The organism is Streptomyces sp. NPDC059957 (genome assembly GCF_042730015.1).
In the GTDB taxonomy this organism is placed as follows: domain Bacteria; phylum Actinomycetota; class Actinomycetes; order Streptomycetales; family Streptomycetaceae; genus Streptomyces.
In genome coordinates this window covers 1-40,595 of sequence record NZ_JBHWMB010000014.1, presented here as the reverse complement: position 1 = coordinate 40,595, position 40,595 = coordinate 1, and the positions used below count along the sequence as shown (strand labels likewise).

The window sequence follows — 40,595 nt, the reverse complement described above, 5'->3', positions numbered from 1 at the left end:
CCCCGGCCGGGACCCCTCATACGGTCCGTACAACGAAGTACGGCACTCGACACAGCGCCCGCCACGTCCCCGACCAGGGGTGGCGGGCGTTGTGGCGTTTCGGGGTGGGTTTCATCCGCTGCCGGGGCGGGGTGCCGACCTGCGGGGTGGGCCGTGGCGGGTTATCAAGGGGGGTGAAGGCGAGCCCGGTGGGTGTGGGGGTCGCCGCCCCCACGCTGAGGAGTGCTTCCCGTGGAGTTCGAGGTCAATGGCGTCCCGTGTGTGGTGGACGTGGACGGTGATCCGGCCGCCGTCGAGGTGGTGCGGGAGCAGTTGGGGCTGACCGGCACCAAGCTGGTCTGTGCCGGCGGGGTGTGCGGGGCCTGCACGGTGCAGGTCGACGGTGAGCCTCGGGTGGCGTGTCTGACGCCGGCGGTGCGGCTGGCCGGGCGGCGGGTCACGACGGTGGAGGGGCTGGCCGGTCACCCGGTCGGGCGTGCCTTCGCCGGTGAGGACGCCCTCCAGTGCGGCTACTGCACGCCCGGGTTCGTGGTCGAGGCGGCCGCGTTCTTCGAGCGGTGGCGGGCCGCGCACGGGCGGAGCAGGCCGGGGCGGGAGGAGATCGCGGAGGCGCTGGCGGGGCACCTGTGCCGGTGCGGGGCCTATGAGGGGATCTTCAGTGCCGTGGCGGCGGCCTGTGCGGGGGACTACGACGGGGAGGCGGCGGCCGTTCCGCGAGCCGAGGCTCCCGAGAAGGTCGACGGGTCGGCCCGGTACACCACCGATCACCGGCCCGAGGGGCTGCTGGAGGGCGTGATCATCCGCTCGCCGCACGCGCATGCGCACGTACGGTCCCTGGAGGCCGGGGATGTGGTGGTGGTGCCGATGCTGCCCCCCGACGGGGTGGTGCGGTACGTCGGACAGCCCGTGGCGGCGGTCGCCGCGGCGGACCGGGCCTCGGCACGGGCGGCCGCCGAGCGGGTCACGGTGGAGTACGAGGTGCTGCCGGCCGCCCTCGACGTGAGCCGGTCCCGGGCCGGCGAGGGGCCGCTGGTCTACGAGGACAAGGCGTCGCGGAAGCTGGCGCCCGGGTCGGGTGAGGCCCCGCAGCTGACGCCCGCCCGCTGGCGCGGCAACCGGCGCGGGCCGTCGGCGATGAGCAAGCGCCCGGCCACGGCCGTGCGCCGGATCACGGAGGCCCGTAAGAACAGCCCCGAGCGGGTGGTCGAGGGCCTGTTCACGACCGCCGCGCAGAGCCATACGCCGCTCGAACCGCACGCCTGCCTGGCGGAGTGGGTCGACGGCACCCTCCACCTGGAGGTGTCCACGCAGTCGGTCAAGCAGGTGGCCGTACTCGCAGCCGAGCGCTTCGGCGTGCCCGTGGAACGGGTGGTGGCCCGGGCCGTCCACGTGGGCGGCGGTTTCGGCTGCAAGATGGGGCTGACCTCCGACGTGGTCGCCGCGGTGGAGCTGGCCCGGCTGCACGGCGCCCCGGTGCGGGTGGTGCTGGACCGGGACGAGGAGCTCACCGACGGCGGGTACCGGCCCGGCACCCGGATCCGGCTGGCGATGGCCGCGGACGCGGCAGGCGGGCTGAGCGCGCTGGCCATGGACGTGGACACCGACGGCGGGGTCTCGGTCGGCGGCACCGTGGCGGCGCTCGCCCGGTTCATGTACGGCAAGGCACCGCGCCGGCTACGGGACTTCGACGCCGTCACCCACCGGCCGCCGGGCGCCCCGTTCCGCGGTCCCGGCGGCCCCACGATGTGCTGGGCCCTCGAGCAGGCCGTCGACGAGATGGCCCACCGGCTCGGCCAGGACCCGATCGCGCTCCGCCGCCGCTGGGACGGGAACCCGAAGCGCCACGCGCTCTACGACCTGGCCTCGGCGCTCCCGGCCTGGTCGGGCACCCGCGGCGGCACCGGGCGCTTCCGCCGGGGCGTCGGTGTCGCGGCGGCCAACTGGCTGTACTTCCTCGACCCCGTCACCGAGGTCGAGCTCACCGTCGAGGACGGGATCGTCGTCGCCCGCTGCGCCGTACAGGACATGGGCACGGGCTCGCGCACCGTACTGCACCGGGCAGTCGCCGAGGGGCTGGGCGTGCCGGAGGAGAGGGTGCGTGCCGAGGTCGGGCACAGCGACACCGTCCACGGCCCCACCTCCGGCGGCAGCCGCACCACGCCGTCGATCGTGCCCGCCGCCGCGGACGCCGCCGCACGGCTGCGCGAGGCGCTCGGCGCCGGTGACGGCGACGTGGTCTCCCGGTTGGGCCTCGCGAACGGGGTACGGGTCACCGGCCGGCGCACCCGGGACCACCGGGGCTTCGTGACCCCCCTCAATCTGACCATGGGGGGCGTGGCGATCGGCCGCGGATTCACCGGATCGGTGCAGGTCGCCGAGGTGGAAGTGGACACCCGGCTCGGCCGGATCCGCCCCCTGCGCGTGTGGAGCGGCATCGCCGCGGGCCGCATCCACGAGGAGCGCCTGGCCCGGAGCCAGTGCGAGGGCGCCGTCATCCAGGGCGTCGGCTACGCCCTGTTCGAGGAGCGGCGCACCGACCCGGCCACCGGCCGGGTGCTCACCGACAACCTCGAGGACTACCGCATCCCCGGCATCGCGGACACCCCCGAGATCACCGTCCACTTCCATCAGGAGGGCTTCGAACACGTCCCCGGCGGCGGAGTCGGCCTCGGCGAGATCTCCACCCTGCCCACCGCGGCAGCCCTGGCCAACGCGGTCCACGACGCCACCGGCCGGCGCCCGTACGACATGCCCATCCGCCCCGACCGCCTCCTGGAAGGACTGGGTACGTGAGCACCGAGCCCACCCTCACCGACCTCTCGGCCGCCGTCCTGGCCCGCGGCGGGGAGCTGCGCGCCGGTGGCACCGACACCACCGCGCGGCATCACTCCGGCATCACTCCGGGCCCGTTCACCGACCTCGACGGCGCCGACGGCCTGCGCGGCTGTACGCCGCTGCCTGACGGCGGGGTGCGGATCGGCGCCCTCACCACGCTCGCCGAGCTGACCACCGATCCGCGGGTGCGCTCCGGCTGGCCCGCCCTGGCGCTGTCGGCCGGGACCGCGGCGACCCCGCAGATCCGCGCCGCCGGCACCCTGGGCGGCAACCTGCTCCAGCGCAACCGCTGCTGGTACTACCGCAATCCGCACTTCAGCTGCCTCCAGAAGGGCGGCTCAGGCTGCCCCGCGCGCGAGGGCGACCACCACTTCGGCGTGGTCAGCGGCGACGGCCCGTGTGTCGCCCCGCACCCGTCGACCCTCGCGATGGCCCTGCTCACCTATGACGCCGCAGCCGAGATCCACGGCGAATCGCCGCGCAGCGTAGCCGAGTTGTACGGGGACGGCGGCCGGCTCCACCGGGCCGACCACCTGCTGGCACCGGACCGCATCCTCACCGCGGTCCGGCTGCCACCGCCCCTGCCGGGCGAACGCGCCGCCTGCCACCGCGCCACCAGCCGGGCCCACGGCGAATGGCCCCTGGTCGAGGCCACCGCCCGGCTCGCGCTGGACGGCGCCACCGTCACGCACGCCGCCGTCGCGGCGGGCGGCGTGGCACGGGTCCCGCTGCGGCTGCCGGAGGTGGAGACCGTCCTGATCGGCCGGGAGGTCACCCCCGAGCTCCTCGCGGCGGCGGCCGCGACGGTGCTCGACCGCTGCCGGCCGCTACCGCAGACCGGCTACAAGGCCACCCTGTTCCGCGACACCGTGCTGGAGGTGCTGGAGCGGGCCGCCGGAGCGGCCCTCACCGGTTAGCCACCCGCCGACGGAGCCGAGGTCGCCCACCGGAGGCCCTACCCGCGAGTATTGACTATTAGTCAATTCAGGCCCACGCTCGACGCGAGCCGTCGTGTCGTCTCTGGTGTGGGAGGTCGTCCCGTGCGTACGGATGAGGAAATGGGTCGTTTGGGCGGGGAGTTGGGGGGCGCCCGGCCGCCCGCTTCGTTCGCGGAGCTGGACGCCGGGGAGCTCGTACGGCTCGCCGAGGCGCTCAAGGCGGAGCGGGCGCGGCAGGCCGAAGGCCTGAACCAGGCCGCCGAGGAGGCGCTGGGACTGGTCCCGGCCCTCGCGCGCGGGGCCGTGCGCAAGGTGCTGTTCCGGTGAGCCGCGCCGAAGTGGAGAAGATCGCCCGGCTGGTGGGCACGGACGCCGGGGAGCTCGGCTTCCTGCGCGCACTGCCGGACGAGGACGTACGGGCGTTCCGGGAGCAGGTCAGCGGCGTACTGAACGACGGCGCACCCGAGATGCTCGACCGGATCGCCGCCGCGACCAAGCTGGTGCCGGCCGGGGTGGCGGCCGCCATTTCACAGAAGGCGCTCGGGCCCCGGCTCGCCGCCGGCGTGGCCGGCCGCCTGGAAGCGGGCCGGGCCGCCGCCATCATCGAGAAACTGCCCGTCTCCTTCACCGCCGAGGCCTGCGGGCACCTGGACCCGCGGAAGATCTCCGGGATCGTCGACCGGCTCGACGAGGGACTCGTCGTACGCATCGCCACCACCCTCGCCGAGAACCGCGACCACCTCACCATGGGCCGGTTCGTGGGCCACCTGCGGGACCAGGTGCTCCGCCGGATCCTCGACCAGGTCGACGACGCGGCGGTGCTGCGCGCAGGCTTCTACATGGACCTGCCCGAGCGGCTGCCCCGGATCCTGGAGCTCATGGGCGACGAGCGCCTCGGCGCGGTCGTACGGGCCGCCGCCGCCGAGGGGCTCTGGGAGGAAGCCCTCGGTGTCGCCGCGATGGTCGGCGGCGACCAGCGGCTGCGGATCGCCGAACTCACCGCCCGCCTCGGCGCGGCCGAACTCGACTCGCTCGTCCGGGTGACGCACGCCGAGGGCCTGTGGGAGTCGCTGCTCCCGCTCGTGGCGCTGCTCGGCGAGGAGGACCGCCTCGCGGTGGCCCGGCTGGACTCCCTGCGGGACCCGCTCGTACTGACCGGGGTGGTACGGGCCGTCGTGGCGACCGCGCTGTGGGGCGCCTTCCTGCCGCTGGTCGGCGTACTGCCCGAGGAGGCGCGCAAGGTGGTGGCCGACACCGCCGCCGGACTGGGCGACGCGGAGCTCGAAGGACTCGTCCGCGAGGTCGACAAGCAGGACCTGTGGGAGCTGGTGCTGCCGCTCGTCGAGCTGATGGAGGAGGCGGGGAAGGAGCGGATCTTCGCCCTGCCCGCCTTCCAGGAACAGGGGGAGCCGCAGGAGTAGGCCGGAACGCGGTCGGCGCCCGGCGGCGGAGTGGGCGCCAGGGGGGGGGCAGGGGGAGCCAGGGGGGGCAGGGGGAGCCAAGGGGAGCCGGGGAGGGGCGCGCGCGGTGCGGTGCGGCCGTCCCGTCAACAGGTGACCGCGGGCTCTCGTGCCTCTGCGTCAACACCGGGGCCTTCTGGTAACAGTGGGTCACATGCTCCCCTCCCACATGATGTTGAGCTGCCTGCTGGGCGCCGCGCTGCTCGCTCCCGTCTCCCTCGGGGCCGCCGACGGGCACCCCGCCGAGGGCCGCGGCGCGGACGCCCACAGCGCGGACGGCCGCACCGTCGACTACCGCGGGCTGCGCCTCACCGTCCCCGCCGACTGGCGGGTCGTCGACCTCGACCGGAACCCCGACGCCTGCCTGCGCCTCGACGTGCCCACCCTCTACCTCGGGCACGCCGGCGGCCAGGGCGAATGCGGAGCCGCCCGCGCCGCCGCCCCCCGCTCCGACACCCTGCACCTGGAGCCGCTCGACGGAGCCCCGCCGCGCGCCGACATCCCCACCGTCGGGGGCGAGGAGGGCGACCCCCTGCCCAAGGTCCGGGGCGACAGCAACGAGATCCGCTACGCCCTGCGCCGCGCCGGGGTGATGGCCACCGTCTCCTACGCGTCCACCCCCGAGGCCGTCCGTGGCGTCCTCACCAGGGCGGCCCGCGCCCTCACACCCCCGGCCGCCCCCGGCCCGGTCCCCGTCGATCCGGTCGGCGTCGCCGGCGGGGGTCCCCGTACGACCGTCCAGGGGCCCTTCACCGGCGAGGGCTTCGACGCCTGCACGGCCCCCACCCAGCGCACCATGAACGCGTGGCGGGCCGACTCGCCCTTCGGCGCCGTCGGCGTGTACATCGGCGGCCGTGCCCGCGCCTGCGCCCAGCCGCAGCTCACCGCCGGATGGGTGAGCCGGCAGGCCGAGGCGGGCTGGCACCTCATGCCGATCTGGGTCGGCCCCCAGCCCTGGAACAGCTCCTCCACGGGCCTGTCCACCGACCCCTCCGAGGCCAACGAGCAGGGCCGGGCCGAGGCCGAGGGCGCGGCCCACGCCGCGGCGGCCCTGGGCATGGCCGAGGGCACGGTCCTCTACAACGACCTGGAGAACTACACGGACCGGGCGACCTGGGACGCCCCGGTCGTCGCCTACCTCACGGCCTGGACGGTCCGCCTGCACGAACTGGGCTACGGCGCCGCCGCCTACGTCGCCGCGAGCTCCGGGGCCAAGGCGCTGAGCGCCCACTACGCCCAGGCCCCGGACGCCATGCCGGACGTGCTGTGGGTCGCCCGCTGGAACGGCGTGGCCTCCGTCGCCGACACCGACATGGGGCTGCCCGCCGGTATGAACCAGTGGACGGGGGGCCGCCGCGCCCACCAGTTCCGAGGGGACCACGACGCCACGTACGGGGACGTGAAGCTCAACATCGACCGGAGCTGGCTGGAAGTCGGCGCCCCGGCCATGAAGACACCGGCCCCGGCGAAGGCTCCGAAGACCCCGAAGGCCCCGGGCAAGGCGCCCAAGACCTCCAAGGCCCCCGCCAAGAACCCGAAGGCCCCCGCCAAGACCCCGAAGGCCCCCGCCAAGACCCCGCCCGGGATCCTGGCGGACGTCCTGACCGGGACCCCTGCCAGGACCTAGTGCTGTGAGAGACGGGCCGGCTCAGCCCGCCGCGGGCTCCTCGCGGGCCGGCTCGTCGTCATTGCCCCGGCGCAGGGTGCGCAGCCCGTGCTCCGGGGTCCACGAGCGGACCACCAGGTCGTCGCCCTCGACGCCGACGTGCACCACTTCCGTCAGCTCGGCGCGGAAGAGGTCGAAGGGGTGCGGGGTGTCGTTCTCCTCGGCCTCTTCCGCGTACCGGTGGAGCTCGGGCTGCTCCACGATCTCCACCGCGCGCCCGGAGATCCGTACGTCCCCGTCGGGCATCGTCTCGCCCGCGCCCGGGTTGGTGTGCAGGGCGAAGCGTCCGTCGCGCCGCAGGTCCTTGCCCTTCATCGACCCCGGCATCATGCCGAGCCACAGCTCGCCGCCGCGGATCTCGACGTTCAGCCCGGTCGCGCGCGGGGAGCCGTCCTTGCGCAGGGTCGCCAGGACGTGGTGCGGGAACTGCGCGAAGCGGGCCTGCACGGCGGCCGCGAATTCCGGTTCCGCCTTTTCGAATACGGCCCAGTTGTTCGTCGTCATACCTCCATCAAAGCGCGAGGCGGTGACAACCGCCCCTCAGGCGCGCACGATTCCCGCCGCCCGGGCGGCGGCCAGCCACCCCGGGAACTCCCCGACGAGCCGGTCGTAGAGCTCCGAGTCCGCGACGGTCCGCGGGTCGGGGCCGGCGTGGAAGTAGCCCGCGTTGTCCACGACCCGCGCGCCCGGGACGGGCAGTTCGTCCAGCCGCCGCAGGAAGTCGAACTGGGAGCTGCGCGTGTTGCCGAAGCCGACGAACTGCCAGAAGAGCGGCAGCCGGGCCGCCTTGCACAGGTACTTCTCGGCTGCGAGCTTGTTGATGGGGCCGCCGTCGGTCTGGAAGACGACGAGCGCGGGAAGGGCCGACCCCGAGTCCAGGTAGTGGTCGATCACCGCGTCCATCGCCGCGTGGTAGGCCGTCTTGCCCATGTGGCCGAGACCGGCGGCGATCGCGGTGACCCGCCCCTCGTGGCCGGCCAGGGAGATCTCCTCGACCGCGTCGACCTCCGTGGAGAAGAACACGACCGGTACGCGGGCGTCGTCGTCCAGGTGCGCCGAAAGTCCCAGCACCCGGTCGGCGAGGGCCTGCACGCTGCCGTCGTCGTAGTACGGGCGCATGGAACCGGAGTAGTCGAGGACGAGGTAGACCGCGGCCCGGCCGCCCTCCAGGCCGTGCGTGCGGAGGGAGGTCCCGGCGCTCTTGTACAGGCTCACCAGCGCCGGGGCGGTCTCTTCGATCTTCCGGAGGTCTATCGCACTGCCCGTCATGGGCCGAGCGTACGACAGCCACCGTCCCCCGTGCCCCCGGTCACCGGCGCGTCACCCCGTCGGGAGAAACCCCAAACGGGCCGCCAGCCGTTGACGGTGCGCGGCGGGGGAGCCGAAGAGCAGGGACGAGCCGTGCGACCGCTTGAAGTACTCGTGCGCCTCGTGCTCCCAGGTGATGCCGATGCCGCCGTGCAGCTGGATCATCTCGCCCGCCACGTACGCGTAGGCCTCCGAGCAGGCCGACTTGGCGGCGGCCGCCAGGTCCGGGGCCGCGTCGGCGGCGGCTGCCGCGAGGGCGAGGGAGCGGGCGCCCTCCACCGCGGTGTGCAGATCGGCGAGCCGGTGCTTGACCGCCTGGAAGGAGCCGATCGGCCGCCCGAACTGCACCCGCTCCTTCGCGTACCGGACCGTCGCCTCCAGCGCCCGCGCCGCCGCTCCCGCCTGTTCGGCGGCGAGCGCCGTGCAGGCCAGGTCCCGGACCCGGGCGAGGACTCCGGCGCCGTCGGCCGAGAGCAGCCGGGCCGGGGTCCGGTCCAGGGTCAGCTCCGCGAGGGGGCGGGTGCGGTCCATCGTGGACCGTACGGTGAAGGCCGCGGGCGCGGCGACGAGCTCGAACAGGCCGAGCGGGCCATGGCCCTGGCCGGGCTCGGTTCCGGGTCCCGGGGCTGCGTCCGGGACTGCGCCCGGGGCCGGGTGCATCCTGGCGAAGGCCAGCAGCAGGGACGGTTCGGCCGGTCCCGCCAGGACGTACCGCTTGGTGCCCGTGAGCAGCCAGCCGGAGCCTGCCGGCTCGGCCCGGGCCGCGAGCTCGTGGGCCTCCCAGCCCTCGCGCGGGACGTCGGAACGGGGCCCGGACCCGCTGCTCCCCGCCGAGCCAGGTCCGGCACCCGGGGACTCCGCCCAGGCCAGCGCGCCCACGACCGTGCCCTCCGCCAGGTCCGGCAGGTGCTTCGCGCAGGCTTCCCGGTCGCCGGCCGCGAGCAGGGCCCCCACGGTCAGCACCGCCGAACCCAGGTACGGTACGGGGCTCAGCGCGCGCCCCAACTCCGCCATGACCACCCCGACTTCGGCGGGCCCGCAGCCCAGCCCGCCGTACTCCTCGGGGACCGCGAGCCCGGCCGCGCCGATCTGCGCCGTCAGCGGAGCCCAGGCGGTGTGGCCGGGGTGGCGGGCCAGGACGGCCCGTACCGCGCCGCGGAGTTCTTCCTGCTCCCCCGTCGGCTCCAGCGGCCTCACGCCGACTCCCCTCGCGCCGTGCGGCGCAGCTCCGTCTTCAGCAGCTTGCCGCCCGCGTTGCGCGGGAGCTCCTCCAGCCGGGTGAACCGCCGAGGCACCTTGAAGTTGGCCAGGCGTTCCCGGGTCCAGGCGGTCAGCTCCTCGGAGGTGACCGGGCCGGTGGTGACGACGTAGGCCACCCCGACCTCGCCGAGCCGCTCGTCGGGGGCGCCGACGACCGCCGCGTCGGTGATGGCGGGGTGGGTCAGCAGCACGTTCTCCACCTCCGCCGGATAGGCGTTGAAGCCGCCGACCACGTACATGTCCTTCAGCCGGTCGGTGATGGCGAGGTAGCCCCGCCCGTCGAGCACGCCGATGTCCCCGGTGCGCAGCCAGCCGCCGGGCAGCACGGCTTCGGCGGTGCTCGCCGGGTCGTCCAGGTAGCCGGGGGTGACGTGGTAGCCGCGGACCTGCACCTCGCCCGGCTCCCCGGCGGGCAGCACGGCGCCGAGCGGGTCGGTGATCCGTACCTCGGTGTCCGGCAGCGGCAGGCCGACCGTGTGCGCGAGGGTCCGGGCGTCGGCGTCGGTGGGGCAGACGGACACGACTCCGCCGGACTCGGTGAGCCCGTACGCGGTGAACACGTCGGGCGCCCCCAGTTCGCCGCGGATCTCCTCGACGAGGGAAGTGGGCACCGAGGCGGCCCCGGTGCCGGCCAGGCGCAGCGCCGACAGGTCGTGCGCGGCCCGCGCCGGGTGGCGGATCAGGCCGTGGAAGACGGTCGGCGGGCCCATCAGACAGGTGACGCGCTCGGCGGCCATGCGGTGCAGGATGCGGTCGGCGTCGTAGACGGCCTCGGGGAGCATCGTGACCCCGCGCAGGAGGCAGGCGAGCACGCCGGCCTTGTAGCCGAAGGTGTGGAAGAAGGGGTTGACCAGCAGGTAGCGGTCGCCGGGGCGCAGGGTGACAAGGCCGGACCAGGAGGCGTAGAGCCGGACGGTCTGGCCGTGGGTGGTCATGACCCCCTTGGAGCGCCCGGTGGTGCCCGAGGTGTAGAGGATGTCGCTGAGGTCCCCGGGGCGTACGGCGGCGGCCCGCGCGGCCCGCTCCGCGTCGGGGACGGCCTCGCCGGCGTGCAGGTAGGCCTCCCAGGAGACGCCTGCGCCGTCGTCACCCGCGCAGTGCTCCCCGCGCCCGTCGCGCAGGATCACCGTCGAGGCGAGCGCCCCGAGGTCCTCGCCGGAGGCGTGCAGGTCACGGGCGTAGTCGGTACCGAGGAACCCGCGCTCGGTGAACAGCACGCGGGCGCCGCTGCGCCGGATGACGTCGGCGGCCTCGGCGGGCTTGTAGCGGGTGTTGACCGGTACGAGGACGGCTCCGGCGCCGACCGCGCCGAGGGCGGCGGTGATCCACCGGCGGCTGTTGGGGGCCCAGATCGCGACCCGGTCGCCGGGGCGGATGCCGTGGGCGATGGCGGCGCGGGCGGCCGCGGAGATCTCGGCGGCGAGGCGGGCGAAGGTCCAGCGGACCTCTCCGTCGGCGAGCGCCTCGCGCTCCCCGTACGCGTCGGCGGCGTACTCGGGGAGCCGGGCGAGCGTGGCGGGCGGCTGCGGCTGCGGCTGTTGCTGTGGTTGAGGCGGGGGTGGTGGTGGCATCGGACCCTCCCTACTTGACGAGCGAGCGTGGGCGGTATCCAATCACAGGTGTTTCGGTTAGGCATATACCTAGTAGAAATAATCAGGGAGGTTCTCATGAGGGAGGCAGCCATGCCCGACATGAAGTCGGTCCTGTCCAGCTTCTGTACCGGCGTCGCCGTCATCACGGCACGCGGAGCCGACGGCCGCCCCGTGGGGATGGCCGTTCAGTCCTTCTCCTCCGTGTCCCTGGACCCGCCGCTGGTCTGCTTCTGCCCGGCGCGCACGTCCACCACCTGGCCCGGGATCCAGGCGGCGGGGGCCTTCGCCGTCAACATCCTCGCCGCCGACCAGCAAGAGCTGTGCCGCCGCTTCGCCGTCACCGGGGGCGACAAGTTCGCCGGTGTCCCCTGGCGGGCCGGCGGGAACGGCGCGCCCCTGCTGGACGGGGTCCTCGCCACCGCCGAATGCGATCTGGAGGCCGCCCTGGACGGCGGCGACCACGCCATCGCCCTGGGCCGGGTCACCGCCCTCACGGCACACCGCGAAGGCGCGCCGCTGCTCTACTTCCGGCGCACCTACGGGCGCTTGCCGGGCTTGCCGGGCGCCGGATCCGGGGCCGGTGCGGGGCTCGCGCCGCGCCCGCTCTCCAGTGCCGCGATGTCGTCCAGCATGGCCGCCGCGAGGTCGCGCTCGGAGGCGTAGTACCGCTCCGCCCACTTGAGGGTGAGCGTCGGGTACGCCCACGAGGCCTCTTCCTTGGCCCCGTCCGCGTCGGCCACCGCGCGCCGCCGCATCTTCTCCGCGAACTCCTGGTGCTGCACCAGGACTTCGCGCATCTGCTCCGGCTCCAGCAGGTGGCCGAGCCACAGCCGCAGCATCGGCCCGTGCTTGAGCACCGGCGGGTCGACGGGCGCCTCGCGCGCCCAGCGCCGTACGGCCGTCATGCCCTCGTCCGTGATCCGGTACACCCGCTTGTCGCGGGTGCCGGTCTCCTGGGCGACCATCCGCGAAGAGGCGTAGCCGGCCTTCTCCAGCCGCTTGAGCTCGCTGTAGATCTGGCTGAAGGACGGGCTCCAGTAGAAGAAGCGCAGCGACCAGTCCGACCACTTCTTCAGGTCGTAGCCGGAGAGCTCCTCCCCGAAGGAGAGCAGTCCGAGCACCGCCCAGCTGGTCGCGGGGAGCGTGCGGCCGTTCGCCTCTTCTGTCGCCTCGTTCGTCACGCAGCGCAGTCTACGACCGGTCTTCGCGGCGCCCTTCCCCCGGCGGGGTATGACTGCTAGAAGTATTCCTATTCGAAATACATCACCGACGTGCCGTGCCCAGCGCACGGCTGGGAGGTCCCCCGTGAAGTTCTCGATGATCTTCGAGGCGCAGCTCGTCGACCCGACGCCCGAACGCGAGCGCCAGGTCATCCACGACTGCGTCGAACAGGCCGTGTTCGCCGAGGAGATGGGTTTCGACCGGATCTGGGCCGTGGAGCACCACGCCCTCACCCAGTACGCCCACATGAGCGCCTCCGAGATCTTCCTGACCTGGGTCGCCGCCCGGACCGAGAAGATCCGCATCGGCCACGGCGTCGTCACCATGCCCTTCGGCTACCAGCACCCCGTGCGCGTCGCCGAACGCGCCGCCATGCTCGACGTGCTCTCCGGCGGCCGCGTGGACATCGGCGCGGGCCGCGGCGCCACCCGCCAGGAGATGTCCATGTACGGGGTCCGCCCCGAGGACACCTACCCGCAGATGGAAGAGGCGCTGCGGATCTTCTCCTCCGCCTGGCGCGAGGAGAAGTTCGAGTGGCACGGCTCCATCGACATCGGCCCCGGTGCGATCCTGCCCCGCCCGGTCCAAGACCCGCACCCGCCGCTCTTCATGGCCTGCTCCAAGCACGACACCCTCAAGCTCGCCGCCGAACTGGGCATCGGAGCCCTCGTGATGGGCTTCGCCGGCGCCGACGACGTCCGCACCATGCGCAAGGTCTACGACGAGGCCATCGCGACCCGCAGCGGCGAGCGCTTCGTCTCCACCGAGGTCAACGACCACCTCTCCGCGCTCTGCCCCACCATCGTCCTCGACGACGCCGAACGCGCCCTGCGCCTGGGCACCCGCGGCCAGCGCTTCTTCGCCGAGTCCATCGCCCACTGGTACGGCAACGCCCCCGAGCCCACCGGCTACTCCGAGGACGAGACCGCCGAGGAGCACGTGGCCGCGCTGGAGAAGGGACGCGAGGAGCTGGTCGCCAAGCTCCACGAGGCGAACATCCCGGCCCGCCCCATAGACACCGGCACCTACAACGCCGAGCATGCCTACGGCAACGCCCAGACGGCCATCGCCTACGTCGAGCAGCTCCGCGAGATCGGCGTCGACGAGGTCATGTGCCTGATCCAGATGGGCACCGTCCCGCAGGAGGCCTGCATGGAGACCATCCGCCAGTGGGGCGAGAGCGTCATCCCGCACTTCCGCGCCCTGGAGGGCTGACCCGTGACCCCCTCCCTCGACGGCAAGGCCCACAGCGGCAAGGTCCTCGACGGCAAGGTCGTCGTCATCACCGGCGCCGGCCGCGGCCAGGGCGCGGCCGAGGCCCGGCTGTGCGCCGAGGCCGGAGCCCGCGTCGTGGTCACCGACATCCGGGAGGAGGAGGGCCGCGCGGTCGCCGACTCCCTCGGAGACCAGGGGCTCTACGTACGCCACGACGTGGCCGACGCCGCCGACTGGTCGGAGGTGGTCCGCGAGGCCGTACGCGCCTTCGGCACCATCTCCGCCCTGGTCAACAACGCCGCGCTGTGGCGCACGGCCCACGTCGAACGCCAGCGCCTCGAAGACTTCGAAGCCCTGCTGCGCGTCAACCTCCTCGGGCCGTTCCTCGGCATCCAGGCGGTGGCCCCGGTGCTGCGCGCCGGGGGAGGCGGCTCGATCGTCAACGTCTCCTCCACGGCCGGACTGGTCGGCATCCCGGGCCACGCGGCGTACGGGTCGAGCAAGTTCGCCCTGCGCGGGCTGACGAAGTCGGCCGCACTGGACCTGGCGGGGGACCGGATCCGGGTCAACTCCGTGCATCCGGGGGCGATCGACACCCCGATGGTCAGCGAGGCCGTCGCGGGACGGGACTGGTCGCACCTGCCGCTGGGGCGGATCGGGCGGCCCGAGGAGGTCGGGGAACTGGTCCTCTTCCTCTGCTCGGACGGTTCCTCGTACATCACGGGCGCGGAGTTCACGGTCGACGGCGGGATGACGGCGCGATGAGCGGCACCGGCACGGGTACCGGCTCGGGTACCGGCTCCCTGTCCCCTGCGGCCCGCGGGCTGTGCGACGCGATGTCGGCATTCTTTCCCGGACCGGGGGACCCGGCCGCCCTGCGGGCGGCCGCGTCCGGCTCCCGCGGCGGCGGCGTGGAGGTGGCCTCCGTACGGGACGCGGTCGCGGACGGCGTCCCCGTCCGCGTCTACGACCCGGCGCCGGGCGCCGGGGACCGCCCGCTGGCGGTGTTCTTCCACGGCGGGGGCTGGGTGATGTGCGGCCTGGACACCCACGATGCGCTGTGCCGGGCGCTGGCCGCGGCCTCGGGCGCGGTGGTGGTCTCCGCGGACTACCGCCTCGCACCCGAACACCCCTGGCCGGCGGCGCCCGACGACGCGCTGACAGTGCTCCTCTGGGCCCGGGCGCGGGCGGCCGAACTGGGCTGCGACCCCGCACGGCTGGTCGTCGCCGGGGACTCCAGCGGAGGCAACCTCGCAGCCGTGACGGCCCTGCGCGCCCCCGAACTGGTCGCCGGCCAGCTGCTGTTCTACCCGCCGCTGGACGCCTCCATGGAGCACCCCTCCGTAGCCGAGTTCGCCGAGGGGTACTTCCACACGGCCGCGCACATGGCCTGGTACTGGGAGCAGTACGGCGGCGACCCGGCCCACCCGCACGTCTCCCCGCTGCGCGCCCCCGACCTCTCGGGGCTGCCGCGCACCCTGCTGGTCCTGGCCGACTGCGACGTCCTGCGCGACGAGGGCCTGGCCTACGGGCGAAGGCTGGGGGAGGCGGGCGTGGACTGCGCGATCCAGCTGGTCCCCGGGGTCTTCCACGGGTTCCTCGGCCTGCCGCTCCCCGCCGCGGCCGCGGCGATCGCGGCGGCGGGGGCGTGGGTGGCGGCGACGGGCACGCAGTAGAGAGGACACGCCGTAGAGAAGGCGCGTCGTAGAGAAGGCGCGCCGTAAAGAAGAAGAGGAGGGGGCTGGGCGGCCGGATTCGAACCGGCGTCCTCCTCCATGCTGTGTAGGCGCACTACCTCTGTGCTACGACCCAGCCCTTGCCCCGGATCCTAGGGGGCGCCCCGCCGAGCCCGCACGCGAATATCCCCGGCATGATGTGCGCATGTCGATATCGGTCCCGGGGGCCCTGGCGCGCAACTCCCTCGCCCTCGCAGCGGAGTTCGCCGCCGCGCTGCTGATGCGCGACTCCCAGCAGCACTGGCTTCCGATCATGCTGGCCCTGGTCGCCCTCGTGTCCGGACTGCCGCACGGCACCGAGGCCGGCTTCGTCCACCGGATCGTGCTGGCGCTCGGCGCGGTGGCGATCGTACTGTGCGCGGCCCAAGCCCTGGACGCCCCCGACCCGCTCCTCTGGCAGGCCCTGACCGGAGCCCTGATCCTGACCCAGACGGTCTCCCTGACCCGCCTCTCCCGCCGCACCGCGGCCCAGCGCTAGCGCTGGGCCTGGTCGCCGATTCCCGGCTGCCCGAAGGTGTCGGGGACCGGCAGTGTCGCCCAGCGGGTGACCGGCCAGCCGACGACGACGGCCCGGCCGACGACCTCCTCGACCGGCACGAACCCGTGGGTCTTCGGGTCGTTCAGGCGGTAGCGGGAGTCGGAGGACTTCTGCCGGTGGTCCCCCATGACCCAGAGCTTCCCGGCGGGCACGGTGACCGGCCCGAACGGCTTGTCGTCGCAGGGGGTGTTCCCAGGGAAGACGTACGGCTCGTCCAGGGCCTTCCCGTTGACCTCGACCGGTCCGTTCAGGCGGCATTCGACCGTGTCGCCGCCGACCGCGATTACGCGCTTGATCAGGTCCTTCTCATCGGCCGAGGGCATCAGGCCGATGGTGCCGAGGAAGTTCTGGACGACGTTGCGCTCCGGGGTGGGCTCGCCTTCCAGCCAGTTGCTCGGGTCGTGGAAGACGACGACCTCGCCGCGTTCGGGCTCCGAGCCGAACCAGGGGGTGAGCTTGTCGACCAGGACCCGGTCCCCGCGCTGGAGGGTGTTCTGCATCGAGACGGAAGGGATCGAGAACGCCTGGAACGCGAACGTCTTGATCCCGAACGCCAGCACGAGGGCGATGGTGACGAGCAGCGGCACCTCCTTCCAGAAGGGGCGCTTCCCGGAGCCGGGCCCGGCCTCTTCGCCCGCGGTCGGCGTGAGGGCGGCGCCCGGGTCCGGGGAACCGCCCCGCGCGTCGGCTGGGTCGCTCATGTGGGCCTCCGATGGATTCTTGACCAGGCCGTCTCTCCGGAAGAGACGGCCTGGGCCCAAGGATCACCAGGGGGCGGTTTGCCGGCGGTAAAGACGGCTCCCGGGATCCGGCGGGAGCTACAGCCGCTCGATGATCGTGACGTTGGCCTGGCCGCCGCCCTCGCACATGGTCTGGAGGCCGAAGCGGCCGCCCGTGCGCTCCAGTTCGTGCAGCAGGGTCGTCATCAGCTTGACGCCCGTGGCGCCCAGGGGGTGTCCCAGGGCGATCGCGCCGCCGTTGACGTTGACCCGCGCCGGGTCCGCGCCCGTTTCCTTCAGCCAGGCCAGGGCCACCGGGGCGAAGGCCTCGTTGATCTCGACCAGGTCGATGTCGGAGAGGGACATGCCCGTCTTCTTCAGGGCGTACGCCGTCGCCGGGATCGGCGCCGACAGCATGCGGATCGGGTCCTCGCCGCGGACCGACAGGTGGTGGATGCGGGCCCGCGGGCGCAGCCCGTGTTCCCGTACCGCCCGCTCCGAGGCCAGCAGCATCGCCGCCGCGCCGTCCGAGACCTGGGAGGAGACCGCGGCCGTGATCGTGCCGCCCTCCATCACCGGCTTCAGCCCCGCCATCTTCTCCAGGGTGGTGTCGCGGCGCGGACCCTCGTCCACCGACACCGACCCGTACGGCACGATCTCCCGCTCGAAGCGGCCCTCGTCGATCGCGCGCAGCGCCCGCTGGTGGGAGCGCAGGGCGAACTCCTCCATGTCGAGGCGGGAGATGCCCCACTTCTCGGCGATCAGCTGGGCACCGTGGAACTGGTTGACGGGGGAGTCCCCGTACCGCGCCCGCCACCCCGCCGAGCCCAGGTACGGGCCCTCGGTGAAGCCCAGCGGCTCCGCCGCCTGCCGCGAGGCGAAGGCGATCGGGATCATCGACATGTTCTGGGTGCCGCCCGCGACCACCAGGTCCTGGGTGCCGGACATGACGCCCTGCGCCGCGAAGTGCACGGCCTGCTGCGAGGATCCGCACTGGCGGTCGATGGTGACGCCCGGTACCTCCTCGGGGAGCCCCGCCGCCAGCCAGGCGGTCCGGGCGATGTCCCCGGCCTGCGGCCCCACCGTGTCGAGGCAGCCGAAGACCACGTCCTCCACGGCCGACGGGTCGATCCCGGACCGCTCGACGAGCGCCTTGAGGACGTGCGCTCCGAGGTCGGCAGGGTGGACCTCGGACAGGCCCCCCTTGCGCCGCCCCACGGGGGTGCGTACCGCTTCGACTATGTAGGCCTCGGGCATCGGAACTCCTCAGGGATATCCAGGCAGGTGCCGGGGATGGATTACGTGCGTGTGGCGATGCCGTCCAGGACCATCGACAGGTACTGGCGGGCGATCTCCTCGGGGCTGTGATGGCCGCCCGGCCGGTACCAGGACGCCGCCACCCACACCGTGTCGCGCACGAAGCGGTAGGTGAGGCGGATGTCCAGGTCGGCGCGGAAGACCCCGTCCGCGACCCCGCGCTCCAGCGTCCCCAGCCACGCCTTCTCGAACTTGACCTGCGAGTCGGAGAGGTAGTGGAAGCGGGGCTGGACCGACAGGTGCCGGGACTCCTTCTGGTAGATGGCGACCGCGGCGCGGTGCCGGTCGATCTCCCGGAACGATTCGGTGACGAGGGCCTCGATGGTCTGCCTGGGTCCGAGACCGGCGGCGAGCACGGTGTCGTACCCCTCCCACAGCTCGGTCAGGAAGGCGGAGAGGATCTCGTCGAGCATCGATTCCTTGGAATCGAAGTGGTAGTAGAGGCTGCCGGCGAGCATGCCGGCAGCGTCGGCGATCTTGCGGACGGTGGTGGCGTTGTAGCCCTGCGCGGCGAAGACCTCGGCGGCGGTGTCGAGGAGTTCGCGGCGGCGTTCGGGCGACGCCGTCACCTGGGGCTTCTTCTTGGCCGTCGATGCGATCGGCTTGTTCGTTGACACCCGGCCATTCTCGTCATAGGTCGCCCTACGCGTGCTGACTGCTGACCGACACGGTCTCGCCCGTCATGTACGACGAGTAGCCGCTGGCCAGGAAGACGATGACGTTGGCCACCTCCCAGGGCTCGGCGTACCGGCCGAAGGCCTCGCGGGCGGTGAGTTCGGTGAGCAGCTCCTCGCTGGTGACCTTCACCAGGTGAGGGTGCATGGCGAGGCTCGGCGCGACCGCGTTGATCCGTACGCCGAACTCCGCGGCCTCCAGCGCCGCGCAGCGGGTCAGCGCCATCACCCCGGCCTTGGCGGCGGCGTAGTGGGCCTGCCCCCTCTGGGCGCGCCAGCCGATGACGGAGGCGTTGTTGACGATCACCCCGCCCGTCCCGGAGGCCCGCATCGAGCGCATCGCGGCGCGGGTGCAGCGGAAGGTGCCGTTCAGCGTGACGTCGAGGACGCGGGACCACTGGTCGTCGGTCATGGCGACGAGGTCGGCCGTGCCGCCCAGCCCGGCGTTGTTGACGACGAGGTCGAGGCGGCCGTGGAGCCGTTCGGCGAGCGCGAAGAAGGCGCCCACCTGCTCCTCGTCGGTGACGTCGCAGGGCAGGGAGGCGACCTTGTCCGCGCCGAACTCCGCGGCCAGCGCCTCCTCGCTCTCCTTGAGGCGCCGGGCGTGCGCGTCGCCGATGAGGACCCGGGCGCCCTCCTCCAGGAACCGCCGTGCGGTCGCCCCGCCGATACCGGCCCCGGCGGCCGCGGTGATCACGGCGGTCCGGCCGGTCAGCAGCCCGTGTCCCGCCACGTACTCGGGTGCGTTGCGGAGCACGTTGCCGGGCCGGTCTTCCGGTGCGTTCATGCCCGGACCTCCTTGGGAAGGCCGAGGATGCGCTCGGCGACGATGGTGCGCTGGATCTCGTCGGAGCCCGCGTAGATGGTGTCGGAGCGGGAGAAGAGGAAGAGCCGCTGCCAGTCGTCGAGGTCGTACGGGTCCCCGTGCGCCCCCGCCGCCAGCAGCGAGGCGGCTCCGCAGACGTCCATGGCGAGTTCGCCGAGGTCCCGGTGCCAGCGGGCCCAGTACAGCTTGGCCGTGGACGGCGCGACCCCGGGCCGCAGGGCGGAGGCGCGCATGGTCTCCAGGCCGATCCAGGCCCGGACGAGCCGGTCGCGGATCAGCGGATCGGCGATCGCGCCGTTGCGCTTCGCCAGTGCGGCCAGGTCCTCGAGTTCGCGGCGGAAGCCGACCTGCTGGCCGAGGGTGGAGACGCCGCGCTCGAAGCCGAGGGTGGCCATGGCGACGGCCCAGCCCTCGCCGGGCGCGCCGACGACGTGGGCGGCGTCGGTGCGGGCCCCGTCGAAGAAGACCTCGTTGAACTCCGAGGTCCCGGTCAGCTGCACGATGGGCCGGACCTCCACCCCGGGCTGGTCCATCGGGACCAGGAGGTAGGACAGCCCCGCGTGCCGGCGGGAGCCCGGTTCGGTGCGGGCGACGACGAAGCACCACTGGGAGGCGTGGGCCAGGGAGGTCCAGATCTTCTGGCCGTCCACCACCCACGCGCCGTCCACCAGGGCGGCCCGGGTGCGGATGTTGGCCAGGTCCGAGCCGGCGTCGGGCTCGCTGTAGCCCTGGCACCACAGCTCCTCCACGGCCCGGATGGGCGGCAGGAAGCGCCGCCGCTGCTCCTCGGTGCCGTGCGCGATGAGGGTGGGGCCGAGGAGCTGCTCTCCTATGTGGTTCACGCGCGCGGGCGCGTCGGCCAGCGCGTACTCCTCGTGGAAGGCGATCTGCTGTGCGGTGCTCGCGCCGCGGCCGCCGTACTCGACGGGCCAGCCCACGCAGGTCCAGCCGTGCGCCGCCATGTGCCGCTCCCACGCGAGGCGTTCGGCGAAGGCCTCGTGCTCCCGGCCCGGTCCGCCGCGGCCCTTGAGGGCGGCGAACTCACCGGTGAGGTGGGCCCGTAGCCAAGTCCGAACCTCGGTGCGGAACTCCTCGACGCTGCTCATGGCCGTACGTTAACCTACCAAACACTTGTTAGGGAAGGATCCCAGGGATGCCCGACGAAACCCCCGTGCTCTACGAGCGCCGCGGCCCGGTCGCGTACGTGACCATGAACCGCCCCCGGTACCGCAACGCCCAGAACAGCGCGATGACCTACGCACTCGACGACGCCTTCTACCGGGCTGCCGACGATCCCGCGGTCAAGGTCCTCGTCCTGGCCGGAGCCGGTGAGCACTTCTCCGCGGGCCACGACATCGGCACCCCCGAGCGCGACGCGCACCTGCCCTTCGAACGCCGGGCCGGCCTGTGGTGGGACCACTCCCAGCGCTCCGGAGCCGAATCCCGCTTCGCCCGCGAATCCGAGGTCTACCTCGGCATGTGCCGGCGCTGGCGCGAACTGCCCAAGCCCGTCATCGCCTCCGTCCACGGCGCGTGCGTGGCCGGCGGGCTGATGCTCGCCTGGGTCTGCGACCTGATCGTGGCCAGCGAGGACGCCTTCTTCGCCGACCCCGTCGTCCGCATGGGCATCCCGGGCGTCGAGTACTTCGCCCACCCGTGGGCCATGCCCCCGCGCATCGCCAAGGAGTTCCTCTACACCGGCGACCGGATGCCCGCCCGCCGCGCCCACGAGATCGGCATGGTCAACCGCGTCGTCGAACGGGCCGAACTGGCAGAGGCCACCGACCGGCTCGCCCTGCGGATCGCCGAGATGCCCTCCTTCGGCCTCGCCCTCACCAAGCGGGCCGTCAACCAGGCCGAGGACCTCCAGGGCCTGCACACCGGCATGGACTCCGTCTTCGGCCTGCACCACCTCGCGCACGCCCACAACGCCGAAACGGCGGCGGACTCGCTCGGCGGCATGAACCTGTCCGCGATGAAGGATGCCGCGATGAAGGAGGCGAACAGCTGATGGACCTGAACCATGCGACGGACGTGGAGGCCTTCCGGGCCGAGGCGCGCGACTGGCTGGCCGCCCACGTGCCCGCCACCCCCCTCCCCTCCCTGGAGACCCGCGAGGGATTCGCCGCCCACCGGGAATGGGAGGCGCTCCTGCACTCCGCCCGCTGGGCGGTGGTGTCCTGGCCCGAGGAGTGCGGCGGCCGCGGCGTGGACATCGAGCACTGGCTGGTCTTCGAGGAGGAGTACTGGGCCGCCGGCGCGCCCGGCCGGGTCTCCCAGAACGGCATCAACCTCCTCGCCCCCACCCTCTTCGACCACGCCACCGACGAGCAGCGCGCCCGCGTCCTGCCCTCCATGGCGAGCGGCGAGACGATCTGGGCCCAGGCCTGGTCGGAGCCCGAATCCGGCTCCGACCTCGCCTCCCTGAAGTCCCGCGCCGTGCGCACCGAAGGCGGCTGGCTGCTGTCCGGGCAGAAGACCTGGTCCTCCAGGGCCGCCTTCGCCGACCGCGCCTTCGGGATCTTCCGCACCGACCCCGAAGCCCCCAAACCCCACCAGGGCCTCACCTACCTGATGTTCGACCTGCGCGCCCCCGGGGTCACCGTGCGGCCCATCGGCCGCCTCGACGGCAAACCCGCCTTCGCGGAACTCTTCCTCGACGAGGTCTTCGTCCCCGACGCGGACGTCATCGGGGAACCCGGACAGGGCTGGCGCATCGCCATGTCCACCACCGGCAACGAACGCGGACTCACCCTGCGCGCCCCCGGCCGCTTCCTCGCCGCCTCCGACCGCCTCGTCGAGCTGTGGCAGAGCCACGGAGACCCCGCCGACACCGCGCTGCGCGACCGGGTCGCCGACGCCGTCGTCGGAGCCCGCGCCTACCAGCTGTTCACCTGGGCCAACGCCTCCCGCTTCGCCGCCGGCGAGACGATCGGCGCCGAGTCCAGCCTGAACAAGGTGTTCTGGTCCCAGTACGACATCGCCCTGCACGAGAGCGCCCTCGACCTGCTGGGCCCCGACGCGGAACTCGCCGACGGGCCATGGGCCGAACCGTGGATCTTCTCCCTCGCCGGGCCCATCTACGCGGGCACCAACGAGATCCAGCGCGACATCATCGCCGAGCGGCTGCTCGGCCTCCCGAAGGGCCGCCGCTGATGCGCTTCCTGCCGACCGAGGAACAGTCGGACTTCGCCCGCACCCTGCACGGCCTGCTCGCCGCCTCCGACGTCCCGGCGGCGGTACGGGCCTGGGGCGCGGGCGACCACACCCCGGGCAGGGCCCTGTGGGCGCGGATCGCCGCCACCGGACTGTTCGCCCTCGCGGCCGACGAGGCCCACGAGGGCATGGGCCTCATGCCCCTGGAGCTGGCCACCGGCTTCGTGGAGCTGGGCCGCGCCGGGGTCCCCGGCCCGGTCGTGGAGACGGCCGCAGCCGCCGTACTCCTGACCCGGCTCGGCGACGAAGCACTGGCCAAGCGGTTCCTCCCCGGGCTCGCGGCGGGGGAGACCTCGGCCACCCTCACCCTGCCCGGCGGGGGCCCGTACGCCCTGGACGCCGACGCGGCCACCCACCTCTTCACGGTGTCGGCGGCCGGGGAGCTCCGGCTGGCCGCCGGCGCCGGCCCGCTGCGCACCTCCATCGACCCCGCCCGCCGCCTGGCCCTCCCGGACACCGGCGGCGAACTCCTCGCCGCCGGCCCGGCGGTCACCGCGGCGGCCCGGGACGCCGCGGACTGGGCCCGGCTGCTCACCGCCGCCCAGTGCCTCGGCACGGGCGAGGCACTCCTCGCGCGCACGGTGGAGTACGCGAAGCAGCGCACCCAGTTCGGCACGGCGATCGGCGGCTTCCAGGCGGTGAAGCACCGGCTGGCCGACACCCTGATCGGCCTGGAGTTCGCCCGGCCGCTGCTCTGGGCGGCCGCGCTCTCCCTGGCCCCCGGGGAGATCGCCGCGGCGAAGCTGACCGCGGGCGAGGCGGCGTACGCGGCCGCCATGACCGCGCTCCAGCTCCACGGCGCCGTCGGCTACACCGAGGAGCTCGACCTCTCGCTGTGGCTGCGCAAGGCCCGCCCGCTGCGCGACGCCTGGGGGAGCCCCTCGCAGTGCCGGGCGGCGGTGCTTCAGGATCGGGTGCGGTAAGTCCGAAACGTGGAGGAGAGGGCCGTGTTCACGACCACGGCCACCGCGAACCACAGGGCCGGCTGCCGCTGCCCGAGCGCGAGCAGCGCCAGGGCGGCGGCGCCGAACACCACGGCCTTGACCCCGAGCTGAGCGGCCAGGGGAACGGTGAACCGCGCCTTCGGCGCGGCGAACATCCCCCAGAGCACGGCGGCGGCGGCCGGCGCGGCCACCGCCAGGCCGAGGGACCCGGCCCATCCGATGTCCCGGCTGAAGCCCCACCAGGCGAGCACGACGAGGATCAGCAGCTCCAGCAGGAAGGCGAGCCCTTCGTTGACGAGGAAGAACGCGTGGACGGGCGGAGACAGCCGGGAAGACGGCGGAGTGGGCGACATGGCGGTCAGCCTCACGCGGCCGGGGCGCAATCCGCCAGGGCCTGTCGTCAAATTCCCGTCTGCCTCGCGGCGTCTGGCACGCGCTCTCGCCGCACCGGGCGAAAGCCCACGTACGTCCAGTACGCGGGCTTCCGCCCGGCACGCCGAGAGCACGCACCAGACGCCGCGAGGCCGCCCTGCGGGCGACGACGGGAGTTTGACGACAGGCCCTAGGGCTGCGACCGCGCCGTCTCAGATGACGGCCACGCTGAGCGTGACCACGTAGGGCTCTTCCACCACTCCGTCCGGAAAGACCGGATCCAGCCGGGCCCGCTCGGCGTCCAGGAACTCCCGCGTCCCCGCCTCGCCCAGCAGCAGGAACGCGGAGTGGCTGGCCAGGTTCGCCAGGTGCGCCTCCAGCGGGATCCGCCGGGACCACGGGACGGTCCGCGTGGCGAAACCGGAGTCGAGGCCGCGCGGAAGCGTGCGGTAGCCCAGGGCCTGGGCGGTCCCGCCGACCGCGCCGGCCCCGCCGGCGACCGCGCCGCCCGGGCCGTCGGCCGCGAAGAAGGCACGGATCCGCTCTCCCTGCGCCGCGACCCAGCCGGCCGACTCGTCCAGGTCGTTCCACCAGATCGCGAGCGCCCCGCCGGGCTTCAGCACCCGGCGGGCCTCGGGCACGGACCGGGCCGGATCCGTCCAGTGCCAGGCCTGGGCGTACGTCAGGAAGTCGAAGGCGGCCCCGGCCAGCGGCAGCCGGTCCCCGTCCCCGCGCACGATCGGGATCCCCGGCCGGGTGCGCCGGAACTCGGCGGCCATCCCGTCCCCGGGCTCCACCGCCACCACCTCGGCCTCCCGGGCGCGCATCGGCGCCGTCCCGATCCCCGTCCCCGCACCCACATCGGCCACCCGGGCCCCGGCGAACCGGCGCCCGGCCAGCTCCTCGACGGCGTCGTACAGGGCCTCGGGATAGCCGGGCCGGTGCTGCCCGTAGAGAGCGGCGGCGCTGTCGAAGGACCGGGCCCGGGAGCGGGGAGTCGTCGTCATGGGCGCCATTGTTTTCGATCACGCACGTCCCGGCCAGACCTCTTCGGGACAGTGCTCACGCGGCGCGGACCAGCCCCGCCTCGTAGGCGAGGATCGCGGCCTGGGTCCGGTTCGAGAGGTCGAGCTGCGTCAGAATCCGCGAGACGTACGTCTTCACGCTCGCCGGGGACAGGTGCAGTGCCTGCGCTATCTGCAGGTTCGTCCGGCCCTCGCCGACCAGCGCGAGGACGTCCCGCTCACCGGGGGACAGGGTGGAGAGCTGCTCCGCGTGGTCGGGCGCCTCGGTGCGGGTGTCCGCCCGTTCCAGCAGCACCCGCATCACCCCGGGAGCCAGCGCGCTGCCGCCCGCCGCGACCGTGCGGATACCGGCGAAGAGCTCCTCGGGGCGCAGGTCCTTGAGCAGGAACCCGGCTGCTCCGGCCCGCAGGGCGTCCAGGACCAGGTCGTCCGCCGTGTAGCCGGTGAGGACGAGCACGCGCGGCGGATCCGGCAGCCGCAGCAGCTGCAAGGTCGCCTCCAGGCCGTCGACCTTCGGCATGACCAGGTCCATCAGCACCACATCGGGCCGGTGCGTCCGCGCCAGCGGTACGGCCTGCGCCCCGTCGGCGGCTTCCGCGACCACCTCGATGTCGGGCGCGCTCGCGAGCAGGGTCACCAGGCCCGACCGTATGAGGCTCTGGTCGTCGACCACCATCACGCGGATCGTCATGTGACCCACCTCCCCTTAATCCCCGTCTTATTGCGGACATTACCGCTATATCGGTACTTAGGTCCCCTCAACCCTCCCTCCCCAGTCCCCTTTTGCTGTCCCGCTTGTCCTCTTTCGGGGACTTCGGGGACCCCCCGTCCTCCCGGACGGTGGTTACCGAGGCAGAACGCACCACCGCTTCACCCGGTGCACCGGCCTCCGCAATGTCCCCGAAGTCAGGAACTCCGCATGTCTTTCCCGTCTGCTCGTACCCTCGCCGGTCTCGTTGTCGCCGGTATCGCCGCACCCGCCGCCGTGGGTCTCGTGGCACAGCCCGCGTCCGCCGCGTCGGTCGGCACGTGGGACAAGGTCGCCCAGTGTGAGTCGACCAACGACTGGAGCATCAACACCGGCAACGGCTACTACGGCGGCCTGCAGTTCTCCTCCAGCACGTGGGCGGAGTTCGGCGGCCGGCAGTACGCCCCCCAGGCCAACCAGGCCACCAAGGCGCAGCAGATAGCCGTCGCCGAGAAGGTCCTGGCCGTCCAGGGCCCCGGCGCCTGGCCCTCCTGCGGCAAGCTCGCCGGCCTGCAGCGCGGCGGACCGGCCCCCGAAGCCCCCGCCAAGGGCACCGGCACCTCGAGTGCGGGCAAGCGCGTCGAGGCCCCGGAGGCCCCGGCCGCCCCGAAGCGCGCCCAGAGCGCCCACAGCTACACCGTGGTCAGCGGCGACACCCTCGGCACCATCGGTTCCGAACTGGGCGTCAGCTGGCAGACCCTCTACTCCGAGAACCGCTCGGTGATCGGGTCCAACCCGCACATGATCCTCCCGGGCCAGCGCCTCGCGTACGGCTCCGGCTCCGGCGGCTCCTCCGACTCCGGCAGCAGCACCCCGGCCGCGCCGAAGTCCTCCAGCTCGTCCGGCTCGGCGAAGTCCTCGGACTCCTCCGGCTCTTCCCAGAGCAGCTCCAAGAGCAGCTCCAGCAGCAGCGGCGCCGAGGGCGTCCTGCCCGTCTCGGGCGGCAGCATCTCCGCGCGCTACCACCAGGCGGGCGGCTGGGCCGCCGGCTACCACACCGGCATCGACTTCGCGGTGTCCACCGGCACCCCGGTCCGGGCCGCGGCCGCGGGCACCGTCGTCTCCTCCGGCTGGCAGGGCGCGTACGGCAACGCCGTGGTCATCAAGCACGACGACGGCCGCTACACCCTGTCCGCCCACCTCTCCTCGGCGACCGCCTCCGAAGGCGAGCGCGTCTCCGCCGGCGAGCAGGTCGGCCGCTCCGGCAACACCGGCAACTCCACCGGCCCGCACCTCCACTTCGAGGTCCGCTCCAGCAACAGCTACGGCGCCGACGTCAACCCGGTCACCTGGCTGAACGGCCTCGGCGTCTCCCTGTAAGCAGCGGCCGGCTCACCAAGACCGGTTGACCCAAAACGTGTCCCCCCGGGATGCCCCTTCGGCGGAAGGAGGGCAACCTGGGGGGACGTTTTGGCATGCTCTGCGCACTTCTGTGCGCCGACGGGGGGTGGTGGAGTCATGCAGGCCGTGCCCGGTCGCGCCGGACAGCTGCTGGAACGGGGTCTGCGGACCCTGACCGGGGAGAGCGGCGGGGCGCCGGACCCCGTGCGCGCCCGCCGCACCGACATCTGGCTCGCCCTCCTGTGCGGACTGCTCACCACCCTCAACCTCCACGACGTCCACCGCTTCGGCCTCGTCACCGACTACTCCACGAGCCTGGCCGCCGGCTGGCTCGCGGCGCTCTCCCTGCTCTGGCGCCGCTCCCACCCCTGGATCCCGGCCCTCGTGGCCACCGCCGCCACCGTCATATCCGACGACCGCGGCCCCCTTGTCTTCGCCGCCTACGCCCTGGCCGCGTACGGCCGCACCCACCGCTGGGGCGGGATCCTGCTGATGGCCGTCGTCTACGCCGCCACCCGCGACCTGTTCCTGCCGCTCGGGTACGCCGGGCGTGACCCCGCCTCCTTCGTCCTCGGCTCCATCCTCGTGCCAGCCCTGTACGGGGAGACCGTGCGCCGCAACCGGCACGTGATGACCGCGTTGCGCGAGCGGGCCCGCCAGGCCCACGCCGCCGTGGACCAGGCCGCAGACCTGGCCGTCGTCCAGGAACGCACCCGTTTGGCCCAGCGCACCCACGACGGGCTCGGCCACCGCCTCACCGCCCTCACGATGCAGGCCGCCGCCCTGCGCCTGGACGCGGAGGCCGACCCCCGGGTCCGGGAGGCCGCCGGCGCCGTCGAGGAATCGGCGCGGGCGGCGATGGCCGAGGTCAGGGAGGTGCTGGACATGCTGACCGATCCCGCGGGCAGAGCCGCGTACACCTCGCCCGTGGACGTGGGCCGCTTCCTCGGCTCCCTGGCCAGGAACATGCGGGCCACCGGCATGGAGATCACCCACCACACGCAGCCCGGCCTGGGAGCCTTCCCGGCGGCCGACGGGCGCCTCCTGCTGCGGATCGCCCGCGAGGGGCTCACCAACGCGGCGAAGTACGCCCCCGGCTCCGCCGTCCGGATGAATCTTTACGTCGAGGACGGTGAGGTTCGCCTCGATGTGGTCAACACCGCCCCGGAGGGGGAACGGATCGTCCTCGACTCCGGCGGCATGGGCATTCCGGGGCTCCGGCGCGCCCTCACAGAGGTGGGCGGGAAGCTGCGCGCCGGATCCACTCGCGACGGAGGTCACAGGCTCGCGGCGACACTCCCCGACCGACGTGTGCTAGCTTAGAGCTCGTTGCAGTTGTGGTACCCATGAACTTTATGTGCGCCTGACGGGAATGCTCCGACAGGCGCTTTTATTGTTTTGCCGGAATCTCCGGATGGGGCCCTTTGCCGCCTATTCAGGAGATTCAAAAATGGCACTTGGCACCGTGAAGTGGTTCAACTCGGAAAAGGGCTTCGGCTTCATCGAGCAGGACGGTGGCGGCCCGGACGTCTTCGCCCACTACTCGAACATCGCCACCCAGGGCTTCCGTGAGCTCAACGAGGGCCAGCGCGTGTCCTTCGACGTCACCCAGGGCCAGAAGGGCCCCCAGGCGGAGAACATCCTCCCCGCCTAAGGCAGTCAGCACGCCGGGGTCCGCACCGAGTAGGTGCGGGCCCCGGCTTGTCTGCTGTTTCGCACCATTTGTTTGCAGTGCTTTGTGCAGTACCTGCCGGTTTCAGGAGGGCTTTCTCGCATGACCAGCTCCAGCTCCGCACGACCCAGCCGCCGCCCCACCCGGGGTCGAGGTGCGGCTCAGGGACGTCCGAAGGCTGGCGCGGGACGGCAGAAGTCCGCCCCCGTGGCCAGGCCCCAAGAATTCACCATGCCCGAACCGCTGACCCCGGCCCTGCCGCCGGTGGACTCGTTCGGCGACATGGACATGCCCGAGGCGCTGCTGAAGACCCTCGCCGCCCAGGGCGTCACCGAGCCTTTCCCGATCCAGGCCGCGACCATCCCGAACTCCCTCGTCGGCCGTGACCTGCTCGGCCGCGGCCGTACCGGCTCCGGCAAGACGCTGGCCTTCGGCCTGGCCCTGCTGGCCCGCACCGCCGGCCGCCGCGCACAGCCGAAGCAGCCGCTCGCGCTGGTCCTCGTACCGACCCGCGAGCTCGCGCAGCAGGTCACCGACGCGATGGCCCCGTACGCCACGGCCGTCAACCTGCGGATCACCACCGTCGTCGGCGGCATGTCGATCAACCGGCAGTCCGGCGCCCTGCGCCGCGGCGCCGAGGTGCTCGTCGCCACCCCCGGCCGCCTGAAGGACCTCATCGACCGCGGTGACGCCGACCTCTCCCAGGTCTCCATCACGGTCCTCGACGAGGCCGACCAGATGACCGACATGGGCTTCATGCCGCAGGTCACCGCCCTGCTCAAGCAGGTCCAGCCCGACGGCCAGACCATGCTGTTCTCGGCGACCCTCGACAAGAACATCGACAAGCTCGTCAAGATGTTCCTGCACGACCCGGTCGCCTTCTCCGTCGACCCGTCCGCCGGTGCGGTCAGCACGATGGAGCACCACGTCCTGTACGTCATGGACGAGACCGACAAGAAGGCCGTGGCCACGCGCATAGCCGCTCGTGACGGCCGGGTGATCATGTTCGTCGACACCAAGCGCGGGGTCGACCGCATGGTCAAGAAGCTCCTCGCCGACGGCGTCCGCGCCTCCGGCCTGCACGGCGGCCGCTCGCAGCCGCAGCGCAACCGGACCCTCGACTGGTTCAAGACGGGCGAGGTCACCGCGCTGGTCGCCACCAACGTGGCCGCGCGAGGCATCCACATCGACGACCTCGACCTCGTCGTCAACGTGGACCCGCCGACCGACCACAAGGACTACCTGCACCGCGGCGGCCGTACCGCCCGCGCCGGCGAGTCCGGCAGCGTCGTCACCCTGGTCCTGCCCGACCAGAAGCGCGACATGACCCGCCTGATGTCGGACGCCGGGATCTCCCCGCACACCGCGCAGATCAAGTCCTCCGACGAGGAGCTCGCGCGCATCACCGGCGCCAAGGAGCCCTCGGGCATCCCGGTCGTCATGGACGTGCCGCAGGCGACCCCGCCGCGTCAGCGTTCCGCCGGCCAGGCCGGCGGGGGCTCGGGCTCCGGTGCGCGCCGCCGCTCGGGCGGACCCCGTACGGGCTCCGGCACGGGCGCGGCTCCGGCTGCCGGGGGCGGCCGCGGCCGTCGCACCGGTGGCGGCGCCGCCGGGCAGGCTCCGGCCTCCGGCTCCGGCTCCGGCCAGGCCCGCCGTGGCCAGGGCGGACAGGGCGGCTCCACGGGCGGCTCCGGCGAGCGCGGCCGACGCACCGGAGGTGCCCCCTCCGGTGGTGCGGCCGCGGCTTCGGCCCGCAGCCGGGTGGGTGGCGCCGGCCAGGGCCGCCGCCGCTCCGCCTGATCCGAGAAGTACGCGAGAACCACTGCGCCGGGCGGCACACGCCGCCCGGCGCAGTGGTGTTTTCCGGGCCGGTGGTGTTTTCCGGGTCGCAGGCCCGGCGGCCCGGAGGCCCGGCGGGTGCCTAGCGGACCATCTTCACCTGGAGCTTCGCCAGGGTCCGCAGGTCCAGGCCGAGGCCTTCGGTGAGGTAGCCGTAGAGACTGCCGTAGTCGGCCTCCATCTGCGTGGTCGCCGCGTCCAGGTAGTCCTGGCGGACCTCCTGGAGCGGGATCAGCAGATCGGGGTTCTGCATCCGGCCGGATGCCTTGACGCCCGCCCGCACCTGGGCGTCGTACGCCGCGCGGAAGGTGTTCGAGGCGAGGTAGTCGCGCTCGGCCGTGGACTTCGGGACGGCCAGGGCGTTCAGCAGGACGTAGCTCATCCAGCCCGTCCGGTCCTTGCCCGAGGTGCAGTGGTACAGCAGCGGGCCCTGGTTGCCGTCGGCGATCTCGCGGAGGGTGGTCGCGAACTGCGCCCGGTTCTCGGGGTTGGTCACGAACGCGCGGTAGACGTCGCGCATGTACGCCTCGCCGCGGCCGCCGCCGAGCATCTGCTCCTGCTTGACGGGGTCACCGCTGCCTATCGCCGAGATCAGCAGCCCGTACAGGCCGTTGTCGTTGACCGGGCGGGCGGTGGAGGTCAGACCGGCGGGCAGCTTGTCGGCCCCGTCGTACTGGACCTCCATGGGGATGCGGAAATCGAGGACCTTCTTGAGGCCCAGACCGCCGACGGTGGTGATGTCCGAGGCGGTCAGCTTGCCCAGTGCGTCGGAGCGGTAGACCAGTCCCTGACGAACTCGGCCTCCCGTCCAGGTGCGGTAACCACCGAGGTCGCGGACGTTGACCGCGCCCTGGAGGGGGATCTGGCGGATGGTTTCCGCCGACTGCGTGTGCGAGGGGTGGCGCGAGGCGGCGGGGCTGTCGGCCGGCGCGGCGTACGCGGCGGCGGGCAGGGTCCCGATGGCGAGGGCGGAAGCGAGCACCGCGGTCGCCAGGCGGATTCTGGCACGGCTCATCTGGGGCAACTCCTGTAACGGAGAAGGGGAATCACCCTGGTGGTGGCAGGGTGCCGATCGGGTGTGGGGGGAGGGAGGGAAGCTGTGGGGGAGTGAGGCCGTGCAGCCGTTCCAGGACGGCGTGGGCCTCGGCCATGACGCGGGTGACGAGCTCCGCACAGGACGGAAGATCCTCGATCACGCCCGCGACCTGGCCCGATGCCATGACACCGAGGTCCGTACGGCCCTCGACCATGGACGCCTTGAGGAGCATGGGGGTGTTCGCGGCGAGCAGCACCTGGCTCCAGGACAAGTCCTTGCCGTGCTTCATCGCGAGGCCGTCCCGGACCATCTCGGCCCAGGTCAGGCCCGAAAGCTTCTTGAACCCGGCGGCGTGCCGCACCGCCTTGGCCAGCGCCCCGGCCCGGCCGGCCCGCTCCAGGGAAGCGACCAGCTCGCTGCGCAGCATCCGGTGCGGGAGCCCGTCCACGGCCGTGGTGACGGTGACGTCCTTCACCGTGGCCTTCAGGTACTCGGCCTTCACCGCGTCCGGGACCGTCGAGTCGGAGGTCAGCAGGAACCGGGTGCCCATGGCGATGCCCGCGGCCCCGTAGGCCAGCGCCGCCACCAGGCCGCGGCCGTCGCTGAACCCGCCCGCCGCGATCACCGGGATGTCCACGGCGTCGACCACCTGCGGAAGCAGCACGGTCGTGGCCACGTCACCGGTGTGCCCGCCGCCCTCGCCACCCTGCACGATCACCGCGTCCGCGCCCCACGCCGCGACCTTCTCGGCGTGCCGGCGGGCCCCGATCGAGGGGATCACGACCACGCCCGCGTCCTTCAGCCGAGCGATCAGTTCCTTGGACGGGGCCAGCGCGAAGGAAGCCACCCGGACGCCCTCGTCGATGATCAGCTGCGCCCGCTCGGCCGCGTCCCCGGCGTCCGCGCGCAGATTGACCCCGAACGGGGCGTCCGTACGGGACTTCACCGAGTGGACCGCCGCCCGCAGCTGCTCCATCGTCATCGTCGCCGAGGCCAGGATGCCGAGCGCACCCGCGTTGGCCGCCCCCGACACCAGGCGCGGACCGGCCACCCAGCCCATGCCCGTCTGCACGATCGGATGCTCGACCCCGACCAGCTTGGTGAATGCCGTCTCCATCGGTCAGACCCGCACTTCCCGGTCGCGCAGGCCCTTGGGGTCGATGACCTCGCGGATCAGCCGCAGCTCCTCCGGCGTCGGCTCCCGCGTGTACGGGACCTCCGCGGGGAGGTCCAGCTCGAAGCCGGTCGCCGCCCGGAGCTGCTCCACCGTGACCCCGGGGTGCAGGGAGGCCAGGTGCATGGCGTGGCCGGGGCCGGAGAAGTCGAAGACGCCGAGATCGCTGACCACCCGGGGGAGCCGGTGGAACCGGGTCACCCCGGCCGCCTCCGCGCGGTCGTAGCCCACACCGCTCACCATGTCGACGCGCTCGACGAACACCCGGGTGGAGTGCTTGGGGATCCAGTAGCTCACCGGATTGTTCAGGGTGTTCACCGGCGCCCCGCGCACCCCGAGCAACTGGCGGGCCGGCTGCTCCCAGTCCCCGATGCAGGAGATGTTCTGGTTGCCGAACCGGTCGATCTGACTGGCGCCCATCATCACGTGCCGGCGGCCGCCGGTGACCATCGTCAGGTGACGGCGGTACGGGAGCCAGCCCTCGGCCGAGCCGTCGAGCCCGACCAGCATGGCTTCGCCGTCGGTCAGCAGCAGGTCGGGGGAGAAGGTCCGCTTCGCCAGCCGGGCCCCGAAGGAGGGCACCAGGCCCATCGGGCTGGCCAGCACCTCGCCGTTGTCCCGCCAGGCCTCCGCGCAGGCGATCACGCAGTACTCGGCGCGGGTGACCGCGGCTGTGGTCGTCGTGGAGGGCGTGCTCACTTCTGCTCCTCGTGCCAGGCCTGGACGGCCGACTGGTAGGCGTGCTCGCTGCCGCCGGAGAGGAAGCGCTCGGCGAACTCGGGCCAGGGGGTGGTCGCGTACAGCTTCTGGAAGGCCTCGTCGCGGTCGTAGTCGGGGGCGCAGGAGGTGAAGTGCGCGCCGTTCGGGGTCTCCACGACCCCGCTGACCGAGTGCCGGCTGACCAGGAGGGACTGCGGGGGCCCGGACTTGGCGAGCTCGGCGGTCTCCACGAGCTGCTCGCAGGAGACGTAGGCGGCGTCGGCCGCCTCGCAGAAGAGGTCGTCGAAGTACGGGTCGGGGCCCAGGTACTGGGCGTTGCCGAGCCGGTCGGCCCGGTTCAGGTGGACCAGCGCGGCGTCCATGCGCAGGGCGGGGACCGCCACGAACTCCTCCCCGTCGGCGTAAGGGGAGGTGACCGTGCGCAGCTCGGGGTTGACGCGCATGACGTCGGAGCCGAGGCCGGCGCGGACCGGGAGGAAGGGCATCCGGTTGGCGGCCGCGTGCAGTCCCCACATGAACATGGCCTCGTCGAGCTCGGTGAGGGCGAAGGCGCGGCTCTCGCGGGCGGCCCGGTAGTGCGGCTCCAGCGGGATGGAGTCGAGGGTGACGAAGGGGGTGACCAGCTTGCGGATCCGGCCGGCCGCGGCGAGCAGGCCGACGTCGGGCCCGCCGTACGAGATCACGGTGAGATCGGTGATCCCGGAGCGGAGCAGTGCGCGCACCAGGGCCATGGGCTTGCGGCGCGAACCCCAGCCGCCGATGCCGAGGGTCATTCCGCTCCGCAGCCGGCCGACCACGTCTTCGGGGGTCATGCTCTTGTCGGTCATGCCGATTCCGCCTTTGCTTCGGTGCTTCCGGAGGGACCGCTGCTGCCGAAGGTGTCGCGGACCCGGTCGGCCACGCCGCTGAGGTTGGCCTCGAAGGTGAAGCCCTGCTCGAAGCGGTAGCTGCGGCGGACATCCACGGGGTCGATGCCGTTGATGGCCGCCTTGGCGAGCCGGATGAGGTAGCCGTCCTTCTTCGCGATCTCGGCGGCCAGCTCCAGGGCGGCCGACCGCAGTTCGCCCCGGGGGACCACCTTCCACACCGAGCCGTGCGCGTGCAGTTCGGCGGCGGTGGCGGTGCGCGAGGTGTAGTACAGGGTCCGCATGAGGTGCTGCGGGACGAGCCGGGCCAGGTGGGTGGCGGCCCCGAGGGCGCCCCGGTCCAGCTCCGGCAGTCCGAAGGTGGCGTCCTCGGAGGCGACGATGGCGTCGGCGTTGCCGACCAGGCCGATCCCGCCGCCGAGGCAGAAGCCGTTCACGGCCGCCACGACCGGCACCTCGCACTCGTAGACGGCGGCGAAGGCCTCGTAGCAGCCCCGGTTGGCGCCGATGAGCGAGGCGTGGCCGGTGTCGCGCTGCATCTCCTTGATGTCGACGCCGGCGTTGAAGCCGCGGCCCTCGGCGGCCAGGACCACGCACCGGACCTCCGGGTCGCGGCCGGCCGCGCGCAGGGCGTCGGCCAGGTCGTACCAGCCCTGCACGGGCAGTGCGTTGACCGGCGGGTAGTCGACTGTGACGAGTGCGATGCCCTTGTCGGGGCTTGAGGTGGAGACACCCATGAGCGGATCAGCTACCTTTCCACCAAACATTTGTTAGGTGAGGAAGGTAGCAGCCGATGGAGCTCAACGGGAGGGTTGTCGTCGTCACCGGCGGAACCCGGGGCGTCGGCGCCGGGATCGCGCGGTCGTTCCTCGAAGCGGGGGCCGAAGTGGTCGTCTGCGCGCGGCGGCCACCGGAGGAACCGGTGGCGGTGGAAGGCCGCTCGGCGTCGTTCACCGCCGTCGACCTGCGCAATCCCGCCGCAGTACAGGACTTCTTCGGCGCCGTCGCCGCGCGCTACGGACGCCTCGACGCTCTGGTGAACAACGCCGGCGGAACCCCGTACCGGCTGCTGGGGGAGGGCGAGGCCGAGCGCCACGCGCGGGTCGTCGAGCTCAACCTGATCGCCCCGATGACCGCCTCGGTCGCCGCGTACCCCTGGCTCCGGGAGACCCGGGGCTCGATCGTGATGATCGGCAGCGTCAGCGGGACCCGGCCCTCGCCGGGCACGGCGGCCTACGGGGCGGCGAAGGCGGGACTGGAGAACCTGGCCCGTTCCATGGCCGTGGAATGGGCCCCCGAGGTACGGGTCAACTCGCTGGTCCTGGGCATGGTGCGCACCGAGCTGTCACACCTGCACTACGGCGACGAGAGCGGGATCGCGGCGGTCGGCGCGACCGTACCGCTGGGACGGCTGGCGGAGCCCTCGGACGTGGGCGGGGCCGCCGTCTTCCTGGCCTCCGACCGGGCCGCGTACGTGAGCGGGGCGAGCCTGCTCGTGCACGGGGGCGGCGAACGACCGGCGTTTTTGGATGCGGCAACCGCGAACCAGTCGAACGAATCGAACGAGCCGAACGAGCCGAAGAAGGAGAGCTGACATGGGACTTGCCGAAGGCCGTGTGGTCATCGTGACGGGCGCGGGGCGGGGGCTGGGCCGCGCCCACGCGCTGGCCTTCGCCGAGGAGGGGGCGCGGGTCGTGGTCAACGACCTCGGCGTCGGCCTGGACGGGCTGCCCGGGCCGGAGAGCCCGGCGGCGCAGGTCGTCGCCGAGATCCTGGCGAAGGGCGGGGAGGCGGTGGCGCACGGCGGCGACATCGCGACGGCCGAAGGCGCGGCGTCACTGATCGAGACGGCCGTCTCGGCCTTCGGGCGGCTGGACACCCTCGTCAACAACGCGGGATTCCTGCGCGACCGGATGCTCGTGAACCTGGACGAGGACGACTGGGACGCCGTGATGCGGGTCCACCTGAAGGGGCACTTCCTGCCGCTGAAGCACGCGGCGGCGTACTGGCGGGCCGAGGCGAAGGAGGGCCGGCAGGTCGCCGCGCGGGTCGTCAACACCTCCTCGGGGGCGGGGCTGCTCGGCTCCGTGGGCCAGGGCAACTACAGCGCGGCCAAGGCCGGGATCCTCGGGCTGACCCTGGTGTCGGCTGCGGAAATGGGCCGCTACGGGGTCCAGGTCAACGCGATCGCCCCCGCGGCGCGGACCCGGATGACCGAGCAGACCTTCGCGGACACCATGGCCGCACCGGAAGCCGGGGCCTTCGACGCGATGGCACCGGAGAACGTCTCCCCGCTGGTGGTGTGGCTCGGCTCCGATGCTTCGGCCGGGGTCACGGGCCGCGTCTTCGAGGCGGAGGGCGGCCGCATCACGGTCATGGAGGGCTGGCGGCCCGGCCCCGCGGCCGACTGCGGAGCACGGTGGACCCCGTCGGATGCGGGGGAGGCGACGACGAAGCTCCTGGCGGAGTCGGAGCCGCCGCAGCCGGTGTACGGGGCGCGCTGACGGGTCCCGCCGACGGGTGCCGGCCCCGTTCCGCGCCGACCGCGTCTGCGGGGCGGGCCGGTGCGGAGCGGGGACGGCGACCGCGTCAGCGCGTGGCGGGCTTCGGGGCGGGGGTGGGGGTAGGCGTGGGGGCGGCCGGCTCCACCACGAAGCGGTACTCGTGGATCGCCTGCGCGAAACCGCACACGCCGTCCTTGCCGGCGTACCGGCCGTACTCGAAGGTATCGCCGTCCCCGGCCTTGGCCGCGCGGTCGGCCCTGACGCGCATCTTGACGTCGGAGCGGGCGCCGGGCTTCAGGGTCCGGGTGATCACGGTGTATTCCGTCAGGCGGCTGGGCATCGACCGCCACTTCTTCGCGGCCCGGTCGTACCACTGCGTGGTGAGCTTGATGCTCGGGGAGCGGGTCCCCTCCTCCCAGGCCGCCGCGTCCACGGTCGCGCCGATCCCGGTGAGCGGGCTCTTGGAGATGTTGACCGTGCGCCACGTGAAGGTGGACCAGGTCCCCGCGACGAGCCGGGTCGGGAACCCGACCAGCTCGGAGGTGGTCCTCGCGCTCTGCGTCCACGACGTGCAGGAGGCGAAGGGGTCGGTGGCGACGGGCGTCGGCACGGTCGGCTGGGTCACGGTCGGCTGGGTCACGACCGGTTGGGCCACGACCGGCTGGGTCACGACCGGCTGGGCCACGGCGGCGGGCGCAGCGATCAGTACGACAGGGGCCGCGACGGTCGTCGCGGCAAGGGTCGCCAGGGTGCGGCGGATGTTCATGGATCTCTTTCTGCTGGTGCTTCATGCGCGGTGACGCATGCCCGAACTGCACTTAAGACCACTAAACGACCCCAAAGGTTGCCCCGGGCACACGGATTTCCTTCCGGACCGGCCTTTCCCGGTGGCCGGGAAAACGCCCTCGCGGCGCCGGATGCGGGCCGTCTAGCCTCGCCGCACCGAACCCGCCCCCACCGCACGCAAGGACCCGCACATGCTCTCGGACCGCCACCGGCTCCACGTCGCGCAGCAGCTGCGATCCGCCGAGCACGCGCGGACGCCCGTCGCACCGCTCGGCGCCCGCTTCCCCGGCATCGACACCGAGGACGCCTACGAGATCCAGCTCCTCAACATCCGCCACCGCCTCGCGGCCGGCGACCGCGTCACCGGGCACAAGGTCGGGCTGTCGTCCCCCGTCATGCAGGCCATGATGGGCGTCGACGAACCCGACTACGGGCACCTCCTGCACTCGATGGAGCTGTACGAGGACACCCCGGTCCCGGCGGCCGCGTACTGCGCGCCGCGCGTCGAGGTCGAGGTCGGCTTCGTGCTCGGCGACGACCTCCCCGGCGAGGGCTGCACCGTCGCCGACGTACTGGCCGCCACCGAGCGGGTCGTCCCGGCCCTGGAACTCATCGACAGCCGGATCGCCGATTGGCGGATCACCATCGCCGACACCATCGCCGACAACGCCTCCTCCGCCGGATACGCCATCGGCGAGGGCCGGGGCCCCCGCGAGCTGGACCTGAAGGCCGTCGAAGCCACCCTGACCAGCGGATCCGACATCCTGGCGAGCGGCCGCAGCGACGCCGTGCTCGGCGATCCGGCCGCCTCCGTCGCCTGGCTGGCCCGCACCGTCGCCCGCTTCGGGGTCCAGCTCCGCAAGGGCCACCTGATCCTGCCCGGGTCCTGCACCCGCGCCGTGGACGTGGCCGCCGGGCGGACGTACACCGCCGACTTCACCGGGCTCGGCCCGGTGTCCCTCTCCTTCTCCTGACTCCTTCTCCTGAGGTGATCACGATCAGTACGAAGACGAACGGGCCCGCGAAGGCGACTGCCGCCATCGTCGGCTCCGGGAACATCGGGACCGACCTGCTCTACAAGCTCCTGCGCTCCCCGCACATAGAACCCCGCTGGATGATCGGCGTGGACCCCGACAGTGAGGGCCTGGCCCGCGCCCGCCGCGCCGGACTCGAGGCCTCCCACGAGGGCGTGGACCGGCTGCTGGCCCAAGGCGAGCTGCCGGACCTGGTCTTCGAGGCCACCTCCGCCTCCGTGCACCGCTCCAACGCCCCGCGCTACGCCGAACTCGGCATCAAGGCCGTCGACCTGACCCCGGCCGCCGTCGGCCCCGCCGTCGTCCCGCCCGCGAACCTGACCGCCCACCTCGACCGGGCCAACGTCAACATGATCACCTGCGGCGGCCAGGCCACCATCCCCATGGTGTACGCCGTCTCCCGCGTGGTCCCGGTCGCCTACGCGGAGATCGTCGCCTCGGTGGCCTCCGTCTCGGCCGGCCCCGGCACCCGCGCCAACATCGACGAGTTCACCCGTACCACCTCCCGGGGCATCGAGGAGATCGGCGGCGCCGCCCGCGGCAAGGCCATCATCATCCTCAACCCCGCCGACCCGCCGGTGATCATGCGCGACACCGTCTTCTGCGCGATCCCGACCGACGCCGACCGCGAAGCCATCGCGGCCTCCGTCAAGCAGGTCGCCGAGGACGTGGCCTCGTACGTACCCGGCTACCGGCTGCGCACCGAGCCGCAGTTCGACGACCCCTCCCCGCTGAGCGGTGGCATGGCCCGGGTCGCGATCTTCCTGGAGGTGGAGGGCGCCGGCGACTACCTGCCGCCCTACGCCGGAAACCTCGACATCATGACCGCCGCCGCCACCAAGGTCGGCGAGGAGCTCGCGAAGGGGCTGCGGAAGTGAACACCTACCCGAGCTACTCGGACACCCTCGACATCCGGATCACCGACTCCTCCCTGCGGGACGGCTCGCACGCCAAGCGCCACCAGTTCACGGGTGAGGACGTACGGTCCATCGTCTCCGCGCTCGACGGCGCGGGCGTGCCCGTCATCGAAGTCACGCACGGGGACGGACTCGGCGGGTCCTCCTTCAACTACGGCTTCTCGAAGACCCCCGAGCAGGAACTCATCAAGATCGCCGCCGATGCGGCGCGCCACGCGAAGATCGCCTTCCTCATGCTTCCGGGGCTCGGCGTGAAGGACGACATCCGCGCCGCCCACGGCAACGGCGGACAGATCTGCCGGATCGCCACCCACTGCACCGAGGCGGACATCTCCGTCCAGCACTTCGGGCTCGCCCGCGAGACGGGCCTGGAAACCGTCGGCTTCCTGATGATGGCCCACTCCACCACCCCCGAGAACCTGGCCCGACAGGCCCGCATCATGGCCGACGCCGGCTGCCAGTGCGTGTACGTGGTCGACTCCGCGGGCGCCATGGTCATGGACGAGGTCACCGACCGGGTCGCCGCGCTCGTCGCCGAGCTGGGCTCCGACGCCCAGGTCGGTTTCCACGGGCACGAGAACCTCGGCCTGGGCGTGGGCAATTCGGTCGCCGCCGTCCGTGCGGGCGCGCTCCAGATCGACGGTTCCACCCGGCGCCTCGGCGCGGGCGCCGGGAACACGCCCGTCGAGGCCTTCGCCGCCGTCTGCCGGAAGATGGGAATCCGTACCGGCATCGACGTCCTGAAGATCATCGACGCGGCCGAGGACGTGGTCCGCCCCGTCATGGAAGACGAGTGCACCCTCGACCGCATGGCCCTCCTCATGGGCCACGCCGGCGTCTACTCCAGCTTCCTCAAGCACGCCTACCGCCAGGCCGAGCGCTACGGGGTCTCCGGCGCGCAGATCCTCCTGCGCGCGGGCGAACGCCGCCTCGTCGGCGGCCAGGAGGACCAGCTCATCGACATCGCCGTCGAACTCGCCGCCGAAGCCCACTAGTGCTGTGGCCGGAAAGGTTTGCCGGGTTGCGGTGTTCGGTGCGGTGCATCGCAAGGCGGAGGACCGCGGCTCGTACTGGACGTACTTCCGTGGTCCGCCAC

General features: G+C 72.9%; 40 protein-coding genes, 1 tRNA gene and 1 pseudogene. 22 read left to right on the top strand and 20 right to left on the bottom strand.

The features are described from left to right. Window positions 1-231 precede the first annotated feature (231 nt). From ACFWBW_RS12185 to ACFWBW_RS12165, 5 genes are all read left to right on the top strand, one after another. On the top strand, window positions 232-2,793 hold the full coding sequence (locus tag ACFWBW_RS12185) for a molybdopterin-dependent oxidoreductase (RefSeq protein WP_385370893.1): 2,562 nt from the start codon (window positions 232-234) through the stop codon (window positions 2,791-2,793). Further along, window positions 2,790-3,752: an FAD binding domain-containing protein gene (locus tag ACFWBW_RS12180; protein WP_385370891.1), complete on the top strand. Its 963-nt coding sequence runs from the start codon at window positions 2,790-2,792 to the stop codon at window positions 3,750-3,752. The genes ACFWBW_RS12185 and ACFWBW_RS12180 overlap by 4 nt, the downstream gene beginning before the upstream one ends. A 141-nt stretch (window positions 3,753-3,893) precedes the next feature. Beyond that, window positions 3,894-4,100, top strand: coding sequence for a hypothetical protein (locus tag ACFWBW_RS12175; RefSeq protein ID WP_385370890.1), 207 nt, complete (start codon window positions 3,894-3,896; stop codon window positions 4,098-4,100). Beyond that, the gene (locus ACFWBW_RS12170) at window positions 4,097-5,194 is read left to right on the top strand and encodes a hypothetical protein (RefSeq protein ID WP_385370888.1); all 1,098 of its coding nucleotides are present in this window, start codon (window positions 4,097-4,099) and stop codon (window positions 5,192-5,194) included. The genes ACFWBW_RS12175 and ACFWBW_RS12170 overlap by 4 nt, the downstream gene beginning before the upstream one ends. 193 nt (window positions 5,195-5,387) lie before the next feature. Further along, the gene (locus tag ACFWBW_RS12165; protein ID WP_385370886.1) at window positions 5,388-6,860 is read left to right on the top strand and encodes a glycoside hydrolase domain-containing protein; all 1,473 of its coding nucleotides are present in this window, start codon (window positions 5,388-5,390) and stop codon (window positions 6,858-6,860) included. A 21-nt stretch (window positions 6,861-6,881) separates the two neighbouring features. Here ACFWBW_RS12165 and ACFWBW_RS12160 read toward each other — a convergent pair whose 3' ends face one another. From ACFWBW_RS12160 to ACFWBW_RS12145, 4 genes are read right to left on the bottom strand one after another with little or no spacing between them, the layout of a single operon-like run. After that, on the bottom strand, window positions 6,882-7,403 hold the full coding sequence (locus ACFWBW_RS12160; protein WP_385370884.1) for a pyridoxamine 5'-phosphate oxidase family protein: 522 nt from the start codon (window positions 7,401-7,403) through the stop codon (window positions 6,882-6,884). A 36-nt stretch (window positions 7,404-7,439) separates the two neighbouring features. Then, entirely contained in the window at window positions 7,440-8,168 is a 729-nt protein-coding gene (locus ACFWBW_RS12155; protein WP_385370882.1) for a VWA domain-containing protein, read from the bottom strand. A 51-nt stretch (window positions 8,169-8,219) separates the two neighbouring features. Continuing rightward, entirely contained in the window at window positions 8,220-9,404 is a 1,185-nt protein-coding gene (locus tag ACFWBW_RS12150; protein ID WP_385370880.1) for an acyl-CoA dehydrogenase family protein, read from the bottom strand. Next, window positions 9,401-11,038, bottom strand: a complete 1,638-nt coding sequence (locus ACFWBW_RS12145; protein ID WP_385370878.1) for a FadD3 family acyl-CoA ligase — start codon at window positions 11,036-11,038, stop codon at window positions 9,401-9,403. Before ACFWBW_RS12145 ends, ACFWBW_RS12150 begins: the two co-directional genes overlap by 4 nt. A gap of 96 nt (window positions 11,039-11,134) precedes the next feature. Here ACFWBW_RS12145 and ACFWBW_RS12140 point away from each other — a divergent pair. Continuing rightward, window positions 11,135-11,548, top strand: a pseudogene (locus tag ACFWBW_RS12140) (flavin reductase family protein); the annotation flags it as partial. 47 nt (window positions 11,549-11,595) lie between these two features. On the opposite strand, the gene ACFWBW_RS12135 reads toward ACFWBW_RS12140, so the two are convergent. After that, complete coding sequence (locus ACFWBW_RS12135; RefSeq protein WP_385371035.1) at window positions 11,596-12,249, bottom strand: PadR family transcriptional regulator; 654 nt, start codon at window positions 12,247-12,249, stop codon at window positions 11,596-11,598. 115 nt (window positions 12,250-12,364) lie between these two features. Here ACFWBW_RS12135 and ACFWBW_RS12130 point away from each other — a divergent pair, with 115 nt between their 5' ends. Genes ACFWBW_RS12130 through ACFWBW_RS12120 form a run of 3 tightly spaced genes read left to right on the top strand, consistent with a single transcriptional unit; the run spans window position 12,365 to window position 15,171 of the window. After that, complete coding sequence (locus ACFWBW_RS12130; protein WP_385370876.1) at window positions 12,365-13,495, top strand: LLM class flavin-dependent oxidoreductase; 1,131 nt, start codon at window positions 12,365-12,367, stop codon at window positions 13,493-13,495. Window positions 13,496-13,498: 3 nt separating this feature from the next. Next, on the top strand, window positions 13,499-14,260 hold the full coding sequence (locus tag ACFWBW_RS12125; RefSeq protein WP_385370874.1) for an SDR family NAD(P)-dependent oxidoreductase: 762 nt from the start codon (window positions 13,499-13,501) through the stop codon (window positions 14,258-14,260). Further along, window positions 14,257-15,171 carry an alpha/beta hydrolase gene (locus ACFWBW_RS12120; protein WP_385370872.1) on the top strand — a complete coding sequence of 305 codons (915 nt, stop codon included), beginning with the start codon at window positions 14,257-14,259 and terminating at the stop codon, window positions 15,169-15,171. The genes ACFWBW_RS12125 and ACFWBW_RS12120 overlap by 4 nt, the downstream gene beginning before the upstream one ends. 63 nt (window positions 15,172-15,234) lie before the next feature. On the opposite strand, the gene ACFWBW_RS12115 is transcribed toward ACFWBW_RS12120, so the two are convergent. Then, window positions 15,235-15,309, bottom strand: a tRNA-Ala gene (locus tag ACFWBW_RS12115). A 67-nt stretch (window positions 15,310-15,376) separates the two neighbouring features. Between ACFWBW_RS12115 and ACFWBW_RS12110 the strand changes: the two genes are divergently transcribed. Further along, on the top strand, window positions 15,377-15,709 hold the full coding sequence (locus tag ACFWBW_RS12110; RefSeq protein ID WP_385370870.1) for a hypothetical protein: 333 nt from the start codon (window positions 15,377-15,379) through the stop codon (window positions 15,707-15,709). Here the strand turns inward: ACFWBW_RS12110 and lepB are convergent. From lepB to ACFWBW_RS12085, 5 genes are all read right to left on the bottom strand, one after another. Next, on the bottom strand, window positions 15,706-16,470 hold the full coding sequence (lepB, locus tag ACFWBW_RS12105) for a signal peptidase I (protein ID WP_385370869.1): 765 nt from the start codon (window positions 16,468-16,470) through the stop codon (window positions 15,706-15,708). The genes ACFWBW_RS12110 and lepB overlap by 4 nt on opposite strands. Before the next feature lie 117 nt (window positions 16,471-16,587). Next, window positions 16,588-17,745 (bottom strand): acetyl-CoA C-acetyltransferase, encoded by a 1,158-nt coding sequence (locus ACFWBW_RS12100; RefSeq protein WP_385370867.1) that lies wholly within the window; start codon window positions 17,743-17,745, stop codon window positions 16,588-16,590. A 41-nt stretch (window positions 17,746-17,786) separates the two neighbouring features. Beyond that, window positions 17,787-18,422 carry a TetR/AcrR family transcriptional regulator gene (locus ACFWBW_RS12095; protein ID WP_385370865.1) on the bottom strand — a complete coding sequence of 212 codons (636 nt, stop codon included), beginning with the start codon at window positions 18,420-18,422 and terminating at the stop codon, window positions 17,787-17,789. Window positions 18,423-18,447: 25 nt separating this feature from the next. Next, window positions 18,448-19,266: an SDR family oxidoreductase gene (locus tag ACFWBW_RS12090; protein WP_385370863.1), complete on the bottom strand. Its 819-nt coding sequence runs from the start codon at window positions 19,264-19,266 to the stop codon at window positions 18,448-18,450. Then, entirely contained in the window at window positions 19,263-20,411 is a 1,149-nt protein-coding gene (locus ACFWBW_RS12085; RefSeq protein ID WP_385370861.1) for an acyl-CoA dehydrogenase family protein, read from the bottom strand. The genes ACFWBW_RS12090 and ACFWBW_RS12085 overlap by 4 nt, the downstream gene beginning before the upstream one ends. Window positions 20,412-20,458: 47 nt before the next feature. Between ACFWBW_RS12085 and ACFWBW_RS12080 the strand changes: the two genes are divergently transcribed. The 3 genes from ACFWBW_RS12080 to ACFWBW_RS12070 are packed head-to-tail and all read left to right on the top strand — an operon-like array spanning window position 20,459 to window position 23,444. Further along, the gene (locus ACFWBW_RS12080) at window positions 20,459-21,316 is read left to right on the top strand and encodes an enoyl-CoA hydratase (protein ID WP_385370859.1); all 858 of its coding nucleotides are present in this window, start codon (window positions 20,459-20,461) and stop codon (window positions 21,314-21,316) included. Then, complete coding sequence (locus ACFWBW_RS12075) at window positions 21,316-22,461, top strand: acyl-CoA dehydrogenase family protein (protein ID WP_385370857.1); 1,146 nt, start codon at window positions 21,316-21,318, stop codon at window positions 22,459-22,461. The genes ACFWBW_RS12080 and ACFWBW_RS12075 overlap by 1 nt, the downstream gene beginning before the upstream one ends. Further along, complete coding sequence (locus tag ACFWBW_RS12070; protein WP_385370855.1) at window positions 22,461-23,444, top strand: acyl-CoA dehydrogenase family protein; 984 nt, start codon at window positions 22,461-22,463, stop codon at window positions 23,442-23,444. Before ACFWBW_RS12075 ends, ACFWBW_RS12070 begins: the two co-directional genes overlap by 1 nt. On the opposite strand, the gene ACFWBW_RS12065 is transcribed toward ACFWBW_RS12070, so the two are convergent. The 3 genes from ACFWBW_RS12065 to ACFWBW_RS12055 all read right to left on the bottom strand — a co-directional run bounded on the left by ACFWBW_RS12065 (window position 23,426) and on the right by ACFWBW_RS12055 (window position 25,553). Further along, window positions 23,426-23,818 (bottom strand): YrdB family protein, encoded by a 393-nt coding sequence (locus tag ACFWBW_RS12065; RefSeq protein ID WP_385370853.1) that lies wholly within the window; start codon window positions 23,816-23,818, stop codon window positions 23,426-23,428. The genes ACFWBW_RS12070 and ACFWBW_RS12065 overlap by 19 nt on opposite strands. Before the next feature lie 231 nt (window positions 23,819-24,049). Continuing rightward, a complete protein-coding gene (locus ACFWBW_RS12060; RefSeq protein WP_385370851.1) occupies window positions 24,050-24,844 on the bottom strand; it encodes a class I SAM-dependent methyltransferase in 795 nt (264 codons plus the stop codon). Between the two features lie 55 nt (window positions 24,845-24,899). Then, window positions 24,900-25,553 (bottom strand): response regulator, encoded by a 654-nt coding sequence (locus ACFWBW_RS12055; protein ID WP_385370849.1) that lies wholly within the window; start codon window positions 25,551-25,553, stop codon window positions 24,900-24,902. 228 nt (window positions 25,554-25,781) lie between these two features. Here ACFWBW_RS12055 and ACFWBW_RS12050 point away from each other — a divergent pair, with 228 nt between their 5' ends. The 4 genes from ACFWBW_RS12050 to ACFWBW_RS12035 all read left to right on the top strand — a co-directional run bounded on the left by ACFWBW_RS12050 (window position 25,782) and on the right by ACFWBW_RS12035 (window position 30,423). Then, window positions 25,782-26,930 carry a peptidoglycan DD-metalloendopeptidase family protein gene (locus ACFWBW_RS12050; RefSeq protein WP_385370847.1) on the top strand — a complete coding sequence of 383 codons (1,149 nt, stop codon included), beginning with the start codon at window positions 25,782-25,784 and terminating at the stop codon, window positions 26,928-26,930. Between the two features lie 138 nt (window positions 26,931-27,068). Continuing rightward, window positions 27,069-28,274, top strand: coding sequence for a sensor histidine kinase (locus ACFWBW_RS12045; RefSeq protein ID WP_385370845.1), 1,206 nt, complete (start codon window positions 27,069-27,071; stop codon window positions 28,272-28,274). A 127-nt stretch (window positions 28,275-28,401) separates the two neighbouring features. Beyond that, on the top strand, window positions 28,402-28,605 hold the full coding sequence (locus tag ACFWBW_RS12040; protein ID WP_112447913.1) for a cold-shock protein: 204 nt from the start codon (window positions 28,402-28,404) through the stop codon (window positions 28,603-28,605). A 120-nt stretch (window positions 28,606-28,725) separates the two neighbouring features. Beyond that, a complete protein-coding gene (locus ACFWBW_RS12035) occupies window positions 28,726-30,423 on the top strand; it encodes a DEAD/DEAH box helicase (protein WP_385370843.1) in 1,698 nt (565 codons plus the stop codon). A 121-nt stretch (window positions 30,424-30,544) separates the two neighbouring features. Here the strand turns inward: ACFWBW_RS12035 and ACFWBW_RS12030 are convergent, their stop codons facing one another. The 5 genes from ACFWBW_RS12030 to ACFWBW_RS12010 are packed head-to-tail and all read right to left on the bottom strand — an operon-like array spanning window position 30,545 to window position 34,995. Next, on the bottom strand, window positions 30,545-31,477 hold the full coding sequence (locus ACFWBW_RS12030; protein WP_385370841.1) for a tyrosine-protein phosphatase: 933 nt from the start codon (window positions 31,475-31,477) through the stop codon (window positions 30,545-30,547). A gap of 31 nt (window positions 31,478-31,508) precedes the next feature. Next, window positions 31,509-32,615: an NAD(P)H-dependent flavin oxidoreductase gene (locus tag ACFWBW_RS12025; RefSeq protein ID WP_385370839.1), complete on the bottom strand. Its 1,107-nt coding sequence runs from the start codon at window positions 32,613-32,615 to the stop codon at window positions 31,509-31,511. Window positions 32,616-32,618: 3 nt separating this feature from the next. Next, window positions 32,619-33,371 (bottom strand): CoA-transferase subunit beta, encoded by a 753-nt coding sequence (locus tag ACFWBW_RS12020; RefSeq protein ID WP_385370837.1) that lies wholly within the window; start codon window positions 33,369-33,371, stop codon window positions 32,619-32,621. Further along, window positions 33,368-34,219: a CoA transferase subunit A gene (locus ACFWBW_RS12015; RefSeq protein WP_385370835.1), complete on the bottom strand. Its 852-nt coding sequence runs from the start codon at window positions 34,217-34,219 to the stop codon at window positions 33,368-33,370. The genes ACFWBW_RS12020 and ACFWBW_RS12015 overlap by 4 nt, the downstream gene beginning before the upstream one ends. Next, window positions 34,216-34,995: an enoyl-CoA hydratase family protein gene (locus ACFWBW_RS12010; protein ID WP_385370833.1), complete on the bottom strand. Its 780-nt coding sequence runs from the start codon at window positions 34,993-34,995 to the stop codon at window positions 34,216-34,218. Before ACFWBW_RS12010 ends, ACFWBW_RS12015 begins: the two co-directional genes overlap by 4 nt. 56 nt (window positions 34,996-35,051) lie before the next feature. On the opposite strand from ACFWBW_RS12010, the gene ACFWBW_RS12005 reads away from it, so the two are divergent. Both ACFWBW_RS12005 and ACFWBW_RS12000 read left to right on the top strand, forming a co-directional pair. Continuing rightward, window positions 35,052-35,852, top strand: coding sequence for an SDR family oxidoreductase (locus ACFWBW_RS12005; protein ID WP_385370831.1), 801 nt, complete (start codon window positions 35,052-35,054; stop codon window positions 35,850-35,852). Between the two features lies 1 nt (window position 35,853). Next, on the top strand, window positions 35,854-36,762 hold the full coding sequence (locus ACFWBW_RS12000) for an SDR family oxidoreductase (RefSeq protein WP_385370829.1): 909 nt from the start codon (window positions 35,854-35,856) through the stop codon (window positions 36,760-36,762). A gap of 85 nt (window positions 36,763-36,847) precedes the next feature. On the opposite strand, the gene ACFWBW_RS11995 is transcribed toward ACFWBW_RS12000, so the two are convergent. Then, window positions 36,848-37,528 carry a hypothetical protein gene (locus tag ACFWBW_RS11995; protein ID WP_385370827.1) on the bottom strand — a complete coding sequence of 227 codons (681 nt, stop codon included), beginning with the start codon at window positions 37,526-37,528 and terminating at the stop codon, window positions 36,848-36,850. 211 nt (window positions 37,529-37,739) lie between these two features. Here ACFWBW_RS11995 and ACFWBW_RS11990 point away from each other — a divergent pair, with 211 nt between their 5' ends. Genes ACFWBW_RS11990 through dmpG form a run of 3 tightly spaced genes read left to right on the top strand, consistent with a single transcriptional unit; the run spans window position 37,740 to window position 40,494 of the window. Continuing rightward, window positions 37,740-38,522: a 2-keto-4-pentenoate hydratase gene (locus tag ACFWBW_RS11990; protein ID WP_385370825.1), complete on the top strand. Its 783-nt coding sequence runs from the start codon at window positions 37,740-37,742 to the stop codon at window positions 38,520-38,522. Window positions 38,523-38,536: 14 nt separating this feature from the next. Further along, on the top strand, window positions 38,537-39,460 hold the full coding sequence (locus ACFWBW_RS11985) for an acetaldehyde dehydrogenase (acetylating) (RefSeq protein ID WP_385370823.1): 924 nt from the start codon (window positions 38,537-38,539) through the stop codon (window positions 39,458-39,460). After that, window positions 39,457-40,494, top strand: a complete 1,038-nt coding sequence (gene dmpG / locus ACFWBW_RS11980; protein ID WP_385370821.1) for a 4-hydroxy-2-oxovalerate aldolase — start codon at window positions 39,457-39,459, stop codon at window positions 40,492-40,494. Before ACFWBW_RS11985 ends, dmpG begins: the two co-directional genes overlap by 4 nt. The last annotated feature ends 101 nt before the right edge of the window (window positions 40,495-40,595 follow it).

Coding starts and splice junctions, on each gene's coding strand:
- ACFWBW_RS12175 (WP_385370890.1), top strand. CDS start 3,894: ATGGGTCGTTTGGGCGGGGAGTTGGGGGGCGCCCGGCCGCCCGCTTCG.
- ACFWBW_RS12165 (WP_385370886.1), top strand. CDS start 5,388: ATGCTCCCCTCCCACATGATGTTGAGCTGCCTGCTGGGCGCCGCGCTG.
- ACFWBW_RS12160 (WP_385370884.1), bottom strand. CDS start 7,403: ATGACGACGAACAACTGGGCCGTATTCGAAAAGGCGGAACCGGAATTC.
- ACFWBW_RS12155 (WP_385370882.1), bottom strand. CDS start 8,168: ATGACGGGCAGTGCGATAGACCTCCGGAAGATCGAAGAGACCGCCCCG.
- ACFWBW_RS12145 (WP_385370878.1), bottom strand. CDS start 11,038: ATGCCACCACCACCCCCGCCTCAACCACAGCAACAGCCGCAGCCGCAG.
- ACFWBW_RS12120 (WP_385370872.1), top strand. CDS start 14,257: ATGAGCGGCACCGGCACGGGTACCGGCTCGGGTACCGGCTCCCTGTCC.
- ACFWBW_RS12110 (WP_385370870.1), top strand. CDS start 15,377: ATGTCGATATCGGTCCCGGGGGCCCTGGCGCGCAACTCCCTCGCCCTC.
- lepB (WP_385370869.1), bottom strand. CDS start 16,470: ATGAGCGACCCAGCCGACGCGCGGGGCGGTTCCCCGGACCCGGGCGCC.
- ACFWBW_RS12100 (WP_385370867.1), bottom strand. CDS start 17,745: ATGCCCGAGGCCTACATAGTCGAAGCGGTACGCACCCCCGTGGGGCGG.
- ACFWBW_RS12090 (WP_385370863.1), bottom strand. CDS start 19,266: ATGAACGCACCGGAAGACCGGCCCGGCAACGTGCTCCGCAACGCACCC.
- ACFWBW_RS12085 (WP_385370861.1), bottom strand. CDS start 20,411: ATGAGCAGCGTCGAGGAGTTCCGCACCGAGGTTCGGACTTGGCTACGG.
- ACFWBW_RS12080 (WP_385370859.1), top strand. CDS start 20,459: ATGCCCGACGAAACCCCCGTGCTCTACGAGCGCCGCGGCCCGGTCGCG.
- ACFWBW_RS12075 (WP_385370857.1), top strand. CDS start 21,316: ATGGACCTGAACCATGCGACGGACGTGGAGGCCTTCCGGGCCGAGGCG.
- ACFWBW_RS12070 (WP_385370855.1), top strand. CDS start 22,461: ATGCGCTTCCTGCCGACCGAGGAACAGTCGGACTTCGCCCGCACCCTG.
- ACFWBW_RS12065 (WP_385370853.1), bottom strand. CDS start 23,818: ATGTCGCCCACTCCGCCGTCTTCCCGGCTGTCTCCGCCCGTCCACGCG.
- ACFWBW_RS12060 (WP_385370851.1), bottom strand. CDS start 24,844: ATGACGACGACTCCCCGCTCCCGGGCCCGGTCCTTCGACAGCGCCGCC.
- ACFWBW_RS12055 (WP_385370849.1), bottom strand. CDS start 25,553: ATGACGATCCGCGTGATGGTGGTCGACGACCAGAGCCTCATACGGTCG.
- ACFWBW_RS12050 (WP_385370847.1), top strand. CDS start 25,782: ATGTCTTTCCCGTCTGCTCGTACCCTCGCCGGTCTCGTTGTCGCCGGT.
- ACFWBW_RS12045 (WP_385370845.1), top strand. CDS start 27,069: ATGCAGGCCGTGCCCGGTCGCGCCGGACAGCTGCTGGAACGGGGTCTG.
- ACFWBW_RS12040 (WP_112447913.1), top strand. CDS start 28,402: ATGGCACTTGGCACCGTGAAGTGGTTCAACTCGGAAAAGGGCTTCGGC.
- ACFWBW_RS12035 (WP_385370843.1), top strand. CDS start 28,726: ATGACCAGCTCCAGCTCCGCACGACCCAGCCGCCGCCCCACCCGGGGT.
- ACFWBW_RS12030 (WP_385370841.1), bottom strand. CDS start 31,477: ATGAGCCGTGCCAGAATCCGCCTGGCGACCGCGGTGCTCGCTTCCGCC.
- ACFWBW_RS12025 (WP_385370839.1), bottom strand. CDS start 32,615: ATGGAGACGGCATTCACCAAGCTGGTCGGGGTCGAGCATCCGATCGTG.
- ACFWBW_RS12015 (WP_385370835.1), bottom strand. CDS start 34,219: ATGACCGACAAGAGCATGACCCCCGAAGACGTGGTCGGCCGGCTGCGG.
- ACFWBW_RS12010 (WP_385370833.1), bottom strand. CDS start 34,995: ATGGGTGTCTCCACCTCAAGCCCCGACAAGGGCATCGCACTCGTCACA.
- ACFWBW_RS12005 (WP_385370831.1), top strand. CDS start 35,052: ATGGAGCTCAACGGGAGGGTTGTCGTCGTCACCGGCGGAACCCGGGGC.
- ACFWBW_RS12000 (WP_385370829.1), top strand. CDS start 35,854: ATGGGACTTGCCGAAGGCCGTGTGGTCATCGTGACGGGCGCGGGGCGG.
- ACFWBW_RS11995 (WP_385370827.1), bottom strand. CDS start 37,528: ATGAACATCCGCCGCACCCTGGCGACCCTTGCCGCGACGACCGTCGCG.
- ACFWBW_RS11990 (WP_385370825.1), top strand. CDS start 37,740: ATGCTCTCGGACCGCCACCGGCTCCACGTCGCGCAGCAGCTGCGATCC.